Here is a 43,132-nt window from a genome sequence, read left to right as displayed (position 1 = left end):
TCACACGCCCTTCTTCAAGGGCTACCGTCCGCAGTTCTACTTCCGCACGACCGACATCACCGGCGCAGTGACGCTGCCGGAAGGCGTCGAGATGGTCATGCCGGGCGACAACATCAAGATGGTCGTCTCGCTGATCAACCCGGTGGCCATGGACGAAGGCCTGCGTTTCGCAATCCGCGAAGGCGGCCGTACCGTCGGCGCCGGCGTGGTGGCGAAGATCATCAAGTGACGATCTGACCTGCGCCCGCTCTGCGGGCGCAGCTTTGTCAGTTCGTCATCCCCGCGAAGGCGGGGATCCAAGGACGTAGATCTTGGGGCCTGAACAGCCCCGCCTGGACCCCCCAGCTCCCGTGCTTGCACAAGCTGTGGATATCCGGTTAGAATGCGCGACCACTGCGGTCCTTTCCTTCAAGAAGGGTCCCGCAACCAGCGAAATGAGGTGCAGGACGCGCCTCGTATTCGCCAGACATGGACATGTCGCACGGCAACGCTCCGTACGTTCTGGGCCTTCGGGCTTCCAAGGAACGCTAAACGGGGCGCTTCGTGCGTTCCACTCCACCGTCTGGGCGGATCGGGAAACCGGTCTGCCTTAGTTTTTTCAGGCAGGGAAGCTCCGGAGCGAGGGTGCAGCTTCGGGGTGTTTGCGTATTCCAGGGGTTCGGCACACCCAGAAGCCGGCCCGTCGCTCTTTTAACGTAAGGAATTCCGTCATGGCGGACCAAAAGATCCGAATCCGGCTCAAAGCGTACGATCATCGCCTGATCGACCGCTCGGCCAGCGAGATCGTCGAAACGGCAAAGCGGACCGGCGCGCAAGTGCGCGGCCCGATCCCGCTGCCGACCAAGATCGAGCGCTACACCATCCTCGTTTCGCCGCATGCCGACAAGGATGCGCGTGACCAGTACGAGACCCGCACGCACAAGCGCGTGCTGGACATCGTTGACCCCAACGACAAGACCGTGGACGCGCTGATGAAGCTCGAGCTCGCGGCTGGCGTTGACGTACAGATCAAGCTGACCTGAGGCCACCCACCATGACCGCGAAGAAATATTCGTTGGGCATCGTCGGTCGCAAGGCCGGCATGAGCCGCTTCTTCACCGAAGACGGCAAGTCGGTTCCCGTGACCCTCATCGAGGCCACGCCGAACCGGATCACCCAGATCAAGACCCAGGAAACCGACGGCTACAGCGCCGTGCAGGTGACTGTCGGTGTGCGCCGCGCTGCGCTCATCAACAAGCCCGAAGCCGGTCACCTCGCCAAGGCGAAGGTTGAAGCCGGTCGTGGCCTGTGGGAACTGCGTGTTGAAGACGACCAGATCAACGGTTTCGAAATCGGCGGCGAGATCAAGGCCGACATCTTCGAAGCCGGCCAGCTGGTCGACGTCCAGGGCGTCACCAAGGGCAAGGGCTTCCAGGGCACGATCAAGCGCTGGAACTTCACCATGGGCGACGCGACGCACGGTAACTCGCTGTCGCACCGCTCGCCGGGCTCCATCGGCCAGCGCCAGACGCCGGGCCGTGTGTTCCCGGGCAAGAAGATGGCCGGCCACATGGGCGCGGTTACCCAGAGCACGCAGCGCCTGGAAGTGGTCAAGGTCGACGCAGAGCGTGGCCTGATCGCGATCAAGGGTGCGGTGCCGGGCGCGCCGGGCGGCGACGTCATCGTGCGTCCCTCAAGCAAGGCATAAGGAGAGATGACGATGGAACTCGCCATCAACAACAGCAGCAAGACGCTGTCGGTCTCCGACGCGATCTTCGGCCGCGAATTCAGCGAAGACCTGGTCCACCAGGTGGTCGTTGCCTACCGCAATGCCGGTCGTGCCGGCACCAAGGCGCAGAAGACCCGTTCGGAAGTCAACGGCACCACCAAGAAGTCGAAGAAGCAGAAGGGCGGCGGTGCGCGTCATGGCGCGCTGACGGCTCCGATCTTCGTCGGCGGCGGCGTGACCTTCGCGGCCAAGCCGCGCAGCTTCGCCCAGAAGGTGAACCGCAAGATGTACCGCGCCGCGATGGCCGCGATCCTGTCCGAGCTCAACCGCCAGGGCCGCATCATGGTCGTCGAGTCGTTTGACCTCGACGCGCCGAAGACGCAGGGCCTGATTGCCAAGCTCAAGGGCCTGGAAGTCGGTCGTCGTCCGCTGATCGTCACCGAGGATGCTTCCGAGAACCTGTACCTCTCGGCTCGCAACCTGCCGTACGTCGAAGTGCGTGACGTCCAGGGCCTGGATCCGGTCAGCCTCGTCGGCGCCGATTCGGTCGTGGTCACCGCCGACGCCGTCAAGAAGATCGAGGAGTGGCTGGCATGAACGAGGCCAAGCTCTACAACATCATCCGTGCGCCGCGCGTGTCCGAAAAGACCGCACGTCTGCAGGAAGTTTCCAACCAATACGTCTTCGAAGTCGCGACGGACGCTACCAAGGCCGACATCAAGGTCGCCGTGGAAAAGCTGTTCGAAGTCAAGGTCGAGGCAGTCAACGTGGTCAACGTGAAGGGCAAGAACAAGTCCTTCAAGTTCCGCAGTGGCAGCCGCGGCGACTGGCGCAAGGCGTACGTGACGCTGGCCGCTGGCCAGTCGATCGACGTGATGGCCAAGGCCTGAGGAAAGACCCATGGCATTGATGACTTTCAAGCCCACCTCCCCCGGCCGCCGCAGCGCGGTTCGCGTGGTGACCCCGGGCCTGCACAAGGGCGCGCCGCACGCGGCGCTCGTCGAGAAGCAGGGCAAGACCGGCGGTCGTAACCACCACGGCCGGATCACCACCCGCCACGTCGGCGGTGGTCACAAGCAGCATTACCGCATCATCGACTTCAAGCGCGACAAGGAAGGCATTCCGGCGCGCGTCGAGCGCATCGAATACGACCCGAACCGCACCGCTCACATCGCGCTGCTGTGCTACGTCGACGGTGAGCGCCGTTACATCATCGCCCCCAAGGGCCTGAAGGACGGTGACCAGGTGATCGCGGGCCGTGACGCCCCGATCAAGGTCGGCAACACGCTGCCGCTGAGCAACATCCCGGTCGGCTCGACGGTGCATTGCATCGAGATGAAGCCGGGCAAGGGTGCCCAGCTGGCCCGCGCCGCAGGCGCTGGCGTGCAGCTGATCGCCCGCGAGCAGGGCTACGCCACGCTGCGTCTTCGCTCCGGCGAAATGCGCAAGGTGCCGGCCGACTGCCGCGCCACCATCGGCGAAGTCGGCAACGACGAGCACAACCTCGAGAAGCTGGGCAAGGCTGGCGCCAAGCGTTGGCGCGGCGTTCGCCCGACCGTTCGCGGTGCGGCCATGAACCCGGTCGATCACCCGCACGGCGGTGGTGAGGCCAAGGCGGGCCAGGGCAACCCGCATCCGGTCACCCCGTGGGGTGTTCCGACCAAGGGTTACAAGACCCGCAAGAACAAGCGCACCCAGCAGTTCATCGTGCGCGATCGCAGGAGCTAATCGGCCATGGCACGTTCACTGAAGAAAGGCCCGTTCGTCGACCACCATCTGATCAAGAAGGTCGAGACCGCGGGTAACAACAAGAAGCCGATCAAGACCTGGTCGCGTCGTTCGATGATTCTGCCGGACATGGTGGGTTTCACCATTGCCGTGCACAACGGCAAGAACCATATCCCGGTGCTCGTCAACGAGAACATGGTTGGCCACAAGCTTGGCGAGTTCGCCCTGACCCGTACCTTCAAGGGTCACGGCGGCGACAAGAAGTCGGGCAAGTAAGGAGATGACAATGGAAGCGAAAGCCATCCTGCGCACCGCGCGCATCTCCCCGCAGAAGGCCCGTCTGGTCGCTGACCAGGTTCGTGGTCTCTCGGCCGAGCGCGCCGTCAACCTGCTGAAGTTCTCGGACAAGAAGGCTGCCCAGATGATCCGCAAGGTCGTCGAGTCCGCCATCGCCAATGCCGAGAACAACCAGGGCGCCGACATCGACGAGCTCAAGGTCAAGACCATCATGGTTGACGAAGGTCCCGCACTGAAGCGCTTCATGGCGCGTGCAAAGGGCCGCGGCACCCGCATCCTCAAGCGCACCAGCCACATCACTGTGGTTGTTGGCGCGGGCAAGTAAGGCGGAGTCAGACAATGGGTCATAAAGTACATCCGACTGGCATCCGCCTTGGCATCTCCAAGGACTGGAATTCCAAGTGGTTTGCCAACAAGAAGCAGTACGCCGAGTTCCTGGCGGCGGACCTGAAGGTCCGTGACCTGCTGCGCAAGAAGCTGGCCCAGGCCGGCATCTCCAAGATCTTCATCGAGCGTCCGGCGAACAACGCCCGCGTGACGATCCACACCGCCCGTCCGGGCGTGGTGATCGGCAAGCGTGGTGAGGACATCGAGAAGCTGCGCAAGGAAGTGAGCGCGGTGATGGGCGTCCCGGCGCACATCAACGTGACCGAGGTCCGCAAGCCGGAGCTCGACGCGCAGCTGGTCGCCGAGTCGATCGCCCAGCAGCTGGAGCGCCGCATCATGTTCCGCCGCGCGATGAAGCGCGCTGTCGGCAACGCGATGCGCCTGGGTGCCCTGGGCATCAAGGTCAACGTCGCCGGCCGTCTGAATGGCGCCGAGATCGCGCGTTCGGAGTGGTACCGCGAAGGTCGCGTTCCGCTTCACACGCTGCGTGCCGACATCGACTATGGCTTCGCTGAAGCCAAGACGACCTACGGCATCATCGGCATCAAGGTATGGGTCTACAAGGGCGAGATCTTCGATTTCTCCCAGGTCGGCCAGGAAAAGCAGGACGATTCGCCGCGCAGCGATCGCGGTGACCGTGGTGACCGCGGTGATCGCAGCGACCGTCCGGGCCGTTCGGCCCGCGAACAGAGGTAATCCGCCATGTTGCAACCCAAGCGAACCAAGTACCGCAAGGTACACAAGGGCCGCAATGAGGGCCTGAGCTGGAACGGCAATGCCGTCAGCTTCGGCGAATACGGCCTTAAGGCAACGGCGCACGGTCAGCTGACCGCGCGCCAGATCGAGGCAGCACGTCGTTCCATCAGCCGTTACGTCAAGCGTGGCGGCAAGATGTGGATCCGCGTGTTCCCCGACAAGCCGATCACCAAGAAGCCGATCGAAGTCCGAATGGGCTCCGGTAAGGGCAACGTCGAGTACTGGGTCGCACAGATCCAGCCTGGTCGCATGATTTACGAGATCGAAGGCGTGGCAGAGGACGTGGCGCGTGAAGCGTTCCGTCTGGCCGCCGCCAAGCTCTCGGTGACCACCACTTTCGTTACCCGGACGGTGCGCTAATGGAACTCAAGCAACTTCGCGAGAAGTCGGCCGACGAACTGAAGGCCCACCTGGTCGAGCTGCACAAGGAGGGCTTCGCCCTTCGCATGCAGAAGGCCACTGGCCAGCTCGCCAAGACCCACGATGCACGCCGTGTCCGCCGCGAGATCGCTCGCGTCAACATGCTGCTCGGCCAGTCTCTGGCTAGCAAGAAGAAGTAAGGACCCTGCAATGACCGACAACAATACAGACAAGGCGCTGCGCACGGTTGAAGGCCGGGTCGTCAGCAACAAGATGGACAAGACCGTCACCGTGCTCGTCGAGCGCCAGGTCAAGCACGCGCTGTACGGCAAGTACATCCGTCGCTCGACCAAGCTCCACGCCCATGACGCCGATAACGCCTGCAAGGAAGGCGATATCGTGCGAGTGAAGGAGATTGCTCCGATGTCCAAGACCAAGAACTGGAGCGTGGTTGAAATCGTCAGCCGCGCGGCCGAATAAGAGGAGGCTGAACCATGATCCAGATGCAAAGCTACCTCGACGTCGCCGACAATTCCGGTGCCAAGGAAGTGATGTGCATTAAGGTGCTCGGCGGCTCCAAGCGCCGTTACGCCGGCATCGGCGACATCATCAAGGTCACCGTGAAGGACGCGATCCCGCGTGGCAAGGTCAAGAAGGGCGACGTCTATGACGCCGTCGTGGTCCGCACCCGCAAGGGCGTTCGTCGCCCGGACGGTTCGCTGATCCGCTTCGACGGCAATGCCGCCGTGCTCCTGAACAACAAGCAGGAACCGATCGGTACCCGCATCTTCGGGCCTGTGACCCGCGAGCTGCGTACCGAGAAGTTCATGAAGATCGTCTCGCTCGCTCCTGAAGTGCTCTGAGCGGAGGAATTTATATGAACCGTATCCGCAAGGGCGATCAGGTGATCGTCACCGCCGGCAAGGACAAGGGCAAGAAGGGCGACGTTGTGCGCGTACTCGGCGAGAAGGTCGTCGTGTCGAACATCAACATTGTCAAGCGCCACACCAAGCCGAACCCGCAGGCTGGCCAGCCTGGCGGCGTGGTCGAGCGCGAAGCGCCGATCCACATTTCCAACGTGATGCTTTTCAACCCTGCCACCGGCAAGGGCGAGCGCATCGGTTTCAAGGTGCTGGAGGATGGACGCAAACTGCGTGTGTTCCGCTCCAGCGGTGAGGCGGTTGACGCCTAAGGAATGCTGATATGACCACCCGGCTTGAAAAGTTCTACAAGGACGAAGTCGTCCCGTCGCTGACCCAGAAGTTCGGTTACAAGAACCCGATGGAAGTGCCGCGCCTTTCCAAGATCACGATCAACATGGGCGTCGGCGAAGCCGCGACCAACAAGAAGATCCTGGAAAACGCCGTTGCCGACCTGACCAAGATCGCTGGCCAGAAGCCGATCGTGACCAAGTCCCGCGTGTCGGTGGCTTCGTTCAAGATCCGCGACGGTTGGCCGATCGGTTGCAAGGTGACGCTGCGCCGCGCCCAGATGTTCGAGTTCCTGGACCGCCTGATCAACATCTCGCTGCCCCGCGTGCGTGACTTCCGCGGCGTGTCGGGTCGTTCGTTCGACGGCCGTGGCAACTACAACATGGGCGTGAAGGAACAGATCATCTTCCCGGAAATCGACTTCGACCAGGTCGACGCCCTGCGCGGCATGGACATCGCGATCACCACGACCGCGAAGACCGACGCTGAAGCCAAGGCACTGCTGGAAGCCTTCCGCTTCCCGTTCCGCAACTGATCCAATAGGACTGACACAATGGCTAAGACCTCCATGGTCAACCGCGAGATCAAGCGGGCCAAGCTTGCCAAGCAGCACGGCGGCAAGCGCGACGCACTGAAGAAGATCATCTCCAGCCAGACGGCCTCGTACGAGGACAAGATGGATGCAGTGGTCAAGCTGCAGAAGCTGCCGCGCGACTCCTCGCCGAGCCGCCAGCGCACCCGTTGCGTGCTCTCGGGCCGTCCGCGTGGTGTCTACCGCAAGTTCGGCCTCGGCCGCAACATGCTGCGCAAGGCCACCATGAACGGCGACGTTCCGGGCCTGCGCAAGGCCAGCTGGTAACAAAACGCGCCGGCAAGTCTGTTAGACTTGCCGGCTCGCTCGTTCCAAGGCACTCCGGCCGGAAGGGCGGGGTGCCGGTCGTTTGGGGGTTTGCCCCTTCCGGCCCGTTTTGCCGCCCTCACGGGCATACAACTGAATTCGCAATCCCGCGGATATCGGTGCTACTCATAGGTAATTAATCATGAGCATGACTGATCCCATCGCCGACATGCTGGTTCGCATCAAGAATGCGGCCGCTGTTCGCAAGCAGACGGTGAAGATGCCGTCGTCCAACATCAAGATCGCCATCGCCAAGGTCCTGAAGGACGAAGGCTACATTCTTGATTCGCGCGTGACCCCGGTCAGCGCCGGCAAGTCCGAGCTCGAAATCTCGCTGAAGTACTACGAAGGCAAGCCGGTGATCGAGCGCCTCGAGCGCTTCTCCCGTTCGGGCCTGCGCCAGTACCGCGGCAAGTCGGAGCTGCCCAAGGTCCTGGGCGGCCTCGGCATCGCCATCATCTCCACCTCGAAGGGCATCATGACCGATGCGCAGGCGCGCCAGCAGGGCGTCGGCGGTGAAGTCCTGTGCTTCGTGGCTTAAGGGAGGAATAGACCATGTCCCGAGTTGCCAAGAAGCCGGTTGCCCTCCCGAAGGGCGTCGAGCTGAACATCCAGGCTGATTCGATCAGCGCCACCGGCCCGAAGGGCACGCTGTCGGTCGCCAAGCCGGCCGCCATCGCGGTCAAGATCGAAGACGGCCACGCCGTGTTCTCGACCGAAGACGCCGCGCTGATCCCGCTGACCGGCACCCTGCGCGCCATCCTCGCCAACCTGGTGAAGGGCGTGTCGGAAGGCTTCGAGCGCAAGCTCGAGCTGGTCGGCGTCGGTTACCGCGCCGCCATGCAGGGCAAGGACCTGAGCCTGGCGCTCGGTTTCTCGCACCCGGTCCTGTTCAAGGCGCCGGAAGGCATCACCATCGCCACCCCGACCCAGACCGAGATCCTGGTCCAGGGCGCGGACAAGCAGCGCGTTGGTGAAGTGGCGGCCAAGATCCGCGGCTTCCGTCCGCCGGAGCCGTACAAGGGCAAGGGCGTCAAGTACGCCGGCGAAGTCATCATCCGCAAGGAAGCCAAGAAGGCCTGATCCTAGACAGGATCCCCGGCACTTCAGCTTTCGGAGACACAGAAATCATGAACAAGAACATCGCTCGCCTGCGTCGCGCCAAGTCCACCCGTTCGCACATCCGTGAGCTCGGCGTGCCGCGCCTGACGGTCCTGCGCACCGGCCAGCACCTGTACGCCCAGGTCTTCACCGCCGACGGTTCCAAGGTCCTGGCTGCCGCCTCGACCGTGCAGGCCGACGTCAAGGAAGGCCTGAAGAACGGCAAGAACTCCGACGCCGCCGTGAAGGTTGGCCGCGCCATCGCCGAGAAGGCCAAGGCAGCTGGCATCGAGAAGGTCGCATTCGACCGCTCGGGCTACCGCTACCACGGTCGCATCAAGGCCCTGGCCGATGCCGCTCGCGAGGGCGGCCTGCAGTTCTAAGGCTTGAATGCGTGGGGCTTCGGCCCCACGCAGAAGTTTCCTCCCGCCGACACGGGTCTGTGTCGGGCGCGTCCACGGGTTCCCGGGTTCGCGAAACACCCGCTGTACATCACAACCATAAGCGGCCACGCCGCAAATCCTTCAACTAACGAGTATTCGAAATGGCAGAAGAACAACGTGCACCGCGGGGTCGTGATCGCGACCGCAACCGCGAAGAAATCGACGATGGCATGATCGAGAAGCTGATCGCGGTCAACCGCGTCAGCAAGACCGTCAAGGGCGGTCGCCAGTTCACCTTCACCGCACTGACGGTGGTGGGCGACGGCAACGGCAAGGTCGGCTTCGGTTACGGCAAGGCACGCGAAGTGCCGGTCGCCATCCAGAAGTCGATGGAATATGCCCGCAAGAGCATGAACAACGTCGACCTCAACAACGGCACCCTGTGGCACTCGGTCAAGGCCGGTCACGGCGCCGCCCGCGTGTTCATGCAGCCGGCTTCCGAAGGTACCGGCGTGATCGCCGGCGGCGCGATGCGCGCTGTCCTGGAAGCGGTTGGCGTGAAGAACGTGCTGGCCAAGGCCGTCGGTTCGCGTAACCCCATCAACCTCGTTCGCGCCACCCTCAAGGGCCTGGGCGACATGCACTCGCCGGCGAAGATTGCCGCCAAGCGTGGCAAGAAGGTGGAGGATCTGAACCATGGCTAAGACTGAAGCCACCACGAGCGGCACCGTCAAGGTGCGCCTGGTCAAGGGTCTGCGTGGCACCCAGTCGCGTCACCGCCTGTCGGTGCGTGCGCTGGGCCTGAACAAGCTCAACGATGTGCGTGTACTGAAGGACAGCCCGCAGGTTCGCGGTCTGATCAATCAGCTGCACTACCTCGTCAAAGTCGAGGAGTAATCGACATGCGTCTCAACACTCTGCAACCCGCTGACGGCGCCCGCCAGGAGCGCACCCGTGTCGGCCGTGGTATCGGTTCGGGCCTGGGCAAGACCTGCGGCCGCGGCCACAAGGGCTCGTTCGCGCGCTCCGGCAAGGGCAAGATCAAGGCTGGCTTCGAAGGCGGCCAGATGCCCATGCAGCGTCGCCTGCCCAAGATCGGCTTCCGTTCGAAGCTGCTCAAGGACACCGCCGAAGTGATGCTGTACCAGCTGGAAAAGCTGGAAGCCGGCGAGATCGACTTCGCAGCGCTCAAGGCCGCCAAGCTGGTGCCCAGCACCGCCAAGCAGGCCCGGATCGTCAAGAAGGGCGAGATCAGCAAGAAGTTCGTACTCAAGGGCGTGGCCGCTACGGCCGGCGCCAAGGCCGCTATCGAAGCGGTCGGCGGCAAGGTCGGGGAGTAAGGACTAGATGGCGCGCAGCGGTAGCAATGCGGTTGCCGGTATCGGTGGCGGGCTCGGGAAGTTCACCGAGCTCCGTCAGCGCCTGCTGTTCGTCGTCGGTGCTCTGATTGTCTACCGCATCGGTTGCTACATCCCGGTGCCGGGCGTCAATCCGGAGGCGATGCTCCAGTTGATGGAGACCCAGAAGGGCACCATCGTGGACATGTTCAACATGTTCTCCGGTGGCGCCCTGCATCGCTTCAGCCTGTTTGCGCTGAACGTCATGCCGTACATCTCGGCGTCGATCATCGTGCAGCTGCTGGTGCAGATCGTGCCGAGCCTGAAGGCCATCCAGAAGGAAGGTGAGTCGGGCCGTCGCAAGATCAACCAGTGGTCGCGCATGGGTGCGATCCCGCTGGCCGTGTTCCAGGCCTGGGGTATCGCCACGGCCTTGCAGGCCGGCGGCGCGAGCCAGGGCATCGCGGTGGTCTACAACCCGGGTCCGGGCTTCATCCTGACCGCGGTGATCGCGTTGACCGCGGGCACCATGTTCCTGATGTGGCTGGGCGAGCAGGTGACCGAGCGCGGCATCGGCAACGGCGTCTCGCTGATCATCTTCTCGGGCATTGTCGCGGGCCTGCCCGCCGCCGTCATCGGCATGTTCGAGCAGATCCGCAACGGCGACATGAGCGCCCTGGTCGCGATCGCGGTCGTGGCCATCGTCATCGGCTTCACCTTCTTCGTGGTGTTCGTCGAGCGCGGCCAGCGCCGGATCACGGTCAACTACGCCCGTCGTAGTGGCGGCCGCAGCGCCTACCAGAACCAGTCCTCGTTCCTGCCTCTCAAGCTGAACATGTCGGGCGTGATCCCGGCCATCTTCGCCTCGAGCATCGTGATGTTCCCGGCGACGGCGGCGAACTGGTTCAGCCAGGGCAACACCGGTTCGACGCTCCACCGCGTCAGCCAGTGGCTGAACCCGGGCGAGCCGCTGCACATGATCCTGTACGCCGGTCTGATCGTCGGTTTTGCGTTCTTCTACACCGCGCTGGTGTTCAACTCGCAGGAAACGGCCGATAATCTCAAGAAGTCGGGTGCGTTGATCCCGGGCATCCGTCCCGGCAAGTCGACCGCTGACTATATCGACGGTGTGCTGACCCGCCTGACGGCGGCCGGCGCGATCTACCTGGTCCTCGTGTGCCTCCTCCCGGAGGTCATGCGTACCGAACTGGGCACCTCGTTCTACTTCGGCGGCACCTCGCTGCTGATCGTGGTCGTGGTTGTCATGGATTTCATCGCCCAGATCCAGGCTCATCTGATGTCGCATCAGTACGAGAGCCTGCTGAAGAAGGCGAACTTGAAGGGCGGCTCGCGCGGCGGTCTCGCGCGCGGGTGAATCCGGACCATTCCGCGCGCCAGAGTAGCGCGCGGGGAGGGGCAGGGCGGTTCGCCGTCTTGCCCGTCCAGTCCAGATTCGTCGCCGGAGCATGGGCACACTCCCCATGCCGGGCTTTGCTGCGCCCCCGGGCGCGGTAGGGCTTCCTATTAACCCGAGACCTTAGTATACTTTCCAGTTCACTCCGCCGGGATTAATCCGTCCTGGCCGCCAATCAGTTGGAGATCGCGTTATGGCGCGTATTGCGGGCGTCAATCTGCCTGCCCAGAAGCATGTCTGGGTTGGGCTCCAGAGCATTTACGGCATCGGCCGTACCCGTTCCAAGAAGGTCTGCGTCTCGGCTGGCGTCACTGCCACCACCAAGATCCGTGACCTTTCCGAGCCGGAAGTCGAGCGCTTGCGCGCCGAAGTCGGCAAGTTCGTTGTCGAAGGCGACCTGCGTCGCGAGATCGGCATCGCCATCAAGCGTCTGATGGACCTGGGCTGCTTCCGCGGCCTGCGTCACCGTCGCGGCCTGCCGCTTCGCGGCCAGCGCACCCGGACCAATGCACGTACCCGCAAGGGTCCGCGCAAGGCCATCAGGAAGTAAGGGACACAGACCATGGCTAAGCCGGCTGCTGCCAAAACCAAGAAGAAGATCAAGCGTGTCGTCACCGACGGCATCGCCCACGTCCACGCTTCTTTCAACAACACCATCATCACGATCACCGACCGCCAGGGCAACGCGCTCTCGTGGGCGACCTCGGGCGGCGCGGGTTTCCGCGGTTCCCGCAAGTCGACCCCGTTCGCCGCCCAGGTGGCTGCCGAAAAGGCAGGCCGTGCTGCGCTCGACTACGGCGTGAAGTCGCTGGAAGTGCGCATCAAGGGTCCGGGTCCGGGCCGTGAGTCCGCCGTTCGTTCGCTGAACAACGTCGGTTACAAGATCATGAACATCATCGACGTGACGCCTATCCCGCACAACGGGTGCCGTCCGCCGAAGAAGCGTCGCGTCTGAGGAGCTGAAGAAAAATGGCTCGTTATATTGGTCCCACCTGTAAGCTCGCTCGTCGCGAAGGCGCCGACCTCGGCTTGAAGTCGTCCGCTCGTGCACTCGATTCCAAGTGCAAGCTCGAGCAGAAGCCCGGCCAGCATGGCCCGACCGCCCGCAAGGGCAAGCTGTCCGACTACGCCACCCAGCTGCGCGAAAAGCAGAAGGTCAAGCGTATCTACGGTCTGCTGGAGCGTCAGTTCCGCAACTACTACAAGAAGGCCTCGACCAAGAAGGGCAACACGGGTGAAAACCTGCTGCAGCTCCTCGAGACCCGCCTGGACAACGTCGTTTACCGCATGGGTTTTGCGGTCACGCGTCCGGCCGCCCGCCAGCTGGTTTCGCACCGCGGCGTCACGGTCAACGGCAAGTCGGTCAACCTGCCTTCGTACCAGGTCAAGGCTGGCGACGCGATCGCGCTGGCCGAACGCGCCCAGAAGCAGCTCCGCGTGCAGGAATCCCTGACCGTGGCGCAGCAGATGGACCTCTCGCCGTCGTGGGTTGAAGTCGACAGCAAGAAGTTCGCGGGTGTGTTCAAGGCTGTTCCGGATCGTGCTGACCTGCCGCAAGACATCAATGAAGCGCTGATCGTCGAGCTGTACTCGAAGTAATCCAGGAGACGCCACAACATGACGGTTACCGCAAACCAGGTGCTGCGCCCGCGCGGCCCCCAGATCGAACGCCTTACGGGCAACCGTGCCAAGGTCGTGATCGAGCCGCTGGAGCGTGGCTATGGCCACACCCTCGGCAATGCGCTGCGCCGCGTGCTGCTGTCGTCGATCCCGGGCTTCGCAATCACGGAAGTCGAGATCGATGGCGTGCTGCACGAGTACACCACGGTCGAAGGCCTGCAGGAGGATGTCCTGGAGGTTCTGCTGAACCTCAAGGACGTCGCCATCCGCATGCACACCGGCGAGTCGGCGACCCTGTCGCTCGCCAAGCAGGGCCCCGGCATCGTCACCGCCGGTGACATCAAGACCGACCATAACGTCGAGATCCTCAACACCGATCATGTGATCGCGCACCTGACCAAGGACACCGCGCTCAACATGCGTCTGAAGATCGAGCGTGGTTTCGGCTACCAGCCGGCCGCCGCTCGTCGTCGCCCGGACGAGGAAACCCGCGCCATTGGTCGCCTGATGCTGGACGCCAGCTTCTCGCCGGTCCGCCGCGTCGCGTATGCCGTTGAAGCGGCACGTGTGGAGCAGCGCACCGACCTGGACAAGCTGGTTCTCGACATCGAGACCAACGGCACGATCGACGCCGAGGAAGCCGTCCGCACTGCGGCCGACATCCTCACCGACCAGCTGTCGGTGTTCGGCGACTTCACTCACCGCGATCGCGGTGCGGCGAAGCCGGCCACCAGCGGCATCGACCCGATCCTGCTGCGTCCGATCGACGATCTCGAGCTCACCGTGCGTTCGGCCAACTGCCTCAAGGCCGAGAGCATCTACTACGTCGGCGATCTGATCCAGAAGACCGAAGTCGAGCTGCTCAAGACCCCGAACCTCGGCAAGAAGTCGCTCACCGAGATCAAGGAAGTCCTGGCCCAGCGCGGTCTTTCGCTCGGCATGAAGCTGGAAAACTGGCCGCCCGCTGGCATCGCCCAGCACGGCATGATGGGCTGAGCCTAACCGCTCAGGTCAGAACAGGCCGCACCAACTGGTGCGGCCTGTGCTCTTGAAAGAAGCGCGCTCTAAAGAAGCAAGAAACCGACGAGCCTGAAGGCTCGCGGCAAGCCGGCCACGGAGGGTCGGTTCGGGCCACCCGCAGTCCACTGTGTCAGCGCCTGGATGGCGACAGCGATGTTCAACGACTCAACATTCATCAGGAATCACGACCATGCGCCACCAGAAAGCCGGCCGTAAGTTCAGCCGCACCAGTGCTCACCGCGATGCCATGTTCACCAACATGGCGGCCTCGCTGATCAAGCACGGCCTCATCCGTACCACCCTGCCCAAGGCCAAGGAGCTGCGTCGCGTCGCCGAGCCGCTCATCACCCTGGGCAAGGTCGATGGCGTTGCCAACCGCCGCCTTGCCTTCTCGCGCCTGCGCGACAAGGAAGCCGTCGGCACGCTGTTCACCACCCTCGGCCCGCGTTACCAGTCCCGTCCGGGCGGCTACCTGCGCATCCTCAAGTGCGGTTTCCGCGCTGGCGACAATGCGCCGATGGCCTACGTCGAGCTGGTCGACCGTCCGGAAGCCGCTGCGGAGTAATTCCCCGCGCGCAATGTGTTTCGCAGAACCCCGGCCCCGTGCCGGGGTTTTGTTTTTTCGGGCGTCGAGTGCGATGAACGGTTGCCGCGATGCGCCAGGGCGGGTGGATGCGCTTCGACATCGCCGTTAAGCTTGGCGGCATGACCAACGCCATCCTGCGCGGCTCGTTCCGCATCCAGTTCCTGCTCGGATTCCTCGCCTGCGCCGGCCTGTTGGGCTACGCGTTCTACCTCCAGCTCCACGATGGCCTCGAGCCGTGCCCGCTGTGCATCTTCCAGCGCGTGGCATTCTTCGCGATGGGGCTGGTGTTCCTGGTTGGCGCGCTGCATGCGCCCAAGAGTGCCGGCGGTCGGCGTGGTTATGGCATCGCGGCGCTGATCGCCTCGCTGGCAGGCCTTGCCGTGGCCGGCAACCACGTGCGCCTGCAGCACCTGCCGCCCGACCAGGTGCCGTCCTGCGGCCCGGGCCTGGACTACATGCTCGAAGCGATGCCGATCACCGGCGTGATCCGCAAGGTCATGACCGGCTCGGGCGAATGTGCCAGCGTCGACTGGACCTTCCTCGGCCTGTCGATGCCGACCTGGAGCCTGGTCTGTTTCGTGCTGCTGGCGATCTGGGCCGCCCAGGCAGCGTTCCGTCGCCGCTAGGCCACTGTTGCCGCTGTAACGGTTGCAGGGCGCCTGACTAGCGCCCATAGTGATTCGCCGCATTGCAGCATTTCGTGTCATGCCCACGTCCGATCGCAACCTCCGTGCCGTCAACCTGCCCACCGACTGGAATCCGCAGTCGTGGCGCAACCGTACTGCGATGCAGTTGCCGCAGTATCCGGACGCGGATGCGCTGGAGTCGGCACTGGCCGAGCTGCGCGAACTGCCGCCACTGGTGACGTCGTGGGAGATCCTCTCGCTCAAGCAGCAGCTGGCCGAAGCCCAGGAAGGCAAGCGCTTCCTGCTGCAGGGCGGCGATTGCGCCGAGAGCTTTGCGGCCTGCAATTCGGGCGTGATCTCCAATCGCCTCAAGGTGCTGCTGCAGATGAGCCTGGTGCTCGTCCACGGCATGCGTAAGCCGGTGGTGCGCGTGGGCCGCTTCGCCGGTCAGTACGCCAAGCCGCGCTCGACTGACACCGAAACGATCGGTGACGTGACGCTGCCGAGCTTCCGCGGCGACATGGTCAACGCGCCGGAGTTCACTGCCGCCGCGCGAGCGCCCGATCCACGCCGCATGATCAAGGCACATGCGCGCTCGGCGATGACGATGAACTTCGTCCGCGCCCTGATCGACGGCGGTTTCGCCGACCTGCACCACCCCGAATACTGGAACCTGAGCTGGGTCGGGCACTCCGAGCTGGCCGACGAATACCGGCGCATGGTCAATGCGATCGGCGATGCCGTGCGCTTCATGGAGACGCTGTCGGGTTCGGAGGTGCACAACCTCAACCGCGTCGACTTCTACACCTCGCACGAAGCGCTGCTGCTGCCCTACGAAGAATCGCTGACGCGCCAGGTGCCGCGCCATTGGGGCTGGTTCAACCTCAGCACGCATTACCCGTGGATCGGCATGCGCACCGCTGCGGTCGATGGCGCGCACGCCGAATACTTCCGCGGCATCCGCAATCCGATTGCGCTCAAGGTTGGGCCGTCGGTGACGGCGGAGCAGCTGCTGCGCACGATCGACCTGCTCAATCCCGAGGACGAGCCGGGCCGCCTGACCTTCATCCACCGCATGGGCGCGACCGGCATTGCCGAGAAGTTGCCGCCGCTGCTGGATGCGGTGCGTCGCGATGGCCGCCGCGTGCTGTGGGTGTGCGACCCGATGCACGGCAACACCGAGAGCACCAGCAACGGCTACAAGACCCGTCGCTTCCGCAACATCCGCAGCGAGCTGGAGCAGGCGTTCGAGCTGCACGCCGCGGCGGGTACGCGCCTGGGTGGCGTGCACCTGGAGCTCACCGGCGAAGATGTCACCGAATGCCTGGGTGGCGCGCGCGAGCTGACCGAGAGTGATCTGGAGCGGGCATACCTGTCGACGGTGGATCCGCGCCTGAACTACGAGCAGGCGCTGGAGATCGCGATGCTGATCGTGCGCAAGCAGGCGCAGATCGTGGCGCCGGCGTAAGGGCTGCAAGGGCCGGTGCGGCGCAATGCCCTTGCATGCGAAAGCGGCGTCCATGGATCCCCGCTTTCGCGGGGATGACGATCAAGATGGATCCCCGCTTTCGCGGGGATGACGAGCCAGGCGAGGTTCGTCAGCCCTTATTGGTTCCGATGGCCACGGTCGCCAGGAACTGCGGCGCCTTGCGAACCTTGGTTTTCTGCTCGAAGGCATACGCCAGTTCGATCAGTCTGGGTTCGCTCCATGCCGCGCCCATGAAGACGATGCCGATCGGCAGACCGAAGCTGTCGCCCATCGGCACGGTGATGCTGGGCGTGCCAGCGACCGCGGCCGCGCCGTAGCCCTCACCGAGGAAGTGGTCGCCGTTGACCGGGTCGATCAGCCATGCCGGTGCGGTGGCCGGCGCCACCACGGCGTCGAGGCGGTTGGCGGACAGCGTCGCTTCCAGGCCTTCGGCGCCTGCCAGGCGCCGGGCCTTGCTGCGGGCTTCGATATAGCCGATCTCGTCGAGCGCGCCCTTGGCCTGTGCGCGTTCGAACAGCTCCTGGCCGAAGTACGGCATTTCCTTGCCGGCGTTCTTGCGGTTGTATTCGATCAAGCCCGCCAGCGAGGTCACCTGCGCGCCGCTGCGCGACAGGTAACCGTCGATACCGTGCTTGAACTCGTACAGCATCAGGTCCATTTCCGGCTCGCTCCACGATCCGTCGCCGGCGATCTCGACGTCGACGACTTCGGCCCCGGCCTTGCGCATCGCTTCGAGGCTGCGCTCGAGCGCGGCGTCGGCATCCGGGTGGAAACCCATCGCCTTGCGCAGTACACCGATGCGCGCGCCGCGCAGGCCGTCGGCGTTGAGTCGCGCGTGGTAGTCGAACATGGCCCGGCCGGTGCTTTCCGCAGTCGCCGGATCGGCGTCGTCGCGACCGACGATCGCCGACAGCAGCACCGCGGCGTCGGCGACGCTGCGCGCCATCGGGCCCGCCGTATCCTGACTGTGCGAGATCGTGATGATGCCGTTGCGGCTCACCAGGCCAACGGTCGGCTTGATGCCGACCAGGCCGGCGACCGACGACGGGCAGATGATGCTGCCGTCGGTCTCGGTGCCGATCGCGGCGGCGGCCAGGCTGGCGGCAATGGCGCTGCCACTGCCCGAGCTGGAACCGCACGGCGAACGGTCGAGTGCGTACGGGTTGCGGGTCTGCCCGCCGCGCGCGCTCCAGCCGGAGCTCGAGCGCGAGGAGCGGAAGTTCGCCCATTCGCTGAGGTTGGTCTTGCCCAGGATCACCGCGCCGGCATCGCGCAGGCGCGCGACCAGGAAGGCATCGGTGCGCGGATGGTTGGAGGCCAGGGCAAGCGAGCCGGCCGAGTTCACCATCGGCGTGGCGTCGATGTTGTCCTTGAGCAGGATCGGCACGCCGTGCAACGGGCCGCGCACGCGTCCGGCCTTGCGCTCGGCATCGCGCGCGTCGGCTTCCTTGAGCGCGTCCGGGTTGGTCTCGATGACCGCGTTGAGGCGCGGGCCGGCATCGTCGATGGCGGCGATCTGGTCGAGGTAGGCCTGGGTCAGCGCATGGCTGCTGAGCTCGCCGCGCTCCATGCGCGCCTGCAGTTCGGCGATGCCGACCTCGGCGAACGCGAATCCCCCCTTGGCTGTTCGGGCGCCGGGCGCCGGGCTTGCGTTGGCAGAAGCGACAGCCGCCACCGGCTTCGGAGCAGGCTCCGTGGCGCGCTGGCAGGCAGGCAGCAAGGCGATCATCGTCGCCAGTGACAACGTCATCGGTACAGGCAAAGAGCGCATTGCGATTCCCCGGTCGCGGATGGCCGCCACCGAGCATACGCGAATCTGAATCGCCGCCAGCCCTTATTGGCGGCGCTTGACCAGGTCGCGTGCCAGCACTGCGACGACGATCAAATTGATGGCCAGGACGGCCACCGAGGTCCACCCGGGGTGGTGGTACACGGCGTAGACGTCCAGGGGCAGGTAGATCGCCGCGCTGATGCAGCCCAGCCAGGAGGCCCAGGCCTTTGCCCGCCACAGGCCCCAGGCCTCGAGCAGGCGTAGCAGGCCGTAGGCGAACACCACCGCCGCGGCCAGGTGCACGCCGTCCGGGTTGATGACCCGGTTCAACCAGGCCAGCGCACCTTCGTTGGGGTCAAGCTGGAATCGGGCGATCAGCTCGTGCAACCAGCGCAGCAGAGGCGCTGGCCCGAGAAGTTCGAGGCCGCTGGCTGCCAGCAATGCCAGCAGGCCCTTGGCGGCCTCGAAGATCGCGATCACATGCAATCCCGGATGCGCGTGCGGATCCGGGTTGTAGTGGTGCTGGGCGTCGGTCATGGTGGCGAGGCGAGGCCCGGCACTGGGTGCGACGTGGTGTGAGCGACGTGGATCAGGCAGCGCGCGATGCGCGCTTGCGATCCGACTCGCTCAGGTGCTTCTTGCGCAGGCGGATTTCCTTCGGGGTGACTTCAACCAGCTCGTCGTCCTCGATGAAGTCCAGGGCCTGCTCCAGCGAGTACTTGATCGCCGGGGTCAGCTTGATCGCATCGTCCTTGCCCGAGGCGCGCATGTTGGTCAGCGGTTTGGGCTTGATGGCATTGACCGTGAGGTCGTTGTCCTTGGAGTGGATACCGATCAGCTGGCCCTCGTACACCTGGTCGCCTTCGGCGGCGAACAGGCGGCCGCGCTCTTCCAGCGGTCCAAGCGAGTAGGCCGGGGTGGCGCCGGCGGCATTGGCGATCATCACGCCGTTCTGGCGCTTGGCGATCGCGCCGGTTTCCTTCGGACCGTAATGGTCGAACACGTGGAACAGCAGGCCCGAGCCCTGGGTCAGGGTGCGGAACTCGTTCTGGAAACCGATCAGGCCACGGGCCGGGATCATGTAATCAAGGCGCACGCGACCCTTGCCGTCGGACTCCATGTTCTTCAGCTGGCCCTTGCGGACGCCCAGCTTTTCCATGACGCCGCCCTGGTGCTGCTCTTCGATGTCGACCACCAGCTGCTCGACCGGCTCCATCATCTGGCCGTCGATCTGCTTGATGATGACTTCCGGGCGCGACACGGCCAGCTCGAAGCCTTCGCGGCGCATGTTCTCGATCAGCACCGACAGGTGCAGCTCGCCACGGCCGGAGACCAGGAACTTGTCCGGGTCGGAACCTTCTTCGACCTTGAGGGCCACGTTGTGCAGCGTCTCGCGCTCGAGGCGCTCGCGCAGCTGGCGGCTGGTCAGGAACTTGCCACCGCTGAGGTCCTTGTTGCCGGCGAACGGCGAATTGTTCACCTGGAAGGTCATCGAGATGGTCGGCTCGTCGACGGTCAGCGCCGGCAGCGCTTCCGGGAAGTCGAGGGCGCAGACGGTGTCGGAGATCGACAGGTCGGCGACGCCGGAGATGGCGACGATGTCACCGGCCTCGGCTTCCTCGGTCTCCAGGCGCTCCAGGCCCATGAAGCCCAGCACCTGCAGGACCTTGCCCTGGCGCTTCTTGCCTTCGCGGTCGATCACGCTGACCGGCATGTTGCGGCGGACCTTGCCGCGCTGGATGCGGCCGATGCCGATCAGGCCGACGAAGTTGCTGTAGTCCAGCTGGCTGATGCGCATCTGGAACGGGCCGTCCATGTCGACCTGCGGCGGCGCGACGTGCTTCATGATCGCTTCGTACAGCGGGGTCATGTCGCCATCGCGGGCGCTGTCGTCGAGGCTGGCGTAGCCGTGCAGCGCCGAGGCGTAGACGATCGGGAAGTCGAGCTGCTCGTTGGTGGCGCCGAGCTTGTCGAACAGGTCGAAGACCTGGTCGATGACCCAGTCAGGACGGGCGCCCGGACGGTCGATCTTGTTGACGACCACGATCGGCTTGAAGCCCATCGCGAACGCCTTCTGGGTGACGAAGCGGGTCTGCGGCATCGGGCCGTCCATCGCGTCGACGAGGATCAGCACCGAGTCGACCATCGACAGCACGCGCTCGACCTCACCGCCGAAGTCGGCGTGGCCCGGGGTGTCGACGATGTTGATGCGGTTGCCCTGCCAGGTGATGGCCGTGTTCTTGGCAAGGATCGTGATGCCACGTTCCTTTTCCTGGTCGTTGCTGTCCATCGCGCGCTCGGCCAGCACCGTGCGTTCAGACAGGGTGCCCGACTGCTTGAGCAGGCAGTCGACGAGGGTGGTCTTGCCATGGTCGACGTGGGCGACGATGGCGATATTGCGGAGGCGTTCGATGGACATGCGAAAAGGCCGGCAGACCGGCGCTCGGGCGAGGAGGTAGCCGGGCATTATACCTGTCAATGATGACGTCTGCCTGTTCAGCTGGAGACGCCGGCAGTACCCTTGTCAACGGCTGCGGGCGTCGCCATCTGAACGGCGAGCCTGAACGCTTTTGCCCCTGATTTCCCCGCAAACACCCCCCGACACGTCCCAGGAGACGGATTCATGAGCCTGATCGCCACCTTCGACACCGACCGCGGCCCGATCCGCATCGAACTCGCCGCCGACAAGGCGCCGCTGACGGTCGCCAACTTCGTCAACCTGGCCCAGCGCGGCTTCTATGACGGCCTGAGCTTCCACCGCGTCATCAATGACTTCATGGTCCAGGGCGGCTGCCCGCTGGGCACCGGCACCGGCGGTCCGGGCTACCGCTTCGAGGACGAGGCCCGCAACGGCCTGAGCCACGAGCGCGGCGTGCTGTCGATGGCCAATGCCGGCCCGGGCACCAACGGCAGCCAGTTCTTCATCACCCACGTCCCGTGCCCGTGGCTGGACGGCAAGCACACCGTCTTCGGCAAGGTCATCGAAGGCCAGCAGATCGTCGACAGCGTCAAGCAGGGCGACACGATCAAGTCGGTCAAGATCGAAGGCGACACGGCCGCCGTGCTGGCGGCCAAGGCTGACCGCGTGGCCGAGTGGAACAAGACGCTGGACCAGAACGCACGCCCGTAAGGCGGCGCTTCGGGTAGACGGCGCCCGCTCTGGCACGGTCAGGGCGGGCGTTTTCGTTTCAGGCCCTCACCCCGTCATCCCCGCGAAGGCGGGGACCCAGCGACTTGGCTTTGGCGGGTTGGCTTTGGCGGGCAGGGGACGACCGCCATGAGAGCAAAGGGCCACGACGCTGGGTTCCCGCCTTCGCGGGAATGACGAGCCAACGGCAACGCCCGCGGGCTCCCGGCTTGGCCGGGATGGAGAGGGTATTGGCGGTGCACATCCGGCGGTCGTTCTGACTCAATCGTGCAACGAGCCGACAGGTACCTGCGTGCTAACATTTCGGGGCTTCGGGCGGCTGGTTCCCTTGCCGCCCACAGCGACCCCACATCGACTCCAGAGGTTCCCGCGATGCCCCAGCTTGCCCGGCGCATCGGTCGCGCCAAGCCCAGCGCGATCATGCAGGTTGCCGAGAAGGCCAAGCGGCTCAAAGCCGAAGGCCGCGACATCATCAGTTTCTCGATTGGTGTTCCCAACTTCCTCCCCGGTGACCATGTCTATGCCGCGGCGCGTGATGCGCTGAGCAAGGACAGCGGCCAGTACGGAAGCAATCGCGGTGCCGACGCGATGCTCGATGCGTTCATCGAGCACATGGCGAAGATCGGCCTGACCGGTTACGGCCGGGTCAACATCGCCACCGGCATCGGCGCCAAGCACGTCATCTACAACCTCGCCGAAGCGCTGCTCGACGAAGGCGACACGATCGTCTTCCCGACGCCGTACTGGACCAGCTACCTCGACATCGCCGACATCGTCAACGCGAAGATCGACCTGCTGCCGTGCCCGGCCTCGCAGGACTACAAGCTCACCCCGGCGCAGCTCGATGTCGCGCTGGCGAAGAAGCCCAAGGTGTTCCTGTTCAACAATCCCTCGAACCCGACCGGCATGGTCTATTCGAAGGAAGAGATCGACGCGCTGGCCGACGTCGTCGCCAAGTACCCGGACACCTGGGTCATCACCGACGACATCTACAACCGCATGGTCTTCGACGGCCTGGGCTACCACAACTTCGTGCACTCGCGTCCGGAGCTGCGTGAGCGCGTGATCTTCATCGACTCGCTGTCCAAGACCTACGGCATGCCCGGTTGGCGCGTGGGCTTCATGGCCGGTCCCGAAGCGGTCGCGCAGGCGATCGTGACGATGAACTCCAACCACATCACCAACATCCCGGAGATCGTCAGCGCCGCTGCGGTTGCCGCGCTGTCGGGTCCGCAGGACGTGCCGGTGGCCAAGTGCGCCGAGTTCCAGGCCAAGCGCGACCAGGTGATGGCGGTGATGGACTCGATCCCGGGCGTGATCTGCCCGCGTCCGCAGGGTGCGTTCTACGTGTTCCCGGACATCAGCGTCGCCTTCGGCAAGACCCACGGCCCGACCGGCACGAAGATCGGCAACGACGTCGACTTCTGCAACGCGCTGCTGGAAGCCAAGGGCGTGGCCTGCGTGCCGGGTTCGGCGTTCGGCGAGCCGCGCGCGCTGCGCATCAGCTACACCTGCCCGACGCCGCAGCTCGCTCCGGGCCTGCAGCGGTTCCAGGAATTCTTCGCAGAGCTTTCGTAATCCATGGCGGGGCGCGTGTCGCCCCGCTTTTCATTTCAGGAGTTACCCATGAAGACCCCCGTCCGCGTTGCCGTTACCGGTGCTGCCGGCCAGATCGGCTATTCGCTGCTGTTCCGCATCGCTTCCGGCGAAATGCTCGGCAAGGACCAGCCCGTCATCCTGCAGATGCTCGAGCTGCCGATGGAGAAGGCCCAGGCCGCGCTCAAGGGCGTGATGATGGAGCTGGAAGATTGCGCGTTCCCGCTGCTGGCCGGCATGGTCGGCACCGATGACGCCGAAGTCGCGTTCAAGGATGCCGACATCGCCCTGCTGGTCGGCGCGCGTCCGCGCGGCCCGGGCATGGAGCGCAAGGACCTGCTGCTGGAGAACGCGAAGATCTTCACCGCGCAGGGCGCTGCTCTGAACAAGGTCGCGTCGCGCAACGTCAAGGTGCTCGTCGTCGGCAATCCGGCCAACACCAATGCCTACATCGCCATGAAGTCGGCGCCGGACCTGCCGGCGAAGAACTTCACCGCGATGCTGCGCCTGGACCACAACCGTGCGCTGTCGCAGCTTGCGTCCAAGGCCGGCGTGGCCGTGGCCGACATCGAGAAGCTGGTCGTGTGGGGCAACCACAGCCCGACGATGTATCCGGATTACCGCTTCGCGACCGTCAACGGTGCATCGCTGAAGGACAAGATCAACGACGCCGACTGGAACGCCAACACGTTCATCCCGCAGGTCGCCAAGCGCGGTGCGGCGATCATCGAGGCGCGTGGTCTGTCGTCGGCCGCTTCGGCCGCCAATGCCGCCATCGACCACATCCGTGACTGGGTGCTGGGCAGCAACGGCAAGTGGGTGACGATGGGCGTTCCGTCCGATGGCAGCTACGGCGTTCCCGAAGGCGTGCTGTACGGCGTGCCGGTGACCACGGCCAATGGCGAGTACACCCGCATCGAGGGCCTGCCGGTCGACGAGTTCAGCCGTGCGGCGATGGACAAGACGCTGGCGGAGCTGGAAGAAGAGCGCGCTGGTGTGGCCCATCTGCTGGGTTGATTGATGGCGGCCGGCTTCGTGCCGGTTGCGCTGAAAAAGGCGGCCTTCGGGTCGCCTTTTTCGTTTTGGTCATTCGCGAACGCCGGGAACCAGGCCCAGGACGTCCGTCTTCGGAGGGGCGTCGTCCGCAGGGGCGGGGATTGCTCCGCCCCTTAGTCAGACATCCTGTCCGATGCGGGGCGCGGGACATCCATGTCCCGCTGCGGAGCAATCCCCGCCCCTGCGGACAACGCTCGGCAATTCGTTGCGCGGTCTTCGGTATGCAACGTCCTTGGGTTCCCGCGTTCGCGGGAATGACGGGCGGATGGGGTCTGGATGTGCCGGAAGGCTTTTGGCCATCCCTGTCACCGTCATCCCCGCGAAGGCGGGGATCCATGGACGTTTGGCTTTTGGCTTTCGCCTTTCGCAGACCTTATGTCGACCAAGGTCGTAACGCTTCCTTCCGCCGCTGGGACTAGCCTCAACGCATAGCCGTTTGAGGGTGCCGGGATGGATTACGAGGAGTTCTACCGCCGCTCGATCGACGAGCCCGAAGCATTCTGGGCGGAGCAGGCGAGGGCGATCCACTGGCACAAGCCGCCGCAGCAGATCCTCGACTATTCCAATCCACCATTTCGCAAGTGGTTTGCCGGTGGCGAGACCAACCTCTGCTACAACGCGATCGATCGACATCTCGACGAGCGCGGCGATCAGCTGGCGCTGGCCGCGATTTCGTCGGAAACCAATCTCACCCGCGAGATCAGTTATCGCGAGCTGCACGCGGAAGTGAACACCTTCGCCGCGGTGCTCAAGTCGCTTGGCGTTGGCCGCGGCGACCGCGTCGTGATCTACATGCCGAACATGGCTGAGGCGGTGTTCGCGATGCTGGCCTGCGCGCGCATCGGGGCGGTGCATTCGGTGGTGTTCGGCGGGTTCGCGGCGCACAACCTGGCGCTGCGCATCGACGATGCAAAACCCAAGCTGCTGATCTGCGCCGATGCCGGCATGCGCGGTGGCAAGGTCATCGCCTACAAGCCGCTGGTCGATGCAGCCTGCGAGGAATGTGCTTCGCCGCCGCCGCACGTGCTGGTCGTGAGCCGCGACCTCGATCCGGGGCGCAGTAATGTTGAGGGTCGCGATGTCGATTACGCCACGCTGCGCGCCAGGCACGCGGGCGAGCTGGTCGAAGTCGAGTGGCTGGAGTCGAACGAACCCAGCTACCTGCTCTATACCTCCGGCACCACCGGCAAGCCCAAGGGCGTGCAACGCGATGTCGGCGGCTATGCGGTGGCGATGGCGCTGTCGATGTGGTCGATCTACGACGTGCGCGCCGGCCAGGTGATGTTCTCCACGTCCGATGTCGGCTGGGCAGTGGGGCATTCGTACAACGTCTATGGGCCGTTGATCGCCGGTGCGACGTCGGTGCTGTACGAGGGGCTTCCGACCCATCCGGATCCGGGCGTCTGGTGGCGCATATGCGAGCAGTACGGCGTGCGCACGATGTTCTCTTCGCCGACCGGCATCCGCGTCCTGAAGAAGCAGGACCCGTCGTGGCTGACAAAACACGATCTGTCGAAGCTGCACTGGTTGTTCCTCGCCGGTGAGCCGCTCGACGAGCCGACCGCGCACTGGATCACCGACGGCATCGGCAAGACCATCATCGACAACTACTGGCAGACCGAAACCGGCTGGCCGGTGCTGTCGCTGATGCCGGGTTTGGACATGAAGCCGGTGAAGTTCGGGTCGCCCGGGTTGCCCACTCCCGGTTACAAGCTGCGGGTGATCGACGACAACACCGGCGAGGACGTGGCACCAGGGCAGAAGGGCGTGCTGGTGATCGAGCCGCCGTTGCCGCCGGGGTGCCTGACCACGGTGTGGAACGACGATGCGCGGTTCCTGTCGAGCTACTTCAGTCATTTCAGGCAGCTGGTGTACAGCTCGCTCGACTGGGCGATTCGCGACGAGGACGGCTATACCTTCATCCTTGGCCGCACCGACGACGTCATCAACGTCGCCGGCCATCGACTGGGCACGCGCGAGATCGAGGAGTCGTGCTCGACCCATCCCAGCGTCGCCGAGGCGGCGGTGATCGGCGTGCACGACGAGCTCAAGGGGCAGGTGCCGGTGGTGTTCGCCACGCTCAAGCAGGCGCTGGCCGGCGAGTCGGCGGCGCAGGCGGCGGCGAGCATGCAGCAGCGGGTGGTCGAGCAGCTCGGTGGCGTCGCCAGGCCGGCGCGGGTGTATGTGGTCAATGCGCTGCCCAAGACGCGATCGGGAAAGCTGCTGCGGCGCTCGATCCAGGCGCTGGCGGAGAACCGGGATCCGGGCGACCTGTCGACGCTGGATGACCCGGGTGCGCTGGAAGAGGTGCGCCTGGCGCTGGAGCGGGGTGCAGATTCTGGCGGCTGATCCGGGCGGGTGAGCTGGCCGAGACCGTCATCCCGCGAAGGCGGGCACCCGGTGACTCAGTTCTGGCTGCCGATGCTGAAAGCAACGCCGATGGGTTCCCGCCTTCGCGGGAATGAAGGCAGGGGCACAGACGCTGGCGAACGGGGGGCCACCCGTCGCCACCATCGGCAAAGCCGACGCCGCTGCCCGAGGTGGCCTAAAATGCCCCTTCAACCAGGAGATGCCATGACTTCGCAAACCTCCGCCGGCGCACGTTTCCGCGCCGCCGTCTCGGAAGAATCCCCGCTGCAGGTGATGGGCGCCATCACCGCCTACGCCGGCCTGATGGCCAAGCGCGTGGGCTACAAGGCCCTGTACCTGTCCGGTGGCGGCGTGGCCGCCAACTCGCTCGGCGTGCCCGACTTGGGCATCAGCACGATGGAAGACGTCCTCACCGACGCGCGCCGCATTGTCGACGCGACCCAGATGCCGCTGCTGGTCGACATCGACACCGGCTGGGGCGGCGCCTTCAACATCGGCCGCACCATCAAGTCCTTCATCAACGTCGGCGTCGCCGCCGTGCACATGGAAGACCAGGTCGGCCAGAAGCGTTGCGGCCACCGTCCGGGCAAGGAAGTGGTGCCGTTGTCGGAGATGGTCGATCGCGTCAAGTCGGCCGTGGATGCGCGCACCGACACAAGCTTCGTGATCATGGCCCGCACCGACGCGGCCGCGGTCGAGGGCATCGATTCGGCGATCGAGCGCGCCTGCGCGTATGTCGAAGCCGGCGCCGACATGATCTTTCCCGAGGCGATGAACACGCTAGAGGACTACCGCCGCTTCAAGGCCGCGGTGAAGGTACCGATCCTGGCCAACCTGACCGAGTTCGGCTCGACCCCGTTCTTCACCACCGACGAGTTGCGCGAGGCCGGTGTCGACATCGCCCTGTACTGCTGCGGCGCCTACCGCGCCATGAACAAGGCGGCGCTGAACTTCTACGAGACGGTGCGTCGCGAAGGCACGCAGAAGAGCCTCGTGCCGACCCTGCAGACGCGCGCGGAGCTGTATGACTACCTGGGCTACCACGCCTACGAAGGCAAGCTCGACGCGCTGTTCGCGAGCGAGAAGTGAGCAAGCGACACGGGATGGAAGTGGTCGGCCGACGGAGCGTACAGGGCCTCGACGTTGAGTCCCCCTGTCCCTATCTCCGCCGGCGCGTCCGTCCGCCCTGCGACCGCGACGAGCGCGATACTGGCCCGTCACGGTCGTCTGCGACCTGTCGGTCGCAACTGGCTTAACCCCCTGCTTTTAGCGGCACTTCCAGCATCAATCTGCAGCTAACCGCGTTATCCCTGAGAACGACGGCCCCTGGCGGGACCGGACAAACCATCCCCCGCCAGCACGGCCGAATGAGGAGACAAGCAATGAGTGACTCGGCACAGAACCTGCCCAAGGCCAAGAAATCCGTCGCCCTGAGCGGCACCGCCGCGGGCAATACCGCCCTGTGCACCGTCGGCCGCAGCGGCAACGACCTGCACTACCGCGGCTACGACATCCACGACCTGGCGACCAGGTCGACCTTCGAGGAAGTCGCGCACCTGCTCGTGCACGGCGCACTGCCGACGCAGTCGCAGCTCAACGCCTACAGGACCAAGCTCAAGCGCCTGCGCGGCCTGCCAGCGATCGTCACCGAAGCGCTGGAGCTGGTGCCGGCCAACGCCCATCCGATGGACGTGCTGCGCACCGGCTGCTCGGTGCTCGGCACGGTGCTGCCCGAGCGCGAAGGCCATCCGGCTTCGGAAGCGCGCGACATCGCCGACAAGCTGATCGCCAGCTTCGGTTCGATGCTGCTGTACTGGTGGCACTTCACCCGCAACGGCCGCCGCATCGAGGTCGAGACCGACGACGACAGCGTCGCCGCGCACTTCCTGCACCTGCTGCATGGTGAGCGGCCGAGCAGGCTGCACGCCGACTCGCTCGACAAGTCGCTGATCCTCTACGCCGAGCATGAGTTCAACGCGTCGACGTTCACTGCGCGCGTGATCGCCGGTACCGGTTCGGACCTGCACTCGTGCCTCACCGGCGCGATCGGCGCGCTGCGCGGTCCCAAGCACGGCGGCGCCAATGAAGTGGCGATGGACATCATCAGCCGCTACGGCAGCGCCGACGAGGCCGAGGCCGACATCCGCGCACGCATGGAGCGCAAGGAAATCATCATCGGCTTCGGCCACCCGGTGTACACCATCGGCGATCCGCGCAATCCGATCATCAAGGAAATCTCACGCAAGCTGTGCGCCGAAGGCGGCAACCAGACGCTGTTCGACGTGTCCGAGCGCATCGAGAACCTGATGATGGACACCAAGAAGATGTTCCCGAACCTCGACTGGTACAGCGCATCGGCCTACCACATGATGGGAATCCCGACGCCGATGTTCACGCCACTGTTCGTGGTCGCACGCACCACCGGCTGGAGCGCGCACGTGATCGAGCAGCGCGAGGACGGCAAGATCATCCGCCCGAGCGCGAACTACGTTGGCCCGGAAGATCGCGAGTACGTCTCGATCGACAAGCGCTGACTGCAGGTAGCTGCCCTCACCCCAACCCCTCTCCCGCATGCGGGAGAGGGGTTCGACACTCCTTCTCCCGCATGCGGGAGAAGGTGGCCGCAGGGCGGATGAGGGCAGGGCGGCACATACCCGCATACGCCTTTCGTCTGATACCCCTTGCCTGGCATCCCCCCGGCCCGCGGCCCGTGGCATAGTCGGTCCGCCTTTCGTGGCCGATGGTTTTAGGGGAAGCCATGCGCGATGACGAAGTGCCGAACAAGACCGACGCCGGGCGCGACGAGATCCAGCAGCGCTCGCGCAAACTGCCCAACGTGATGCGTTCGATCCTGCTGCTGGTCGATGGCCAGCGCAGCGTCGGGCAACTGCGCGATGTGATTGCCGGCTTGCGCGGTCCGCCCGATGCGCTCGAGCAACTGCAATCGATGGGGCTGCTTGAGGTTCCGCAGACGCTTGCGGCAGCGGCCGCCGCTTCGATCCATCCGGGGCGGATCACCGGGCAGGTCGTCAGCGCCGCAGTGGCGGTGGCCGTTGGCGCCAGGCCGTCGACTGGCGGTGGCGGCTATGCCCCGCTCTACACGCAGATGTCGGAGACGGTGCGCGAGCACCTGGGCCTGCGTGGCTATTTCCTGCAGCTGAAAATCGAGCGCTGCACCGACGTGGGTGAACTGCTGGCGTTGTTGCCCGACCTGAGCAATGCCCTGGCCAAGGCGCACACCGTGGGCTTCGCCGGAGAGATGGAGCGGCGCCTGCGCGCGCTGGCGACGGCCTAGGCCGTCGCCGCGGGCCAACACGCCGCAGCCGGCGCCCAGGCTCAGGCCAGGCCTTCGTCCTTCAGTGCCTTCTGCACGCCCGGGTCGGCTTCCATGCGCTGCTTGAACGCCGCCAGGTTGTCCAGGCCACCCAGGTCGATGCCCAGGCCGTCGGCCCAGCGCAGGGTGATGTAGAGATAAGGGTCGGCGAAGCTGCGGAAGCCGGCCAGCCATTGCTTGCCCGCAAGCTGCCTGTCGGCGATTTCGAACTGGCTGCGGATGCGCGTGCGCGCGGTCGCCTTCACGGCGTCGAACTGCGACTCGTCGCCAATGAAGGCGCCCGGGCCGAACAGCGGCTTGAAGGCCGGATGCAGGTCGGAATTGACGAAGGCCAACCAGCGCGCGGCCTCACCGCGCTGACGCGCGCTGCCGTCGCCGGCCAGGCCGGCGGCCGGATAGGTGTCGGCGATGTAGCCCATGATCGCGGCGTTCTGGGTCAGCACGAAATCGCCATCGACCACTGCCGGCACGGCGCCGGTCGGATTGATCTTCAGATAAGCGGGGGCCTTCATCGAGTCCTTGTCGAGGACTTCGAACTCGTACGGCTGGCCGGTCCATTGCAGGGCAATGTGGTCAGCGGTCGAGCAGGCGCCGGGCTTGGTGTAGAGCTTCATGAGGACTCCGCGGGGGGGGCAGGGAATCACCAACTATGGCCGACTCGCCCCGCGTGCTCAACGCCACGGCTGCAACAGTGCGGGAGCCCGTTGGGGCTCCCGTGGGGTACCGGATCAGGTAGGCGTGATCAGGTAGGCGCGATCAGGTCGCGCCGATCAGGTCGCGCCGATCAGGTCGCGCCGATCAGGTACGGCGCGGCTTGAGCGACTGCACCTTGTAGAAGGTGTGGTCGCCGATCGTGGCCACCTGGTAGGCGGTGCGCCAGCTCGGGCTGGCGATCGCGTGCGCGGCGAAGTGGCTCGCCCCGGGCACGATCTCCTTGCGCTGGCCGGGCGGCAGGGCCCAGTTGCGCTCGGCATCGAGCGCCACGGTGACGGCCTCGCCCCACGCCTCGGTGTTGGTCAGGCGCGTTCCGGGCGCGACCAGGGTCGGCGCGAACTGCTTGCGGGCCGTGACAACGTCACAGACCGTGTTGCCCCACAGGCCGCTGTCGCGGCGGCGCAGGGCCACTTCCGCCACCGCCTTCTGGCCGCGCACCGACTGATCGCGGGCTTCCAGGTAAACGGTGGTGCTCAGGCAAAGCGAATCGGCGGTTTGCGGCGGCAGTACAGAGGCCAGCCACAGGATCCAGGCCAGTTTCATCTAATCGGACTCCTTGCTCCGTTGCGCCGTTCCGCAGCGCTATCGCCGTCCCTTTGGGGAAACACGGCAACCGCGGCACGAACCGGCATGGCGTACTGGGGAGGGCAGCGGGCTCTGCGGCACGCTTTTGCCCCTTCACCTAAACCGCGCAGAGGCGCGGGCGGTGTGGGTCGCCACCAAGGGGGTGGCTGAAAAGTTGGCGCAAGGTAGCGGCGGAAGTATAAACGCCAGCTGAATGTCTATTTCGTAACCATCGGATTGTCTTGGGTTTTTTATCTGAACAGGCAGCTGAGAGGCCCGCCCCAGCAGGCTCTCAGCACTTCGACCGTCGTCACATTCACAGCGTCGCGGCCAGGCGCGAGGCCTGTGCGATCGCGCGTTTTGCGTCGAGTTCGGCTGCCACATCGGCCCCGCCGATGACGTGGGGCGCCTTGCCGCTGCCCCCCAACTGCGCCGCCAGCGGCTTGAACGGTTCCTGACCCGCGCAGATCACCACGTGATCGACCGGCAAGGTCTGCTCGCTGCCGTCGAGCCGGATGTGCAGGCCCTCGTCGTCGACGCCCAGGTACTCGACCCCACCCAGCATCCGTACCTTCCTGGCCTTGAGGGTGGCGCGGTGGATCCAGCCGGTGGTCTTGCCCAGGCGGGCGCCGGGACGGCCCGGGCTGCGCTGCAGCAGCCAGACCTCGCGGGCCGGTGGCTGCGGGCGCGCCGGCGACAGGCCGCCGCGGACCTCACCCTCATAGCCCAGGTCGACGCCCCACTCGGCGCGCCAGGCGGCGGCGTCGACGCCATCGGGGTCGCCGTCGCCGCTGTCGTGGCCGTGGTCATGGACCAGGAACTCGGCGACGTCGAAGCCGATGCCGCCGGCGCCGATCAGGGCAACCTTGCGCCCCGGCACGACGCGGCCGCTGAGGACATCCAGATAGCTGACGACCTTGGGATGGTCGGCGCCGACGAAGTCGACATCGCGCGGGCGGATGCCGGTGGCCAGGACCACGTCGTCGAAGCCGGCCAGCGTGTCGGAATCGGCGCGGGTGTTCAGGCGCAGCTCGACGCCGGTCTGCTCGATGCGGCGGCTGTAGTAGCGCAGGGTTTCGTGGAACTCCTCCTTGCCCGGGATGCGCTTGGCCAGGTTGAACTGTCCGCCGATGGCGTCTCCGGCCTCGAACAGGGTGACGCGATGGCCGCGCTCTGCAGCGACCGTCGCGCAGGCCATGCCGGCAGGACCGGCGCCGACCACGGCAATGCGCCGGGGCGAGGCGGTCGGCGTGTAGTTGAGTTCGGTCTCGGCACATGCGCGCGGATTGACCAGGCAACTGGCGGTCTTGTTCTCGAACACGTGGTCCAGGCACGCCTGGTTGCAGGCGATGCAGGTATTGATGTCGGCGGCGCGCTGTTCGAGTGCCTTGTTGACCCACTGCGGATCTGCCAATAGCGGCCGCGCCATCGACACCATGTCGGCATCGCCGCTGGCCAGTACGCGCTCGGCAACGTGCGGCATGTTGATGCGGTTGGTGGTGATCAGCGGCAGCGTCACGTGCGGCTTCAGGCGCGCGGTAATGCCGGTGAAAGCGGCGCGTGGCACCGACGTGGCGATGGTCGGGATGCGCGCTTCGTGCCAGCCGATGCCGGTGTTGATCAGCGTTGCGCCCGCGGCCTCGATGGCCTTGGCCTGCTGCACCACTTCATCCCAGGCCAGGCCTTCGTCGACCAGGTCGAGCATCGACAGGCGATAGACGATGATGAAGTCCGGTCCACAGGCTTCGCGGATGCGGCGGACGATTTCGATGGCGAAGCGCATGCGCTTGCCGGCATCGCCACCCCAGGCGTCATTGCGCTTGTTGGTGCGCGGCGCGGTGAACTGGTTGAGCAGATAGCCTTCCGAGCCCATCACCTCGACGCCGTCGTAGCCGCCCTCGCGGGCGAGCTGCGCGGTGCGGACGAAGGCGCGGATCTGGCGCTCGACGCCAGCGGCCGACAACGCCCGCGGTGTAAACGGATTGATCGGCGCCTTGAGCCTGCTCGGCGCCACCTGCAGCGGGCTGTAGCCGTAGCGGCCGGCGTGCAGGATCTGCAGGCAGATGCGCCCGCCGTGACCGTGGACCGCGGCGGTGACCTGGCGGTGGCGGCGGACCTCCCATGGCCAGCGCAGGGTGCCGCCGAACGGCTTGAGCCAGCCGGCCAGGTTCGGCGAAAAGCCACCGGTGACGATCAGGCCGACACCGCCGGCGGCGCGCTCGCCGAAGTAGGCGGCCAGTTTGGGGAAATCGGCCGCCTTGTCCTCCAGGCCGGTGTGCATCGAACCCATCAGCACGCGGTTGCGCAGGGTGCAAAAGCCCAGGTCCAGGGGCTCGAACAGCCGCGGATAGAGCGGGTGAGGGGTGGCGGTGCTGTCGAAGCTGAGCGGGCTGGCGGCCGTCATGGGGCGAATACGCTGGCGTACGGAAGCGGCACGATGCCGGGAAAGCCGGCCGGCGGCAAGCTCCGCCGCCGGCCACCGCTCACCAGCCCGACAGCACCAGCTTGCCGACCGTGGTTCCCGATTCCAGGCGTCGATGCGCCTCGCGCAGGTTGGCCGCGTTGATCGGGCTCAGCGCATCGTGCTGCGTACCGCGCAGTTCGCCGCTGTCGATCAGGCTTGCCACGCGGTCGAGGATGCGGCCCTGTTCGTCCATGTCGGCGGTGCGGAAGCGCGCGCGGGCAAACATCATCTCCCAGTGGATGCCGATGCATTTGGCCTTGTACGGGTCGCCAATGCGCAGCGCCTCGGACGGTTCGACGATCAACCCGACGTGACCGAGCGGCGCAAGCAATTCACCCAGCACGTCCCAGTAGCGCGAGGTGTCGGCGAGATTGATCGCGGCGTCGACCGTGTTGAAGCCGAGCGCGGCCAGCTGCGGCGGCAAGGGTTGGCGATGGTCGATCACGTGGTGGGCGCCCAGGGCCTTGCACCAGTCGATGGTCTGCGCGCGCGAGGCGGTGGCGATGACGGTGAATCCGGCGCGACGGGCGAGCTGGATCGCGATCGATCCGACGCCACCGGCGCCGGCAATGACCAGCAATGTCTTGCCTGCGCCGCCGTTGTCGCTGTCGTAAGGCATGCGCTGGAACAGCAGCTCCCACGCGGTCAGGGCGGTCAGCGGCAACGCCGCGGCCTGCGCGGCATCGAGCGATGCGGGGGCATGGCCGACGAGGCGTTCGTCGACCAGCTGCAGTTGCGCGTTGCTGCCGGGACGGGTGATGTCGCCGGCGTAGTAGACGCGGTCGCCTGGGCGGAAGCGGGTGACGCCGTCGCCGACGGCTTCGACAATGCCTGCCGCGTCATAACCGAGCACCTTCGGCTGCGCTTCCACCTGCGGCTTGGGCGAACGCACCTTGGTGTCGACCGGGTTCACCGAGACCGCCTCGACACGCACGAGCAGGTCATGCCCCGTCGGCGCGGCGGGATCGGGCAGGTCTACATCGAGGAGCGATTGCGGGTCGTCGACGGGCAGGTAGCGGGTGAGCGCGACGGCTTTCATGCAGACACCGGCGACGGGTTGCGCTCGCCGAAACCGGCCTGGTGCCAGTACGGGTACACCGGCGTCACCGCGCTGGCGGCATCGAGCGCGGCGACCTGCTCGGCCGTCAGGCTCCAGCCGACTGCGCCGAGGTTCTGTCGCAGCTGCTCCTCGGTGCGCGCACCGATCACCACGGTCGATACCGTCGGTCGCTGCAGCAGCCAGTTCAGGGCGATCTGCGGCACCGTCTTGCCGGTCTCGGCGGCGATGGTGTCGAGTGCGTCGACGACCTGGTACAGGCGCTCTTCGTCCACCGGCGGGCCGTAGTCGGCCGTCGCCGACAGACGCGTCACTTCCGGACGCGGCTGGCCGCGGCGGATCTTGCCGGTGAGGCGGCCCCAGCCGAGCGGGCTCCACACCACCGCGCCGACGCCCTGGTCCAGGCCGAGCGGCATCAGCTCCCATTCGTAGTCGCGACCGATCAGCGAGTAATACGTCTGGTTGGCGACATAGCGCGACCAGCCGTAGCGGTCGGATGCCGACAACGACTTCATCAGGTGCCAGCCGGAGAAGTTCGAAACGCCCAGGTAGCGGATCTTGCCGGCGCGCACCAGGTTGTCGAGCGTGGAGAGCGTCTCCTCGACCGGCGTGCGCGCATCGAAGCCGTGCAGCTGGAACAGGTCGATGTAGTCGGTGCCCAGGCGCTTGAGCGCGGCGTCGACCGTGTTGATCAGGTGGAAGCGCGACGAGCCGACGTTGTTGGGGCCGTCGTCGAAGCGGAAGGTGGCCTTGGTCGAGATCAGCACTTCGTCGCGCCGGTTCTTGATGGCCGCGCCGAGGATGCTTTCGGCCATGCCGCCGGAGTAGACGTCGGCGCTGTCGAACAGGTTGAGGCCGGCGTCGAGGCAGATGTCGACCAGGCGCGTGGCGCCGGCGACATCGGTGTTGCCCCACGAGCCGAACAGGTCGCCCTTGCCGCCGAACGTGCCGGTGCCGAAGCTCAGTGCGGGGACGCGAAAACCGGAGTTGCCGAGAAAACGGTATTCCATTGCAGCGGTTCCTTGTGAGTGCGGGGGATGGGTCAGTCGGCGTGGCGGATTGCCACGGCGGGCGCGTCGCCGAGCAGTGCATCCAGATCGATCGAGTCGGCCATCGCCTGGTAGCCGGCGTCGCCCGGATGGAGATGGTCGCCCGAGTCGTAGGCAGGCAGGAAGCGCACGCGGTGCGCCGGGTCGCGGACCGCGGCGTCGAAATCGACCACCGCGTCGAACTCGCCGCTGTCGCGGATCCAGGCATTGATGGCCTGGCGCACGCGCTCCTTGTCGGTACGGTAATAGCCGCGCAACGGGGTGTCCTGCAAGGCGCCCTCGAACGGTGTCAGGGTCGCACCGATGATGCGCACGCCGCGTGTATTGGCGCGGGCGATCAGCTGGCGGTAGCCGGCAATGAGCTCGTCGGCGCGGGCCGCCGGGTCGGACGGTGCGAACGGCGTGCCGTTCCAGCCGATGTCGTTGATGCCGATCAGCACCACCACCGCCGCCACGCCCGGTTGTGCCAGCACGTCGCGGTCGAAACGGGCCAGTGCATTGCTGCCCATCTTGTCCTGCAGCAGGCGCGCGCCGGAGATGCCGGCGTTGAGCACGGCGACGTTCTGGCCTGCCAGGCGGCGGGCCAGGAAATCGGGCCAGCGGCGGTTCTCGTCCACGGTCGAACCATTGCCGTCGGTGATCGAGTCGCCCAGCGCCACCACGCTGCGCGCCGAGGCGACGGTTTCGACCTGGATCGCGGCAAGGAACACCCGTGTGCTCAGCGTCGAATCGGACTTGAAGGCGGTAGCGCCGGTCTGGTCGCCGGCGCCGACCCAGGTGGTCTGGCGCGCGTCCCAGTGGAACGTCGCCGGTGGCGTCGGCTCGGGCAGGTACAGACTCACCGACACGTCGCCGAGCGCGGCGACATCCAGCTCGACCGGGTCGCTGAGCATCGGCGCGCCCGGCGGAATCGTCACCGAGGACTTGCCGCCAAAGGTGAGCACGCGATCGCTGGCAGACGCGATGCGGCCGTCACCTTCGCTGCGTGCGATGCGTGCGGCGCCGATCCGCAGCGGCTGCGTGCCGTACTCGTTCGACAGCAGCACGCGCATGCGATGTCCGCCGATGCTGACGCGCGCGCTCTGCCGCAGCGTCTGGTTCCACAGGTTATGGGGGACGTTGGTCGGCAACACGAAGTCGCCGGCCCACAGCGGCTGCGGGCTGGCCGTCCAGGTTGTCGTCCAGGTCGTTGCGTCGCCACTGTGCGATGGCGGCGCGTCGGTCGCGGTCGCGGACGCGGCCATGAAAAGTGCGGCGAGCAGGGGGGAGGCGATGAGGCGGTTCATGGCACGCAATTCCTTCGCGAATGCAGTGGGGGTTGGGGGATCGGGGATGTCACGAACGCTCGGGCACGCAGCCGGTGGGCAGCAGCGCCTGGCGTTCCTTCGCGCCTTCAAGGCGCACGCTCCACAGGGCAACGGCGAGACCGGCAACGGTGACGGTGGCCGCGGCCCACGTCACCGCTTCCAGGCCGGGGCCGCGCTCGATGACCACGCCGCCGAGCCATGCGCCCATCGCGTTGCCGAGATTGAATGCGGCGATGTTGAAGCTCGACGCGAGGTTCTGGCCGGCGCCGGCGGCATGGCGCAGCACACGCAACTGCAGCGGCGAGACGGTCGCGAATGCGGCGATGCCGAGCGCGGCGATGAACGCGACGATTGCGATCGGGTTGTGCAGGGCGAAGCTCATCAGTGCCAGCACGATGGCCAGTGCGGCCAGCGTGCCCAGCAGCGCCGGCGTCGGCTTGCGGTCCGCAAGGTGGCCGCCGAGCAGGTTGCCCACGACCATGCCGGCACCGAACAGCAGCAGGATCGGCGACACGGCCGCTTCGGAGAATCCGGCCAGGCCGGTCAGCAGCGGCTGGATGTAGGTGATCACCACGAACACGCCGGCGAATCCGAGCATCGTCATCAGCAGGCCGAGCAGCACCTGCGGACGGGCGATGGTGCGCAGCTCGTCGCGCACCGCGACCGGCGCCTGCGTCTGGCGGCTGTGCGGCACCAGCAGCGCGATCACCGCCAGCGACACCACGCCGACCACGCTCATCGCCCAGAAGGTCGAGCGCCAGCCAAAGTGCAGCCCCAGCCAGGCGCCGGCGGGCATGCCCAGCAGCGTCGCCAGGGTCAGGCCGGAGAACATGATCGAGATCGCCGAGGCCTTGCGGTCGGACGGGACCAGGCCGGTCGCCACGACCGCGCCGACGCCGAAGAAGGTTCCGTGGGTCAGCGAGGTCAGCACGCGCGCCGCCATCAGCGTGGCGTAGTCCGGCGCCAGGGCGCAGGCGGCGTTGCCGATGGTGTAGATCGCCATCAACGCCAGCAGCACCGCCTTGCGTGGCATGCGGCGGGTCAGCAGGGTCAGCACCGGGGCGCCGACGAACACACCCAGCGCATAGCCCGACACCAGCATTCCCGCTGCGGCGATCGTCACGTGCAGGTCGGCGGCCACCTGCAGCAGCAGACCCATGATCACGAACTCGGCGCAGCCGATGCCGAACGAGCCCGCGGTCAGCGCATACAGCGCGGCCGGCATCCGGCTGGAGGATGAGCCGGGGACGGGCACGGGGAGGGGGACGGGGACGGCGGCGAGGGCAGGGCCAGGGGTGGGAGCGGGGAGGGCCATCGGCGCGGCGTCCACTGATAAGGAAGGTGCGCAGGCTAGGCCGTTGCATATTCTGCGGAAACCGTCAGGATGGCTAATCAGTTTCAACAAATGATTGATAATTCACCGATGGACCGCATTGGCGACATCAGCCTGTTCCTGCGCGTGCTCGACCTGGGGTCGATCAGCGCCGCCGCGCGCAGCCTGGACCTGTCGGTCGCCGTGGCCAGCCAGCGCCTGAAGCGGCTCGAGCGCGACCTCGGCGTGCGCCTGCTGCACCGGACCACGCGCCGCCTGCACGCCACTCCCGAGGGGGCCGCGCTGGCCGAGCAGGGGCGGGCGCTGGTGGAGGACCTGGAGGCGCTGACCAGCGGTCTGGGCCGCGGCGGCAGCGAGATCGCCGGCACCCTGCGGGTGACGACCTCGGCCTCGTTCGGGCGCCTGTATGTGTCGCCACTGGTCCCGGAGTTCCTTGAGCGGCACCCGCGCGTGCGCCTGAGCCTGAACCTCAACGACCAGATGCTCGACCTGGTGAGTTCGGGTTTCGACCTGGCGATCCGCATAGGCGAGATGGCCGATTCCAACCTGGTCGCGCGCCGGCTCGCACCCAACCGCCGCGTCCTGTGCGCCTCGCCCGCGTACCTGCGCCGGCACGGCACGCCACGCACACCGCAGGACCTGGCCGGACACGACTGCGTGATGCTGGTGGGCAGCCAGGGGCGGCAGGACGTATGGCGGATGAGCGATGGCGCCGGCGGCGAAGTCGCCGTCCGCGTGCATGGCCGGATCGAGAGCAACTACGGTGAAGTGGTGCGCGACGCCGCGGTGGCGGGACTGGGCATCGCCCTGCATTCGACCTGGCACGCCTGGGACGACCTGCGCACTGGTCGCCTGCAGGTCGTGCTGGCCGACTATCCGATCGCCGAGACCGGCATCTATGCGGTGATGCCGCAGCGTCGCCTGGTGCCACCGCGCGTGCGTGCGTTCGTCGACTTCATGGAAGAGCGCCTGGCGCAGGTGTTGCCGCGGGAGTAGCGGCTGCGCTGGCGTCAGTCAAACGCGAACGCGTCCAGCGACAGTGTTCCCAGCTGGTGCGAGCGATGGATCGCGCGCACGCTCGGCGCGTCGCCAGCGGCGCCAAGCGCAACGAACAACGGCATCAGGTGTTCGACCGTGGGATGGGCGTGGTGTGCGTGCGGCGCGCGCTGTTGCCAGTCCAGCAGTGCCGGCCAGTCGTGCGCGGCGAGCATGGTGTGCATCCAGTCGCCGAACGCCTGCGCCCACGGCGCAAGGGGCGCTTGCGGATGCTTCCAGTCAAGATCGCCCAGGTTGTGCACGAAGCCACCCGAGCCGATCACCAGCACGCCTTCGTCGCGCAGCGGCGCCAGTGCCTGGCCCAGCTGGAAGTGCTGCGCGGCGGTTGCATGCGGCATCACCGACAACGGCACCACCGGCACGTCGGCTTCCGGATACATGCGCAGCAACGGCACCCAGACGCCATGGTCGAGGCCATGGTTTTCGCGCACGCGCGGATTGAGTCCGGCATCGGCGAGGCGTTGCGCGATCTTCTCGGCCAGGTCGGGCGCACCCGGTGCCGGATAGCGGATCTGGTACAGCGGCTCGGGGAATCCGCCGAAGTCGTGCACCGTGTGCGGCTGGATGTGGCCGCCCAGCATGGGCCGGTCGGTCATGAAGTGCGCCGAGACCACCACGACCGCCTTCGGCCACGGCAACTGCTGGCCGAGGCCATCGAGGAAGTGGCCCGCGGGCGAATCCTCCACGGCCAGCATCGGCGAGCCATGTGAGAGGAACAGTGTTGGCAGTCGGATGGGTGCGTCCATGCCCACAAGGGTGAGCCTGCGGCGCTGCTTTTCCAAGCGCCGTGATTGGGCCGGTGTGTTGTGCCGGTGTGTTGCGCCGCTGTGTTCTGCAGCGGCGGCCAGTGCGGTTCGCCTCACGTCGGCACAACCCACGGCCCCCGACAATGCGCGCAGCCATTTCGCCGGAGCACGCCATGAGCCATGCCGATCCGCGTTCGGCCGTACGCCCGCCGCCCGATCCGGCGATGGCGGACATCGCCGACTACGTCATCGACTACCGGATCGACTCGGTCGAGGCATACGACACGGCGCGCTACATGCTGCTCGATTCGCTGGCCTGCGCCGCGCTGGCGATGGACCACCCCGGGTGTGTCCGGCATCTGGGCCCGGTGGTGCCCGGCGCGGTGCTGCCCGGCGGTGCGCGCGTGCCGTTCACCGGCCACGAGCTCGACCCGGTCCAGGCCGCCTACAACATCGGCGTGCAGATCCGCTGGCTCGACTTCAACGACACCTGGCTGGCCGCCGAGTGGGGGCATCCCTCCGACAACCTCGGGGCGATCCTGGCGGTGGCCGATTACCTGGGACGCCAGGCACAGTTGCGTGGCAAACCGGGTCCGAGCGTGCGCGACGTGCTCGGCCATGCGATCAAGGCGCACGAGATCCAGGGCTGCTATGCGCTGAAGAACTCCTTCAACCGGGTGGGCCTGGATCACGTGATCCTGGTGCGACTGGCATCGAGCGCCGTCGCAACGGCCATGCTCGGTGGAGACAAGGACCAGATCATCGCTGCGATATCGCACAGCTGGATCGACAACGGCGTGCTGCGCACTTACCGCCACGCGCCCAACACCGGTCCGCGCAAGAGCTGGGCGGCCGGCGATGCCTGTCGCCGCGCAGTCACCCATGCGCTCAACGCCATCAAGGGCGAGGTCGGCTATCCGAGCGCGATCAGCGCGCCGACCTGGGGCTTCCAGGAGGTTGCCTTCGAAGGACAGCCATTCGAGTTCGAGCGTGCCTTCGGCAGCTACGTGATGGAGAACGTCCTCTTCAAGATCAGCTACCCGGCCGAATTCCATGCGCAGACCGCGGTGGAGTGCGCCATGCGGTTGCATGCCCAGGTCGGCGCGCGCATCGCCGCAGAGGGCGTCGATGCCGTCGAGCAGATCGTCATCCATACCCAGCAGGCAGCGATGCGCATCATCGACAAGACCGGGCCACTGGCCAACTACGCCGACCGCGACCATTGCATCCAGTACATGGTCGCCGTGCCGCTGCTGTTCGGCCGCCTGCGGGCCGACGACTACGGCGACGCGATCGCCGCCGACCCGCGCATCGATGCGCTGCGCGAGCGCATGCGGGTGGAGGAAGAACCACGCTTCACCACTGATTATTACGATCCCGACAAGCGGTACATCGGAAACGCCGTTCAGGTTTTCTTCAAGGACGGAACGCAAAGCGAAAGAATCTCGATCGATTATCCGGTCGGGCATCGCCGTCGCCGCGGCGAAGGTATTCCACTGCTGATGGCCAAGTTTGAAGGGGCCCTCGCGGCGAAACTGCCGGAAAAGCAGTTGTCGCAGTTGCGGGCCCTGGTCGCGGAACCCGAGCGATTGCTGGCCGAGCCCGCCAGCGGGCTGTTGGCGCTGCTTCGGGCCTGAATCCCGCCGCAATCGCTCTGTATTGGCATGGAACTTCCCGGTTTGTTAGATGACCGTTAACACGGCTTTCACATAGGCAAACTTAACCTCCGCCCCGATGGCGTCGTCTGGCGGCCGTCCTTAGTGGGAACCTCGCAGACGCTGTTTCCGTTTTTTGATCAAGGAGCTGGATATATGAATAAGAAACTCCTCTGCGCCGCCCTGCTGGGTGGTCTGAGCCTGGCCCAGGCTGCCAATGCGCAGGAATTCGACGATCGCTGGTATCTGACCGGTTCGGCCGGCATGAACATCCAGGACAACGATCGCGGCACGCGCAATGCGCCGTTCGGTGCCATTGGCGTCGGCAAGTTCCTCAATCAGAACTGGTCGATCGACGGTGAGCTGAACTACCAGAACCCCAACAACGACGCCAACCAGGATCTCAACTGGAGCCAGTACGGCATTTCGTTCGACGGTCGTTATCACTTCACCCAGGAAGGCCGCAACTGGGCCCCGTACGTCCTGATGGGCCTGGGCTACCAGCAGTCGGAAGAAGAGTTCGACAACTTCCCGAACCCGAACTCGCCCGGCCAGCGTGACGAAGGCAACTTCGCCGCCAAGGTTGGCGTCGGTGTACAGAGTGCCCTGTACGGCAAGCGCGCTGCGATCCGCACCGAGCTGGCCTATCGCGCAGACTTCGACAACGGCAGCGTCAATTCCCCGGACGAAGACTGGTTCGGCGACCTGCTGGCTTCGGTCGGCGTCGTGATCCCGCTGGGTCCGCCGGTGGTTGCCGCTCCGCCGGCTCCGGCCGCGCCGAGCTGCGCCGACATGGATGACGACGGCGACGGCGTCAACAACTGCGACGACAAGTGCCCGGGTTCGCAGGCTGGCCAGACCATCGGTCCGGACGGTTGCCCGGTGCCGGTGTCGATCGACCTGAAGGGTGTGAACTTCGACTTCGACAAGGCCACGCTGCGTCCGGATGCTGTCTCGATCCTCTCCGAGGCCACCGAGATCCTGAAGCGCG

At 65.9% G+C, this 43,132-nt stretch carries 51 protein-coding genes; 40 read left to right on the top strand and 11 right to left on the bottom strand.

Annotated features, from left to right (window positions below; translation table 11 throughout):
* The 30 genes from AC1DER_RS17040 to AC1DER_RS16895 all read left to right on the top strand — a co-directional run.
* Nucleotides 1-229 (top strand): EF-Tu C-terminal domain-related protein (locus AC1DER_RS17040; protein ID WP_477358189.1); only part of this gene is annotated, 229 nt, incomplete at its 5' end.
* Nucleotides 230-710: 481 nt separating this feature from the next.
* On the top strand, nucleotides 711-1,022 hold the full coding sequence (gene rpsJ / locus AC1DER_RS17035; RefSeq protein ID WP_014161383.1) for a 30S ribosomal protein S10: 312 nt from the start codon (nucleotides 711-713) through the stop codon (nucleotides 1,020-1,022).
* A gap of 11 nt (nucleotides 1,023-1,033) precedes the next feature.
* Nucleotides 1,034-1,687, top strand: coding sequence for a 50S ribosomal protein L3 (gene rplC / locus AC1DER_RS17030; protein WP_200606506.1), 654 nt, complete (start codon nucleotides 1,034-1,036; stop codon nucleotides 1,685-1,687).
* 12 nt (nucleotides 1,688-1,699) lie between these two features.
* A complete protein-coding gene (gene rplD, locus AC1DER_RS17025; protein ID WP_477245911.1) occupies nucleotides 1,700-2,305 on the top strand; it encodes a 50S ribosomal protein L4 in 606 nt (201 codons plus the stop codon).
* Nucleotides 2,302-2,598, top strand: a complete 297-nt coding sequence (gene rplW, locus AC1DER_RS17020) for a 50S ribosomal protein L23 (RefSeq protein WP_158982371.1) — start codon at nucleotides 2,302-2,304, stop codon at nucleotides 2,596-2,598. Before rplD ends, rplW begins: the two co-directional genes overlap by 4 nt.
* 10 nt (nucleotides 2,599-2,608) lie before the next feature.
* Nucleotides 2,609-3,436, top strand: coding sequence for a 50S ribosomal protein L2 (gene rplB / locus AC1DER_RS17015; RefSeq protein ID WP_477245914.1), 828 nt, complete (start codon nucleotides 2,609-2,611; stop codon nucleotides 3,434-3,436).
* Nucleotides 3,437-3,442: 6 nt separating this feature from the next.
* Nucleotides 3,443-3,712, top strand: a complete 270-nt coding sequence (rpsS, locus tag AC1DER_RS17010; RefSeq protein WP_441817679.1) for a 30S ribosomal protein S19 — start codon at nucleotides 3,443-3,445, stop codon at nucleotides 3,710-3,712.
* 10 nt (nucleotides 3,713-3,722) lie between these two features.
* A complete protein-coding gene (gene rplV / locus AC1DER_RS17005) occupies nucleotides 3,723-4,058 on the top strand; it encodes a 50S ribosomal protein L22 (protein WP_158982368.1) in 336 nt (111 codons plus the stop codon).
* A gap of 14 nt (nucleotides 4,059-4,072) precedes the next feature.
* Nucleotides 4,073-4,816 carry a 30S ribosomal protein S3 gene (gene rpsC, locus AC1DER_RS17000; protein WP_158733589.1) on the top strand — a complete coding sequence of 248 codons (744 nt, stop codon included), beginning with the start codon at nucleotides 4,073-4,075 and terminating at the stop codon, nucleotides 4,814-4,816.
* A gap of 6 nt (nucleotides 4,817-4,822) precedes the next feature.
* The gene (gene rplP, locus AC1DER_RS16995) at nucleotides 4,823-5,236 is read left to right on the top strand and encodes a 50S ribosomal protein L16 (protein WP_055902334.1); all 414 of its coding nucleotides are present in this window, start codon (nucleotides 4,823-4,825) and stop codon (nucleotides 5,234-5,236) included.
* Nucleotides 5,236-5,436, top strand: coding sequence for a 50S ribosomal protein L29 (rpmC, locus tag AC1DER_RS16990; RefSeq protein ID WP_477245916.1), 201 nt, complete (start codon nucleotides 5,236-5,238; stop codon nucleotides 5,434-5,436). Before rplP ends, rpmC begins: the two co-directional genes overlap by 1 nt.
* A gap of 10 nt (nucleotides 5,437-5,446) precedes the next feature.
* Entirely contained in the window at nucleotides 5,447-5,716 is a 270-nt protein-coding gene (rpsQ, locus tag AC1DER_RS16985) for a 30S ribosomal protein S17 (RefSeq protein WP_158733587.1), read from the top strand.
* Between the two features lie 14 nt (nucleotides 5,717-5,730).
* Nucleotides 5,731-6,099, top strand: a complete 369-nt coding sequence (gene rplN / locus AC1DER_RS16980; RefSeq protein WP_056136003.1) for a 50S ribosomal protein L14 — start codon at nucleotides 5,731-5,733, stop codon at nucleotides 6,097-6,099.
* A gap of 14 nt (nucleotides 6,100-6,113) precedes the next feature.
* Entirely contained in the window at nucleotides 6,114-6,428 is a 315-nt protein-coding gene (rplX, locus tag AC1DER_RS16975; protein ID WP_158733586.1) for a 50S ribosomal protein L24, read from the top strand.
* Nucleotides 6,429-6,439: 11 nt separating this feature from the next.
* Nucleotides 6,440-6,982 (top strand): 50S ribosomal protein L5, encoded by a 543-nt coding sequence (gene rplE / locus AC1DER_RS16970; RefSeq protein WP_158733585.1) that lies wholly within the window; start codon nucleotides 6,440-6,442, stop codon nucleotides 6,980-6,982.
* Nucleotides 6,983-7,000: 18 nt separating this feature from the next.
* Entirely contained in the window at nucleotides 7,001-7,306 is a 306-nt protein-coding gene (gene rpsN, locus AC1DER_RS16965; protein ID WP_441817678.1) for a 30S ribosomal protein S14, read from the top strand.
* Nucleotides 7,307-7,487: 181 nt separating this feature from the next.
* Nucleotides 7,488-7,886: a 30S ribosomal protein S8 gene (rpsH, locus tag AC1DER_RS16960; protein WP_200606499.1), complete on the top strand. Its 399-nt coding sequence runs from the start codon at nucleotides 7,488-7,490 to the stop codon at nucleotides 7,884-7,886.
* 14 nt (nucleotides 7,887-7,900) lie between these two features.
* On the top strand, nucleotides 7,901-8,428 hold the full coding sequence (rplF, locus tag AC1DER_RS16955) for a 50S ribosomal protein L6 (RefSeq protein WP_441817677.1): 528 nt from the start codon (nucleotides 7,901-7,903) through the stop codon (nucleotides 8,426-8,428).
* Nucleotides 8,429-8,475: 47 nt separating this feature from the next.
* Nucleotides 8,476-8,829: a 50S ribosomal protein L18 gene (gene rplR, locus AC1DER_RS16950; protein WP_441817676.1), complete on the top strand. Its 354-nt coding sequence runs from the start codon at nucleotides 8,476-8,478 to the stop codon at nucleotides 8,827-8,829.
* A 161-nt stretch (nucleotides 8,830-8,990) separates the two neighbouring features.
* The gene (gene rpsE, locus AC1DER_RS16945; RefSeq protein WP_441817675.1) at nucleotides 8,991-9,533 is read left to right on the top strand and encodes a 30S ribosomal protein S5; all 543 of its coding nucleotides are present in this window, start codon (nucleotides 8,991-8,993) and stop codon (nucleotides 9,531-9,533) included.
* Nucleotides 9,526-9,726, top strand: a complete 201-nt coding sequence (gene rpmD / locus AC1DER_RS16940) for a 50S ribosomal protein L30 (protein WP_241918682.1) — start codon at nucleotides 9,526-9,528, stop codon at nucleotides 9,724-9,726. The genes rpsE and rpmD overlap by 8 nt, the downstream gene beginning before the upstream one ends.
* On the top strand, nucleotides 9,726-10,169 hold the full coding sequence (gene rplO / locus AC1DER_RS16935; protein ID WP_441817714.1) for a 50S ribosomal protein L15: 444 nt from the start codon (nucleotides 9,726-9,728) through the stop codon (nucleotides 10,167-10,169). Before rpmD ends, rplO begins: the two co-directional genes overlap by 1 nt.
* A gap of 7 nt (nucleotides 10,170-10,176) precedes the next feature.
* Nucleotides 10,177-11,541: a preprotein translocase subunit SecY gene (gene secY / locus AC1DER_RS16930; protein WP_441817674.1), complete on the top strand. Its 1,365-nt coding sequence runs from the start codon at nucleotides 10,177-10,179 to the stop codon at nucleotides 11,539-11,541.
* A 232-nt stretch (nucleotides 11,542-11,773) separates the two neighbouring features.
* Entirely contained in the window at nucleotides 11,774-12,130 is a 357-nt protein-coding gene (gene rpsM / locus AC1DER_RS16925; RefSeq protein ID WP_441817673.1) for a 30S ribosomal protein S13, read from the top strand.
* Between the two features lie 12 nt (nucleotides 12,131-12,142).
* On the top strand, nucleotides 12,143-12,535 hold the full coding sequence (gene rpsK / locus AC1DER_RS16920; RefSeq protein WP_055902370.1) for a 30S ribosomal protein S11: 393 nt from the start codon (nucleotides 12,143-12,145) through the stop codon (nucleotides 12,533-12,535).
* 14 nt (nucleotides 12,536-12,549) lie between these two features.
* The gene (gene rpsD / locus AC1DER_RS16915) at nucleotides 12,550-13,179 is read left to right on the top strand and encodes a 30S ribosomal protein S4 (RefSeq protein WP_200606492.1); all 630 of its coding nucleotides are present in this window, start codon (nucleotides 12,550-12,552) and stop codon (nucleotides 13,177-13,179) included.
* Nucleotides 13,180-13,197: 18 nt separating this feature from the next.
* A complete protein-coding gene (locus AC1DER_RS16910; RefSeq protein ID WP_477245924.1) occupies nucleotides 13,198-14,196 on the top strand; it encodes a DNA-directed RNA polymerase subunit alpha in 999 nt (332 codons plus the stop codon).
* Between the two features lie 214 nt (nucleotides 14,197-14,410).
* On the top strand, nucleotides 14,411-14,785 hold the full coding sequence (gene rplQ, locus AC1DER_RS16905) for a 50S ribosomal protein L17 (protein WP_441817672.1): 375 nt from the start codon (nucleotides 14,411-14,413) through the stop codon (nucleotides 14,783-14,785).
* Between the two features lie 140 nt (nucleotides 14,786-14,925).
* The gene (locus tag AC1DER_RS16900; protein ID WP_477245927.1) at nucleotides 14,926-15,432 is read left to right on the top strand and encodes a disulfide bond formation protein B; all 507 of its coding nucleotides are present in this window, start codon (nucleotides 14,926-14,928) and stop codon (nucleotides 15,430-15,432) included.
* Nucleotides 15,433-15,511: 79 nt separating this feature from the next.
* On the top strand, nucleotides 15,512-16,900 hold the full coding sequence (locus AC1DER_RS16895; protein ID WP_477245929.1) for a class II 3-deoxy-7-phosphoheptulonate synthase: 1,389 nt from the start codon (nucleotides 15,512-15,514) through the stop codon (nucleotides 16,898-16,900).
* 130 nt (nucleotides 16,901-17,030) lie between these two features.
* On the opposite strand, the gene AC1DER_RS16890 is transcribed toward AC1DER_RS16895, so the two are convergent.
* From AC1DER_RS16890 to typA, 3 genes are all read right to left on the bottom strand, one after another.
* Nucleotides 17,031-18,692, bottom strand: a complete 1,662-nt coding sequence (locus AC1DER_RS16890) for an amidase (protein ID WP_477245931.1) — start codon at nucleotides 18,690-18,692, stop codon at nucleotides 17,031-17,033.
* Nucleotides 18,693-18,755: 63 nt separating this feature from the next.
* Nucleotides 18,756-19,229 (bottom strand): DUF2127 domain-containing protein, encoded by a 474-nt coding sequence (locus AC1DER_RS16885; RefSeq protein WP_441817669.1) that lies wholly within the window; start codon nucleotides 19,227-19,229, stop codon nucleotides 18,756-18,758.
* 52 nt (nucleotides 19,230-19,281) lie between these two features.
* The gene (typA, locus tag AC1DER_RS16880; RefSeq protein WP_477245934.1) at nucleotides 19,282-21,111 is read right to left on the bottom strand and encodes a translational GTPase TypA; all 1,830 of its coding nucleotides are present in this window, start codon (nucleotides 21,109-21,111) and stop codon (nucleotides 19,282-19,284) included.
* 204 nt (nucleotides 21,112-21,315) lie between these two features.
* Here typA and AC1DER_RS16875 point away from each other — a divergent pair, with 204 nt between their 5' ends.
* From AC1DER_RS16875 to AC1DER_RS16845, 7 genes are all read left to right on the top strand, one after another.
* A complete protein-coding gene (locus AC1DER_RS16875) occupies nucleotides 21,316-21,822 on the top strand; it encodes a peptidylprolyl isomerase (protein WP_477245936.1) in 507 nt (168 codons plus the stop codon).
* A 390-nt stretch (nucleotides 21,823-22,212) separates the two neighbouring features.
* Nucleotides 22,213-23,418, top strand: coding sequence for an aminotransferase class I/II-fold pyridoxal phosphate-dependent enzyme (locus AC1DER_RS16870; protein WP_477245938.1), 1,206 nt, complete (start codon nucleotides 22,213-22,215; stop codon nucleotides 23,416-23,418).
* A 48-nt stretch (nucleotides 23,419-23,466) separates the two neighbouring features.
* Complete coding sequence (locus tag AC1DER_RS16865) at nucleotides 23,467-24,453, top strand: malate dehydrogenase (RefSeq protein WP_477245940.1); 987 nt, start codon at nucleotides 23,467-23,469, stop codon at nucleotides 24,451-24,453.
* A 489-nt stretch (nucleotides 24,454-24,942) separates the two neighbouring features.
* Nucleotides 24,943-26,841: a propionate--CoA ligase gene (gene prpE / locus AC1DER_RS16860; RefSeq protein ID WP_477245942.1), complete on the top strand. Its 1,899-nt coding sequence runs from the start codon at nucleotides 24,943-24,945 to the stop codon at nucleotides 26,839-26,841.
* A gap of 225 nt (nucleotides 26,842-27,066) precedes the next feature.
* Nucleotides 27,067-27,951: a methylisocitrate lyase gene (gene prpB, locus AC1DER_RS16855; RefSeq protein WP_477245944.1), complete on the top strand. Its 885-nt coding sequence runs from the start codon at nucleotides 27,067-27,069 to the stop codon at nucleotides 27,949-27,951.
* 293 nt (nucleotides 27,952-28,244) lie between these two features.
* Nucleotides 28,245-29,396 carry a bifunctional 2-methylcitrate synthase/citrate synthase gene (prpC, locus tag AC1DER_RS16850; protein ID WP_441817662.1) on the top strand — a complete coding sequence of 384 codons (1,152 nt, stop codon included), beginning with the start codon at nucleotides 28,245-28,247 and terminating at the stop codon, nucleotides 29,394-29,396.
* 224 nt (nucleotides 29,397-29,620) lie between these two features.
* A complete protein-coding gene (locus AC1DER_RS16845; protein ID WP_441817661.1) occupies nucleotides 29,621-30,157 on the top strand; it encodes a hypothetical protein in 537 nt (178 codons plus the stop codon).
* Nucleotides 30,158-30,198: 41 nt separating this feature from the next.
* On the opposite strand, the gene AC1DER_RS16840 is transcribed toward AC1DER_RS16845, so the two are convergent.
* The 7 genes from AC1DER_RS16840 to AC1DER_RS16810 all read right to left on the bottom strand — a co-directional run bounded on the left by AC1DER_RS16840 (nucleotide 30,199) and on the right by AC1DER_RS16810 (nucleotide 38,576).
* Complete coding sequence (locus AC1DER_RS16840) at nucleotides 30,199-30,810, bottom strand: glutathione S-transferase family protein (RefSeq protein WP_441817660.1); 612 nt, start codon at nucleotides 30,808-30,810, stop codon at nucleotides 30,199-30,201.
* A gap of 184 nt (nucleotides 30,811-30,994) precedes the next feature.
* Complete coding sequence (locus AC1DER_RS16835) at nucleotides 30,995-31,453, bottom strand: cell wall hydrolase (RefSeq protein ID WP_158733560.1); 459 nt, start codon at nucleotides 31,451-31,453, stop codon at nucleotides 30,995-30,997.
* Between the two features lie 337 nt (nucleotides 31,454-31,790).
* Nucleotides 31,791-33,878, bottom strand: coding sequence for an oxidoreductase (locus AC1DER_RS16830; RefSeq protein ID WP_477245950.1), 2,088 nt, complete (start codon nucleotides 33,876-33,878; stop codon nucleotides 31,791-31,793).
* Nucleotides 33,879-33,957: 79 nt separating this feature from the next.
* Nucleotides 33,958-34,977, bottom strand: a complete 1,020-nt coding sequence (locus AC1DER_RS16825; RefSeq protein ID WP_477245952.1) for a zinc-binding alcohol dehydrogenase family protein — start codon at nucleotides 34,975-34,977, stop codon at nucleotides 33,958-33,960.
* Nucleotides 34,974-36,005, bottom strand: a complete 1,032-nt coding sequence (locus tag AC1DER_RS16820) for an aldo/keto reductase (protein WP_477245954.1) — start codon at nucleotides 36,003-36,005, stop codon at nucleotides 34,974-34,976. The genes AC1DER_RS16825 and AC1DER_RS16820 overlap by 4 nt, the downstream gene beginning before the upstream one ends.
* A gap of 32 nt (nucleotides 36,006-36,037) precedes the next feature.
* Nucleotides 36,038-37,330 (bottom strand): SGNH/GDSL hydrolase family protein, encoded by a 1,293-nt coding sequence (locus tag AC1DER_RS16815; RefSeq protein WP_477245956.1) that lies wholly within the window; start codon nucleotides 37,328-37,330, stop codon nucleotides 36,038-36,040.
* Between the two features lie 49 nt (nucleotides 37,331-37,379).
* Entirely contained in the window at nucleotides 37,380-38,576 is a 1,197-nt protein-coding gene (locus AC1DER_RS16810; protein WP_477245958.1) for an MFS transporter, read from the bottom strand.
* 198 nt (nucleotides 38,577-38,774) lie between these two features.
* On the opposite strand from AC1DER_RS16810, the gene AC1DER_RS16805 reads away from it, so the two are divergent.
* Nucleotides 38,775-39,680, top strand: coding sequence for a LysR family transcriptional regulator (locus tag AC1DER_RS16805; RefSeq protein WP_477245960.1), 906 nt, complete (start codon nucleotides 38,775-38,777; stop codon nucleotides 39,678-39,680).
* A 14-nt stretch (nucleotides 39,681-39,694) separates the two neighbouring features.
* Here the strand turns inward: AC1DER_RS16805 and AC1DER_RS16800 are convergent, their stop codons facing one another.
* Nucleotides 39,695-40,486 carry a DODA-type extradiol aromatic ring-opening family dioxygenase gene (locus AC1DER_RS16800; RefSeq protein WP_477245962.1) on the bottom strand — a complete coding sequence of 264 codons (792 nt, stop codon included), beginning with the start codon at nucleotides 40,484-40,486 and terminating at the stop codon, nucleotides 39,695-39,697.
* 173 nt (nucleotides 40,487-40,659) lie between these two features.
* Here AC1DER_RS16800 and AC1DER_RS16795 point away from each other — a divergent pair, with 173 nt between their 5' ends.
* The gene (locus AC1DER_RS16795) at nucleotides 40,660-42,123 is read left to right on the top strand and encodes a bifunctional 2-methylcitrate dehydratase/aconitate hydratase (RefSeq protein ID WP_477245964.1); all 1,464 of its coding nucleotides are present in this window, start codon (nucleotides 40,660-40,662) and stop codon (nucleotides 42,121-42,123) included.
* Between the two features lie 174 nt (nucleotides 42,124-42,297).
* The coding region (locus tag AC1DER_RS16790) for a porin family protein (RefSeq protein ID WP_477358185.1) at nucleotides 42,298-43,132 on the top strand (835 nt) is incomplete at its 3' end.

It is taken from the genome of Lysobacter sp. 05T417 (assembly GCF_056396405.1).
Note: the sequence above shows the minus strand (reverse complement) of the source record. Positions and strands in the feature narration are given on the sequence as shown.

Bases quoted from the DNA above. Each gene is read 5' to 3' on its own strand.
- AC1DER_RS16825 (WP_477245952.1), bottom strand. From the start codon at position 34,977: ATGAAAGCCGTCGCGCTCACCCGCTACCTGCCCGTCGACGACCCGCAA.
- rpsQ (WP_158733587.1), top strand. From the start codon at position 5,447: ATGACCGACAACAATACAGACAAGGCGCTGCGCACGGTTGAAGGCCGG.
- rplQ (WP_441817672.1), top strand. From the start codon at position 14,411: ATGCGCCACCAGAAAGCCGGCCGTAAGTTCAGCCGCACCAGTGCTCAC.
- rpsM (WP_441817673.1), top strand. From the start codon at position 11,774: ATGGCGCGTATTGCGGGCGTCAATCTGCCTGCCCAGAAGCATGTCTGG.
- rpsC (WP_158733589.1), top strand. From the start codon at position 4,073: ATGGGTCATAAAGTACATCCGACTGGCATCCGCCTTGGCATCTCCAAG.
- prpB (WP_477245944.1), top strand. From the start codon at position 27,067: ATGACTTCGCAAACCTCCGCCGGCGCACGTTTCCGCGCCGCCGTCTCG.
- rplN (WP_056136003.1), top strand. From the start codon at position 5,731: ATGATCCAGATGCAAAGCTACCTCGACGTCGCCGACAATTCCGGTGCC.
- prpC (WP_441817662.1), top strand. From the start codon at position 28,245: ATGAGTGACTCGGCACAGAACCTGCCCAAGGCCAAGAAATCCGTCGCC.
- rplF (WP_441817677.1), top strand. From the start codon at position 7,901: ATGTCCCGAGTTGCCAAGAAGCCGGTTGCCCTCCCGAAGGGCGTCGAG.
- rplC (WP_200606506.1), top strand. From the start codon at position 1,034: ATGACCGCGAAGAAATATTCGTTGGGCATCGTCGGTCGCAAGGCCGGC.
- rpsE (WP_441817675.1), top strand. From the start codon at position 8,991: ATGGCAGAAGAACAACGTGCACCGCGGGGTCGTGATCGCGACCGCAAC.
- AC1DER_RS16895 (WP_477245929.1), top strand. From the start codon at position 15,512: ATGCCCACGTCCGATCGCAACCTCCGTGCCGTCAACCTGCCCACCGAC.
- AC1DER_RS16890 (WP_477245931.1), bottom strand. From the start codon at position 18,692: ATGCGCTCTTTGCCTGTACCGATGACGTTGTCACTGGCGACGATGATC.
- rplR (WP_441817676.1), top strand. From the start codon at position 8,476: ATGAACAAGAACATCGCTCGCCTGCGTCGCGCCAAGTCCACCCGTTCG.
- rpsJ (WP_014161383.1), top strand. From the start codon at position 711: ATGGCGGACCAAAAGATCCGAATCCGGCTCAAAGCGTACGATCATCGC.
- rpsD (WP_200606492.1), top strand. From the start codon at position 12,550: ATGGCTCGTTATATTGGTCCCACCTGTAAGCTCGCTCGTCGCGAAGGC.
- AC1DER_RS16830 (WP_477245950.1), bottom strand. From the start codon at position 33,878: ATGACGGCCGCCAGCCCGCTCAGCTTCGACAGCACCGCCACCCCTCAC.
- AC1DER_RS16900 (WP_477245927.1), top strand. From the start codon at position 14,926: ATGACCAACGCCATCCTGCGCGGCTCGTTCCGCATCCAGTTCCTGCTC.
- rplX (WP_158733586.1), top strand. From the start codon at position 6,114: ATGAACCGTATCCGCAAGGGCGATCAGGTGATCGTCACCGCCGGCAAG.
- AC1DER_RS16820 (WP_477245954.1), bottom strand. From the start codon at position 36,005: ATGGAATACCGTTTTCTCGGCAACTCCGGTTTTCGCGTCCCCGCACTG.
- prpE (WP_477245942.1), top strand. From the start codon at position 24,943: ATGGATTACGAGGAGTTCTACCGCCGCTCGATCGACGAGCCCGAAGCA.
- AC1DER_RS16910 (WP_477245924.1), top strand. From the start codon at position 13,198: ATGACGGTTACCGCAAACCAGGTGCTGCGCCCGCGCGGCCCCCAGATC.
- secY (WP_441817674.1), top strand. From the start codon at position 10,177: ATGGCGCGCAGCGGTAGCAATGCGGTTGCCGGTATCGGTGGCGGGCTC.
- AC1DER_RS16885 (WP_441817669.1), bottom strand. From the start codon at position 19,229: ATGACCGACGCCCAGCACCACTACAACCCGGATCCGCACGCGCATCCG.
- rplB (WP_477245914.1), top strand. From the start codon at position 2,609: ATGGCATTGATGACTTTCAAGCCCACCTCCCCCGGCCGCCGCAGCGCG.
- rpmC (WP_477245916.1), top strand. From the start codon at position 5,236: ATGGAACTCAAGCAACTTCGCGAGAAGTCGGCCGACGAACTGAAGGCC.
- rplE (WP_158733585.1), top strand. From the start codon at position 6,440: ATGACCACCCGGCTTGAAAAGTTCTACAAGGACGAAGTCGTCCCGTCG.
- AC1DER_RS16795 (WP_477245964.1), top strand. From the start codon at position 40,660: ATGAGCCATGCCGATCCGCGTTCGGCCGTACGCCCGCCGCCCGATCCG.
- rplV (WP_158982368.1), top strand. From the start codon at position 3,723: ATGGAAGCGAAAGCCATCCTGCGCACCGCGCGCATCTCCCCGCAGAAG.
- rpmD (WP_241918682.1), top strand. From the start codon at position 9,526: ATGGCTAAGACTGAAGCCACCACGAGCGGCACCGTCAAGGTGCGCCTG.
- rplD (WP_477245911.1), top strand. From the start codon at position 1,700: ATGGAACTCGCCATCAACAACAGCAGCAAGACGCTGTCGGTCTCCGAC.
- AC1DER_RS16865 (WP_477245940.1), top strand. From the start codon at position 23,467: ATGAAGACCCCCGTCCGCGTTGCCGTTACCGGTGCTGCCGGCCAGATC.
- rpsK (WP_055902370.1), top strand. From the start codon at position 12,143: ATGGCTAAGCCGGCTGCTGCCAAAACCAAGAAGAAGATCAAGCGTGTC.
- AC1DER_RS16840 (WP_441817660.1), bottom strand. From the start codon at position 30,810: ATGAAGCTCTACACCAAGCCCGGCGCCTGCTCGACCGCTGACCACATT.
- AC1DER_RS16810 (WP_477245958.1), bottom strand. From the start codon at position 38,576: ATGCCGGCCGCGCTGTATGCGCTGACCGCGGGCTCGTTCGGCATCGGC.
- AC1DER_RS16875 (WP_477245936.1), top strand. From the start codon at position 21,316: ATGAGCCTGATCGCCACCTTCGACACCGACCGCGGCCCGATCCGCATC.
- rpsS (WP_441817679.1), top strand. From the start codon at position 3,443: ATGGCACGTTCACTGAAGAAAGGCCCGTTCGTCGACCACCATCTGATC.
- AC1DER_RS16815 (WP_477245956.1), bottom strand. From the start codon at position 37,330: ATGAACCGCCTCATCGCCTCCCCCCTGCTCGCCGCACTTTTCATGGCC.
- AC1DER_RS16870 (WP_477245938.1), top strand. From the start codon at position 22,213: ATGCCCCAGCTTGCCCGGCGCATCGGTCGCGCCAAGCCCAGCGCGATC.
- AC1DER_RS16800 (WP_477245962.1), bottom strand. From the start codon at position 40,486: ATGGACGCACCCATCCGACTGCCAACACTGTTCCTCTCACATGGCTCG.
- rpsH (WP_200606499.1), top strand. From the start codon at position 7,488: ATGAGCATGACTGATCCCATCGCCGACATGCTGGTTCGCATCAAGAAT.
- AC1DER_RS16835 (WP_158733560.1), bottom strand. From the start codon at position 31,453: ATGAAACTGGCCTGGATCCTGTGGCTGGCCTCTGTACTGCCGCCGCAA.
- rplP (WP_055902334.1), top strand. From the start codon at position 4,823: ATGTTGCAACCCAAGCGAACCAAGTACCGCAAGGTACACAAGGGCCGC.
- rpsN (WP_441817678.1), top strand. From the start codon at position 7,001: ATGGCTAAGACCTCCATGGTCAACCGCGAGATCAAGCGGGCCAAGCTT.
- AC1DER_RS16845 (WP_441817661.1), top strand. From the start codon at position 29,621: ATGCGCGATGACGAAGTGCCGAACAAGACCGACGCCGGGCGCGACGAG.
- AC1DER_RS16805 (WP_477245960.1), top strand. From the start codon at position 38,775: ATGGACCGCATTGGCGACATCAGCCTGTTCCTGCGCGTGCTCGACCTG.
- typA (WP_477245934.1), bottom strand. From the start codon at position 21,111: ATGTCCATCGAACGCCTCCGCAATATCGCCATCGTCGCCCACGTCGAC.
- rplW (WP_158982371.1), top strand. From the start codon at position 2,302: ATGAACGAGGCCAAGCTCTACAACATCATCCGTGCGCCGCGCGTGTCC.